Origin of the sequence: Inquilinus sp. Marseille-Q2685 (assembly GCF_916619195.1) — a bacterium.
Lineage (GTDB): Bacteria > Pseudomonadota > Alphaproteobacteria > DSM-16000 > Inquilinaceae > Inquilinus.
The window spans coordinates 110,730-165,668 of record NZ_CAKAKL010000011.1; the positions used below are offsets into that span (position 1 = coordinate 110,730).

Sequence of the window (54,939 nt, forward strand, 5' to 3'; positions counted from 1 at the left end):
GGATGTATCTGGTCGGCGCCGACGGCGCCCGCGAGATCCAGTACCGGCCGGAGTATTTCGACATGCCGGCGGACAGCCCGGCCCGGACGCTGCCGGCCGATTCGGGCTTCGCCGGCTTCCGCCTGCAGGAACGGCACGGCCGCGCGGACTGGCGGACGCAGGACTGGGTCGCCTTCCTCGGCGCCTCCTATTTCCGGGCGATCGGCGCGCTCGGCCAGTACGGGCTGTCGGCGCGCGGCGTTGCGGTCGACATCTTCGCCCCCGGCAAGCCGGAAGAGTTCCCGATCTTCACCCAGGTCTTCATCGCCGAGGCGCCGGACCCGGCCCGGCCGGCCGTCGTCTGCGCCCTGCTGGACGGGCCCAGCATCAGCGGCGCCTACCGCTTCACCCTGCACCGCACCGAAGGCGTGGTGATGGAAGTCGAGGCGTCGCTGTTCCTGCGCCAGGCGGTGGCCCGCCTCGGCCTGGCGCCGCTGACCTCGATGTTCTGGTACGGCGAATACGGCCGCGGCCGGATGCTGGACTGGCGGCCGGAGGTGCATGATTCGGATGGGCTGGCGATCTGGACCGCCGCCGGCGAGCGGATCTGGCGCCCGCTGAACAACCCGCGGGCGATCACGGTGTCGAGCTTCGGCGGCGACAGCCCGCGCGGCTTCGGCCTGCTGCAGCGCGACCGCAGCTTCGACCACTACCAGGACGGCGTGTTCTACGACCGCCGCCCGAGCCTGTGGGTCGAGCCGCTGGCGTCCCTCGGCCGCGGCGCGATCCAGCTGGTGGAGATCCCGACCGACGACGAGATCCACGACAACATCGTCGCGTTCTGGGTGCCGGAGGGCCAGGCGGCGGCCGGCGACCGCCACGACCTGCAATACCGGCTGCACTGGCTGGCGGACGAACCCTATCCGGATACAGGCATCGCCCGCACCATCGCCACCCGGATGGGCCGGGGCGGCGAGCCGGGCAAGCCGCGGCCGCCCGGCGTCTTCAAGATCGTCGTCGAGTTCGACAACCCGGCGGTGATGCGCCGGATCCCCTTCGGCGTGTTCCCGGAGGTGGTGGCCACCGCCTCGCGCGGCACCGTCCAGCGGCCGTTCAGCGAGCCGGTGCCGAACGGCAATGTCTGGCGCGCCACCTTCGACCTTGCGGTCGACGGCAGCGACCCGGTCGAGCTGCGGATGTTCCTGCGCCTGGACGGCAAGTCGCTGACCGAGACCTGGCTGTACCAGTTCCACCCGGAGCCGCCGCCGGCCTGAGGCGGCGCCCGGCGGTCAGCCCCGGGTCGCCTCGCGCGCCGCCTCCGCCACCTGCCGCCGCAGCCAGGCATGGGCCGGGTCGTCCTGCCGCCGCTCGTGCCAGATCATCGACACGGTGAGCGGCTCGATCTCGAGCGGCAGCTCGAGCAGCTCAATGGGCGCCGTGGCGGCGACGCGGTACGCCAGCCGGCGCGGCAGCGACAGGATCATGTCGCTCTCGGCCACCAGCATCGGCGCGGCGATGAAATGCGGCAGCCGCACCGCCACCCGGCGGGTCAGCCCGTGCCGGGCCAGCGCCACGTCGACCGGCGCCTCGCCCCGGCCGGTGACGATCACCAGCAGATGCGACAGGGCGGCGAAGCGCTCCAGCGTCAGCCCGGCCGCGATCACGGGATGGCCGCGGCGGACGGCGCAGACCAGGTCCTCGTCATAGAGCGCCCGGCGGAAGAAGCCGGCCGGCAGGGTGTCGTAGACTCCGAGCGCCAGGTCGGCGGCATCCGCGGCGATCAGCCCGACATGGTCGCCGGCCGGGGGCGGGATCTCCAGGTCCAGCCCCGGCGCCAGGCGCGACAGCCGCGACACCAGGGTCGGCATCACCATCAGCGTCGTGTAGTCGACGCCGGCGATGGTGACCCGGCCGCACGCGGTCGCCGGGTCGAAGACCGGCGGCGCCACGATCGCCCGGGCGCCCTCCAGCAGCCGCGCCACCGGCTCGGCCAGGGCGGCGGCCCGCGGCGTCAGCCCCAGCCCCTGCGGCGTCCGCACCCCGATCCGGTCGGCCAGCCGCCGGCGCCGCCGGCCAAGCGCCCGGCTGGCCGCGGGCTGGCTGAGGCCGAGCCGCTGCCCCGCCCGGGTGACGCTGCGCTCGCGCAGCAGCGCATCGAGCAGCTTCAGCAGGTTGAGGTCGACTCCGGCCAGATCCACTTTGCGCATGCGGAAGATTATATCCATGCATTTGCGATATGGCGACTGTCACCGCATCTCCTTGGCACCGACCCGGCTGCGGGCGGGTCAACGCAGGAGAAAGCCATGTATGTCGTCGCCGGCGTGAGCGGGAACACGGGGGCCGCCACCGCCCGAACCCTGATCGAGGCGGGCGAGCGCGTCCGCGTCATCGTCCGCAATCCGGCCAAGGCCGAGGCTTGGGCGCGGCAGGGCGCCGAGGTGGCGGTCGCCGACCTCGCCGATGCCTCGGCGCTGACCGCCGCCCTCTCCGAAGCGCGCGGCGCCTATCTTCTGAACCCGCCCGGCTATGCGGCGGAAAATCCCTTCGCCGACGCGGCGGCTGTGGCGGACGCGATCGCCGAGGCGGCGACCGCCGCCCGCCTGCCGAAGCTGGTGGTGCTGTCCTCGGTCGCCGCGGACCGGCCGAGCGGCACCGGGATGATCGCCACCAACCGGACGCTGGAGCAGCGCCTGGCCGGGATCGGCCTGCCGGTGACCTTCATCCGCGCCGCCTATTTCATGGAGAACTGGGCGGGGGTGGCCGGCGTCGCCGCCGCCGAGGGCGTTCTGCCCAGCTTCCTGGCGCCGCTCGACCGCGCCATCCCGATGGTCGCCACCGCCGATATCGGCCGCATGGCCGCCGAGGCCCTGCGCCAGGACTGGGCCGGGACGCGGGTGATCGCCCTGCAGGGACCGGCCGCCTATTCTCCCAACGACGTCGCCGCGGCCTTCGCCCGGGCGCTCGGCCGGCCGGTGCAGGCCGTCGCCGTGCCGGAGGCGGGCTGGGCCGAGGCCCTGTCCCACGGCGGCTTCTCGGCCCGCGTCATCGCGGGCTTCGCCGAGATGATGCGGGGCGTCAACAGCGGCCATGTCGATTTCGGCAGCGATCCGGCGGCCGAGCCGCGCCGCGGCCGCGAGCCGGTCGACAGCGTCGTCGCGACGCTGGTGAAGGCCGCCGCCTGAGAGCAGGGGCGAGGGGCCTCGGCCCCTCGCCCCGCCGCTCACTTCAGCTGCGACAGCTCGATCCCTGCCGCATATTTCAGCTTCGCCGCCTCCGGCGCGTCGCCGGAGACGGTGACCAGGAAGCGGCTGGCGACCAGCATCTGGATTTCCTGCTGATCGTTCAGCACCGCCTGCCGGTCGCCGATCGGGACCAGCTTGCCCATCGACGCCGCGATCGCGGGGTTGCCGTAGAGGCCCGCGAACTGCGCCACGATCGGCGAGTCCGCCACCACCTGGATCCGGACCTGCCGGCCCTCGGCATCGCTGTAGCCGCGCTCGGCCTGGACCCCGCCGCCGAGCATGGTGGTGCCCGCCGCGTCGCTCCACGCCTCCTCCGCCGTCCAGCCATCGAGCGGCCCGGGCAGCGCCTTGGCCAGTTGCTCGGCGACCAGCTGGCCGAGCAGGACCGACGCCAGATCGGCGGCCTTCTTCGCCCGCCCGTAATCGCCGCTGCTGTAGGCCGAGTCGGCCTGGTCCAGCGCGTCATGGATGTCGTCGGCCATGGCCGGCCGCCCGTTCCCCGCCGCCAGAGCCGCCAGAATCAGCGGCACGGTCACGAATTTCATGTCCAAAACCCCTCGGATGCCGCGGCCGGACGATCCGGCCACGCCCCTGCATCCAGCGGCGATCCTCGCGCGCCGGCTTCGGCCCGCCAGTGACCGCGCGCACAGACGAAAATGTCGTGAGCCCTGCGCTGAACGAATTCCTGTGTCCAATTGTCCGGTCTTTTCGCCGCCGCATTGTCGGCGCAGGCTGGAATCCTGCCGCCAAATAAGAACGCCCGCCGGAAGCCCCGACCATGTTCCGCTTCTTCGAAGCCCGCGTGCTGCCGACCGCCACGGGCATGCCTGGCCAGCCGCCGGGCAACCTGCTGCGGTTCTACTGGTTCTTCCTGCGGCAGGTGCGCTGGTACTACCTTGCCCTGCTGGGCGCCGGGCTGACCGTGGCGCTGCTCGACGCGCTGATCCCGGTCTTCATCGGCCGGGTCGTCACCCTGCTCAGCACCGTCACGTCCGAGGATCTCTTCACCGACCACTGGCACCTGCTGCTGGGCATGGCCGCCGTGCTGCTGGTGTGCCGTCCCGCCGCCCTGTTCCTGCAGGCGCTGATTACCAACCAGATCATCGCCTCGGGCTTCACCAACCTGATCCGGTGGCAGAGCCACTGGCATGTGGTGCGGCAGAGCTGGACCTTCTTCCAGAACGACTTCGCCGGCCGCATCGCCAACCGGGTGATGCAGACCGGCGTGGCGCTGCGCGACAGCACCGTGATGTCGATCCAGGCGGTCTGGTACCTGACGGTCTACGGCACCAGCGCCCTGGTGCTTCTGGCCAGCGCCGATCTGTGGCTGGCGCTGCCGACCATCGGCTGGTTCGCCGTCTACATCGTCCTGCTGACCTATTTCGTGCCGCGGCTGAAGCAGCGCTCGCTGGAGATGTCGGAGGCGCGGTCGCTGCTGACCGGCCGGATCGTCGACAGCTACACCAACATCTTGACCGTCAAGCTGTTCGCCCGGGCCAAGGAGGAGGACGACTACGTCCGCGAGGCGGTGGACGGCCACACCGTGATCTTCCGCAGCCAGCTGCGGCTGATCACCCTGTTCAACCTGTGCCTGTCGACCACCAATGCCCTGCTGGTGGTGTCGACCGCCACCATCGCCATCCTGCTGTGGCGCCAGGGGATGGTGGCGCTGGGCGCCGTCGCCATGGTGCTGCCGCTGACCTGGCAGATCGTCAACATGGCCGGCTGGGTGGCGCAGCAGGTGACCACGATCTTCGAGAATATCGGCGTGGTGCAGGAGGGCATGATCTCGATCGCCAAGCCGCTGCGCCTGGTCGACAAGCCGGACGCCAGGCGGCTGACGGTGACGAAGGGCGGCATCCGCTTCGACAATGTCAGCTTCAACTACGGCCGGCCGGGCGGGGTGATCGAGAACCTGAACCTCGACATCCGGCCGGGCGAGAAGATCGGCCTGGTCGGCCGCTCCGGCGCCGGCAAGTCGACGCTGGTCAACCTGCTGCTGCGCTTCTTCGACGTCGAGCGCGGCCGCATCCTGATCGACGGCCAGGACATCGCCGGGGTGACGCAGGAGAGTCTGCGCGAGCAGATCTCGGTGGTCACCCAGGACACCTCGCTGCTGCACCGGTCGATCTTCGAGAACCTGAACTACGGCCGGCCGACCGCCACCAAGGCCGAGGTCATCGCAGCGGCCAAGCAGGCGCACGCCCACGACTTCATCCTGGATGTCGAGGACTGGCGCGGCCGGCGCGGCTACGACGCCCATGTCGGCGAGCGCGGCGTGAAGCTGTCCGGCGGCCAGCGCCAGCGCGTGGCGATCGCCCGGGTGGTGCTGAAGAACGCGCCGATCCTGATCCTGGACGAGGCGACCTCGGCGCTGGATTCCGAGGTCGAGGCGGCGATCCAGGAGCAGCTCGAGGACCTGATGGAGGGCAAGACGGTGATCGCCATCGCCCACCGCCTGTCGACCATTGCCCGGATGGACCGGCTGGTGATCCTGGAGCGCGGCCGCATCGTCGAGATCGGCAGCCATGACGAGCTCTTGAAGGCCAACGGCCACTACGCCTCGCTGTGGCGTCGCCAATCCGGCGGCTTCCTGGGCGAGGAGGAGCAGGCGGCGGAGTAGAGGCCTCGCGTAGGTTGGGTTCGCCGAGGGCGAACCCAACCTACAGCCTCTACTTCGCCGGCGCCTTCCCTTGCTCCGGCAGCACCTCGACCGTCGCGGTCATGCCGGAGGCCAGCAGCACGCCGTCCGGCACCTTGTCGAGCGCGATGCGCACCGGGATGCGCTGGGCCAGCCGGACCCAGCTGAAGGTCGGGTTGACGTCGACGATCTGGTAGTAGGAGTTGAGCGTCACCTCGCGGTCGGAGATGGCGCGGTCGATGCTCTCGACATGGCCCTCCAGCGGCGTCGACACGCCCATCAGCCGGATCTCGACCTTGTCGTCCGGCCGGATGCGCGGGATCTTGGTCTCCTCGAAATATCCCCGGACATGGAAGCTGTCGGCGTCGACGATCGCCATCACCTGCTTGCCCGCCGTGGCATAGGCGCCCTGGCGCAGGATCAGGGTCGAGACATAGCCGTTGACCGGCGAGCGCACCGTCGTCCGCTCCAGGTCCAGCTTGGCCGTGTCCAGCGCCGCCTGGTCCTGGTCCACCGCCGCGCGGGCGGCGCGGGCGGCCGATTCCGCCTGCTGCTGGGCCTCGACCGAGATGGCGTTGAGCCCCAGTTTCGCCCGGCGCGCGGCATCCGCCTCCAGCTGCTCGGTCTGCGCCACCTGGCTGTCGAGCGCGGCCTGGGCCCGCTGCACCGCCAGGGTGTAGCGGTCCTGGTCGATCACGAACAGCACGTCGCCCTTCTGCACCCGCTGGTTGTTAGCCACGCGCAGGTCGACGACGACGCCGGAGACGTCGGGCGCGACCTGCACGATCTCCGCCGCCACCCGGGCATCCCGGGTCCAGGGGCTGTCGATGTAGTACTGCCACAGCAGCACGCCGGCGACGGCGGCGCCGGCCGCCACGACCAGGGTGATGAGGATTCTCAGCGCGAGGGTCGCGAGTTTCATGGTCGTCTTCTTCCCCTCACATCGTCAGCACGACGAGGGCGGTCAGGATGATCAGGAGCACGGACAGGTCGAACAGCGCCGGATGCCAGATCCAGCGATAGGCGCCGATCCGGCCGAGGCCGAAGCGCAGGATCCCGGTCAGCGCCAGCGCGACCATGAGATAGCCGAGCATCGGCGACAGATACACGCCGGCGAGGTCGATTTCCTTGATCATGTCGATGTCGGGGCCAACAGGTCTTGGATCAGCGGCGGACCATCGGTCTGCGGCAGGGCGAAGAATTCGGACTGCCAGGTCAGCGTCACCCGGATCGCGGTGACCGCGACCAGGGCGGCGACGGCGTCGCGGTCGATGTCGAGTGCCTGCAGCGCCTCGCCGGCCCGGGCCAGCGCCGCCATCGCCTCGGGCCCGCTGGTGCCGCGCCGACGCCAGGCCTGGCCGAAATGGACGGCCAGTGCGGCCAGCGCCGCCTCCACCGCCCGGGCCGCGGGCGGCGGCAGCCGGGGAGACAGGCGGCGCAGGATCATGATGTTGTGGCCGACCCGCAGGCTGGCCAGGCTGCCGTGCAGGATCGGCCGGTCGCCCGGCGAGGCGTGGTCGAGCCGCGAGAATAGCCCGTTGATGCGGTCGAACATCCGGCTCTCGAACTCGGCCTGCGAGAGATCGGTGTCCGAGGCGATGCGCGACAGGTCGGCCATGATGCCGGTGACGAAGCGCTGCGCCATCCAGCGCACGCCGAACGGCCGCGTCAGCCGGAACAGCAGCACGGCCAGGGCGATGCCGGCCAGGGTGGCGAGGCCGTTGTTGACCGCGCCGGCGAAGTCGAGCGAGGGCTGGTCGGAGAGCGACAGCAGGGTCAGGAAGTTGATGCAGAGCAGAAGCGCCGAGGTGCCGATCCGCGGCACCGCCATCAGGCTGCCGGCCGGCACCAGCACCAGGGCCAGCGCCGCGGCCAGCATGCCGAAGCCGTCGAGCCGGGGCAGCACCAGCGCGAAGTAGATCAGGTAGATGACGAAGGCGACCGACGCCATCCGCAGGAATTCCTTGGCCGGCAGCGCCGGCTCGTCCGCGCCGGAGAAGAAGCCGAACACCACCACCAGGATGGTGGCGGCGGCGGCGCCGTTCGGCCAGGCGGTGAGGATCCAGAAGCTGCAGCTGACCACGAGCGCGATGAAGGCGGTGATCCCGGCCATGATGGCGGCGGCCTGGTCGCGGTGGCGGCTGATCGACGGCGCCGACCGCATGGTGGGCGGCCGGGTGCCGGCGGCGACATGGTCGCGCAGCCGCCGGCACTCGTCGCGCAGGGTCAGCACGTCCTGCAGCCGGTCCAGCAGGATGCGCACGATCATGGCGGTCTGGCTGCGCCGCAGCTCCTCCAGCGGCGGCTGCAGCGAGTCGATCAGGCGCCGGGCGGCGCCGATGCTCTCGTCGTCGTCCGGCTGGTCCGGGCCGAGCGACCGGTCCATGATCCGCGCCACCGTCTCGAAGGCCGGGCGGATCGCCTGCCATCGCGCCGGGTCCCGCAGGCGCAGCAGCCGGCCGCGCTCCTGCATCGAGACCAGCACCGCGAGGAAGGTGAACAGCCGCCCCTGCAGCTGGCGCACCACGTCGTTGGCCAGGCGGATCGCGCGGGTGTCGAACACGGCATGGGCGCGCAGCGTCTCCAGCGCCACCGCGTCGGCGATCAGCCGGGCGCGGTCGGCCTGGGGCGCCTCCTCCGTGCCCTCGGTCCGCAGGATGCCGACCGCCCATGTCGCGGTGGCCGCCAGCAGCGCCTCGATCCGGCCCAGCAGCACCGGCCCCACCGGGCGCGGCAGCACGACGGCGCTGAGCACCCCGGCGCAGGAGATCGCCAGCAGGATCTCGACGCAGCGGTTGGTGGCGACGTCGAACACGGTGAGCGGCGCGGTGATCGCCGGGAAGCCGATGATCGCCGCGGTGTATCCGGCCAGCAGCGGCGCATAGGCGCCAGGCGCGTCGCGCAGCATCACCGAGACGTAGATGCAGCACCCGAACCACAGCGCGCTGGCCAGCACGAACAGCTCGCGCGCCTGGGCGAACAGGGCGACGAAGGTGACGCTGGCCAGCACGCCCGCGGCGGTGCCGAGCACGCGGTACACGCTCTTCGACAGCATCATCCCGGTCAGCGGCTGCGACACGATGTAGACGGTCAGCACCGCCGTGCCCGGCGAGGACAGGTTGAGGCGCAGCGAGATCCAGGCGGCGAGCATCGCGGCGCAGAAGGTGCGCAGCGAGAACACGCCGTCGCGCCAGGTCGGCCAGTCCATCCGTTCCCTCCGAGGGCCTAGCGGCCGCCCTCCGGCGCCGGCCGGCCGGCCGCGATGTTCCGCTCGATCCGGCCCAGCAGGCCGAGACAGAGCATCATATCCTCGTCGGGGATGCCAGCGAGCAGACGCTCACGGATCTCCGCGGCGACGCCCTGGATGCCTTCCACCAGCGTCCGGCCGTCTTCGGTCAGATAAATCGCCTTGGCGCGCCGGTCGGCCTCGTCCTCGCGCCGCTCGACCAGCCCCTGGCTTTCGAGCGAGTCGAGCAGGCGGACCAGCGACGCGCCCTCGATCCCGAGAGACTCCGCCAGGTCACGCTGCCGGATACCCTCGCCCAGCCGGAAGATGTGCAGCAGCGCTGCCAGGTGGCCGCGCTGAGCCCGTAGCGGCCCAGCGCCTCGTCGACCTCGCGCCGCCACAGCCGGGCGACTAGGAACAGGCGGAAACCGAAATCGGCCCGCGCGGTGGAGGGGGTGGTTGGCATGCGGATTTAATTAGGATGCTAATTATTAGCCACGAAGCGCAATTGCCGCATGCCAGCCTTCGCCGAAGATCGCTTCGGGGCTCGTCGTTGCTGTAGAGGTTCAGGAATTCGCTGATCGGTTGGGTTGGGTTTTGGTGAGAGCGAAGGCCTTTGGGGTAAGGCCATCGAGGGCTTGGTGAGGCCTGAAGGCGTTGTAGTAGACGAGGTATTCGAACAGCTCGTTGGAGAAGTGTTCGAGGTGGTCGAAGGTGGCGCCGTCGATCAGGTCGTCGTTGAGGGTGCGCCAGAAGCGTTCGGCCTTGCCGTTGGTCTGGGGCCGGTAGGGCCTGGTGTAGCGGTGGTTGATGCCGAGCTCGAGGAGCATGGCCTCGAAGGGGTGGTCTTCGGGGTGTTGCCGGGAGGCGAACTCGGCGCCGTTGTCGGTGAGGATGTCCTTGAACTGCAGGCCGTAGTTGGCGTTGAGGGTGTTGATCATCTTCAGGGTGCGGAACATCACCGGCAGGGCCTTCTTGCTGGCGAGGATCTCGGCCCAGGCCAGGCGGGAGCAGGCGTCGATCAGGCAGACGAGGTAGGCCGGCTTGGCGGGCGGCTGCAGGAACATGTCGCGGGGCAGCTGGTGCAGGTCGACATGGCCCATCTCGCCGAGCATGGTCTTGATGATCCTGCGCTTGGTCTCGACCATGGCCTTGGTCTTGCGGTTCAGGCCATGCTGCTTGAGCCTGCGGTAGATGGTGGAGGGTGACGGCAAGGACGATACATCCTGGCGCGTCTCCCGCAAGACGGCATGGATCTCGTAGCGGTTGAGGCCGCGCTGGCGGCAGGCCAGGATCTCGGCCTCGATGCCGTCGGGGTCGCGGCGCTCGCGCCACTTCGGTCCGCGCCGCTGCGGCAGCAGATCCTGCTCCGAGCCGCTGAGCAGATAGCGGTTGTAATACTTGCGGAAGGTCTGCGAGCAGGTGCCGTGATGCCGGTAGAACTCGCCGACCCGCCGGAACGTCTGTGACGTCCCGGCCTTCACCGCCTCGTATTCCGGGATCAGGAAGCGCCACTTCTGCAGATAGTTGCGCTCGATCGTCCGGTCGTAGCTGTTGTCCCGCATCGATGCCGCCTCCTTCTCGCCGGCATCGATCAACGAATTAATGAACATGCACAGTTGCGAGGAGGCGAAGCCAATCACGGGTGAGTCACTCTCCCGCGTCGCGCTTCGCCCCGGCTTCCATCGCCCGGCGGATGCGGACCGCCTCGGTCTCCTCGATCGCGACGTCGTCCCAGCGCACCACCTGCCCCTCCGCCACCGGCTGCACCAGCCTGACCTTGTGGGCGAGGCCGATCGGCAGGGCGCCCGCCGCCAGCGAATCCTCCGCCCGCATGATCCGGCCCCAGACCGCGTAGCCGCCTTCGCCATCCAGCATCTCGCCGGCGGCGAGCGGCTTCTTGGCCACCGCGACCGCATCGGCGCGGAAGCCGGTCGGGCTGCCGGTCGCCTCCTGCCGCAGCGCCGCCGAGGCGACGCTGACGCCGAGCTCGAGGCCGATGAAATGCACGGTCCGGTACAGCGCCCCGTAGCGGCCGGACGGATCGACGGTGACGGCGTATTCGCGGAAGCAGCGGCGGGTATAGGCGGCGCGAGCGTCGTCGTCGCCGGCCTCGAACACCACATAGACGCCCCAGCGCAGGTCGTTCACCACCTGCCGCCCGTCGCGCTCCAGGCTGGACACCACCTCGACCATGCCGCTGCGCTCGAGCACGCCGCCGGCCTCGCGCGGCCGCAGCACCCGGGCCAGGTCATGCGCGCCCGCCGGCGGGAACAGCAGGCCGTCGCGCGGCGCGGCCAGCCCGGTGGCGTTCGAGATCGCCGCCATCTCGATCGCCGACTTCGTGCCGTCGATGAAGGAGTTGAACATCTGCGGGTTCATGCCGCCGGCCCGCGCCTCCTCCTCCGAGATGCCAAAATGCTCCCAGACCGTGTCGGGCGTCGACTGGTGATAGCCCGGCAGGTACTTCGTGCCCTTGCCGGCGGCCACCACCCGGAAGCCGCAGGTCTCCGCCCAGTCCACCAGCTCGCAGACCAGCGCCGGCTGGTCGCCATAGGCGAGGCTGTAGACCAGCCCCGCCCGGCGGAACCGGTCGGCGAGATAGGCGCCGGCCAGGACATCGGCCTCGACATTCACCATGACGATGTGGCGCCCGTTCTCGGCCGACAGCAGGGCATGGCGGATGCCGGCCGCCGGGCTGCCGGTGGCGTCGACCACGACGTCCAGCCCGCCGGCGCGGATCAGCGCCTCGGCATCCTCGGTGACATGGGTCCGACCGGTCCGGAGCGCGTCGTCGAAGGAGGAGGCCAGGGCCGCGCCGACATCCCAGCCGGTGTTCGCCATCGCCTGGCGTGCGCGCTCGGCCGACAGGTCGGCCACGCCCAGCAGGTGCAGGCCGGCGGTGGTGCGCAGCTGCGCCAGGAACATCGAGCCGAACTTGCCGGCGCCGATCAGGCCGACGCGGACCGGGCGCCCCTCGGCGGCGCGCTGCCGCAGCTTGGTCGCGAGATTCATGGGGGCCTCCCCGCAGGACGACTGTTCAGTGGCTGCGGCCATCGATCGGTATCGGCGACAGGGTGGTCAGGTCGATGCCGTCCAGGCAGCGGACATTGATGGCGACCATCTCGGTACCGTCCGGCTTGCGGCCGCGGGCGAAGGATTCGATGCCGCAGCCCCGGCAGAACAGATGGTGGATCACCTTCCTGTTGAACTGGTAATCGGCCAGCCCGTCGCCGCCGGACAGGAGGGTGAAGCGGTCGGGCGTGACGAAGGTCAGCATCAGGCCGCGCTTCTGGCAATGCGAGCAGTTGCAGCTCATCACCTGCGCCAGGTCGGTCTCGGTCCGGTAGCGCACGGCGCCGCAATGGCAGCCGCCCTCATAGGTTTTGGTCTCGGGCATGGAGCGTTCCTCCGGCTTCTGGATCGCCGCCCGGAAGCGGCGGCGTTCGGGCGAGAGAGTCGCCCGGGAACCCCGTCCTGTCCACCGGGATCACGGATCCGCCGAGCCGTCATTTGAAGCGGCGGCGAATTCATCCTACCTTTGAGTCCGCCTTCGTGCCGCTCGGTTTCGCGCCATCAGGGGAACGCCATGAGCTTGTCCGGCATCTTTGCCCGAGTGGTCGCGCTGGTCGGCGCCGGGGCGATCCATCTGCGGCACCGGCACGACGGCCCGCAGGGGCCGGCCTTCGGCAGCACGCCCACGATCCCGCCGGCGAAGCCCCAGGGCAACGTTCCGACCCTGAAGATGCCGACCGCAAAAGGATGGACCGCGGGACAGACGCCGGTCGCGGCGCCGGGGCTCCAGGTGAACGCCTTCGCGGCCGGCCTGAAGCATCCGCGCTGGATCCACGTCCTGTCGAATGGCGACGTGCTGGTGGCCGAGGCGCTGAGCACGCCGGGGGGCATCAGGTCCGTCTTCGATTACGCCATGTACAGCACGATGAAGCGTGCCGCCGCGGTGGGAGACAGCCCGAACCGCATCACGCTGCTGCGCGATGCCAATGGCGACGGCGTCGCCGAAACCCGCGAGACGTTCCTGGACGGGCTGAACCAGCCCTTCGGCATGGCGCAGCTCGGCGACACGCTCTATGTCGGCAACACCGACGGCGTGGTGGCGTTTCCGTACGCGCCCGGAGACACCCGCATCGGCGCGGCGGGGCGGAGGCTGGCGGAGTTCAAGGGCGGCGGGCACTGGACGCGGAGCCTGCTGGCGAGCCCCGACGGGCGGAAGCTCTATGTCGGCGTCGGCTCGCTCAGCAACATCGCGGAACACGGGATGGCGGCGGAGGAAGGCCGCGCCGCCATCCACGAGCTGGACCTCGAGAGCGGCAGGGTCCGCATCTTCGCCTCCGGCCTGCGCAATCCCGTCGGCATGGCGTGGGAGCCGACGACGGGGGCGCTCTGGACGGTGGTGAACGAGCGCGACGGGCTGGGCGACGAGACGCCCCCCGACTATCTGACATCGGTGCGCGACGGCGGCTTCTACGGCTGGCCCTATTGCTACTGGGACAGAATCGTGGACGACCGGGTGCCGCAGGACCCGGCGCTGGTCGCATCGGCCATCACCCCGGATTTCGCGCTGGGCGGGCACACGGCGTCGCTGGGCCTGTGCTGGCTTCCGGCCGGCACGCTGCCCGGCTTCCCCGACGGCATGGCGATCGGACAGCACGGTTCCTGGAACCGCAGCAAGCTGAGCGGCTACAAGGTCGTCTTCGTGCCGTTCGTCAACGGACGTCCCGCCGGACCGGTGCGCGACATCCTGACCGGCTTCCTGTCGCCGGACGAGCGCGCCTCCTACGGCCGGCCGGTGGGCGTGACCATCGGCCCGGACGGTTCGCTGCTGGTGGCGGACGACGTGGGCGACGTGATCTGGCGGGTTACGGGGGCGGCCGGAAGGTAAGGGGGGGCCCGGGGCGGCGGCCTACCCGGCCTCGCCGACCCCGTACTCCAGCGCCGCATCGGCCAGCCAGTCCCAGAGATACTGGGCGAAGGACCGGCGGACATAGATCCGCAGCCGCGGCGCCCCGTCGGCGTCGTCGGTGCGGTGCAGGATGACGTCGGCCTGGGCGATCATGCTCTGCGCCACCGACCCGGGCGGGAAGGCGCGCGGATGCAGGTCCAGCGGGCAGCCCTTGGCCAGCACGTCCAGCGCCTTCAGCCCGGCCAGCGCGATCACCGTCCAATTGTCGGTGACGTTGGTGACCGCGAAATGCCGGCCGGCCAGCGCGCCCTGCAGCCGGGCGGCGAGGTCGGCCTCGCGGTCCACCCCGCCGACCACCAGCCACTCGGTGGGCCCGAGCCACAGCGCCGCGACGCCGTCGCCGGCGGCGATGCCGGGCCGCGCTGGCAGGTCCAGCCCGAGGCCGCCGGCCACGGCCGCGCCGAAGCCGGCATCGGACAGGTCGCCGCGCAGGTTCAGCTTGGCCTCATGCGCGATCTCGGCCAGGCGCACGCCCGGATTCGCCGGCGCCACCAGCGGCCGGACCAGCCCCGCCGTCGCCGAGCGCCGGGCCGGAGCCGCGGCCGGGGCGCCGGCCTGAAGGGACACGGTGTCAGGCATGCAGGCGCCCTCCTTCGGGGTCGACGAAGACCGGCTTCACCACCTTGGCCGGGATGGTGCGGTCGGGCATGGCGATGTGGACCGTGCCGTCGAACCGCCCCAGCCCGCCCTTGACCAGGGCCAGCGCGATCGAGCGGTCCAGGTTCGGACTCCAGTAGCTCGAGGTCACATGCCCCAGCATCGGCACCGGCGGGGCGCCCGGCGTCGCCGTGTCGATGATGTGCGCCCCCTCCTCCAGCACCAGCTTCGGGTCGTCGGTCAGCAGGCCGACCAGCTGCTTGCGGTCCGCCCGCGCCGTGTCGGCCCGGTCGAGCGAACGCTTGCCGATGAAGTCCGGCTTCTTCTTGCCGACGATCCAGTCCATGCCCAGGTCGCCCGGGGTGATGGTGCCGTCCGTCTCCTGCCCGACGATGATGAAGCCCTTCTCGGCGCGCAGCACATGCATCGCCTCGGTGCCGTAAGGCGTCAGGTCCAGCCCCTGCCCCGCCGCCTCGATCGCCTCCATCAGCGCCAGGCCATAGGCCGCCGGAACGTTGATCTCGTAGGACAGCTCGCCGGTGAAGGAGATGCGGAACACCCGCGCCGGCAGTCCGGCCACGGTGCCCTCGCGCATGGTCAGATGCGGGAAGGCCTCGTTCGAGAGGTCCAGGTCGGTCAGGCGCGACAGCAGCTCGCGGCTCTTCGGGCCGGAGATGGTGGCGACCGCCCATTGCTCGGTGACCGAGGTCAGGAACACCTTCAGCTCCGGCCACTCGGTCTGCAGCCATTCCTCGAGCCAGGCGAGGATGTTCGCGGCGCCGCCGGTGGTGGTGGTCATGTGGAAATGGTCCTCGGCGAGGCGCGTGGTGACGCCGTCGTCCTTGACCATCCCGTCCTCGCCCAGCATCAGGCCGTAGCGGCAGCCGCCGATGGCGAGCTTCGACCAGGCGTTGGTGTAGACCCGGTTCAGGAACTCCGCCGCGTCCGGCCCCTTGACCTCGATCTTGCCGAGGGTGGTGGCGTCCATCACGCCGACCGAGGTCCGCGCCGCCTTGACCTCGCGGTTCACCGCGGCGTGCATGTCCTCGCCCGGCTTCGGGAAGTACCAGGCGCGCTTCCAGCCGCCGCCGACATTCTCGAACACCGCGCCGTGCTTCTCGGCCCAGCCATGCATCGGCGTGCGGCGGATCGGGGCGTAGAGGGCCTTGACCCCGCGCCCGGCGATGGCGCCGAAGGTGACCGGCGTGTAGGGCGGGCGAAAGGTGGTGACGCCGATCTCAGGGATCGTCTTGCCCATGGTCTCGGCGACGATGCCGAGGGCGTTGACGTTGCCGGTCTTGCCCTGGTCGGTGGCCATGCCGGTCGTGGTGTAGCGCTTGACGTGCTCGACCGAGACGAAGCCTTCGCGCAGCGCCAGCTTCAGGTCCTTGGCGGTGACGTCGTTCTGGAAGTCGACGAAGGCGCGGACGGCGCCGGCCGGCCGGTCGGACGGCACGGACCACAGCGGCCGGCCCTCTCCGGCCTCCGGCTCCTCCTGCGCGGTCTCGACCGGCGGCACCGGCACCGCCACCGGGGTCAGCCCGGCGGCCGAGGCCGCGGCGGCGCCGGCGACGAGGCCCTCCTGCAGCGCGTCGGCGAAGCGCACCGTGCCGGCGCAGCCGCCGGCCGAGCGCTCGGCCTGGAAGGACTGGCCCGGCATGAAGGTCGAACGCGCCTCGTCCCAGCGCAGCCGGCCGCGCGACTGCGACTGCAGGTTCAGCACCGGGTTCCAGCCGCCGGACATCGCGACCGCGTCGCAGGCGATGGTGGTCTCGGCGCCGCGCCGCACCGACCGGCCGTCGGCGGCCAGCGGCATCAGGCGCACCTCGTTCACCCGCAGGCGGCCGGAGGTGCCGACCACGGCGTGGCCGGCATAGACCGGCAATCCCGCGGCCCGCGCCGCCCGCACCAGCGGCCCGTCCGGGTCCGGCCGGACATCGACGATGGCGGGCACGGCGACGCCGGCGGCGGCGAGATCGAGGGCGGTGGCATAGGCGCTGTCGTCGGCGGTCGCGACCACGACGCGGTCGCCGACCTTCACGCCCCAGCGATGCAGATAGGCCCGGGCGGCGCCGGCCAGCAGGATGCCGGGCCGGTCGTTCTCGGCGAAGACCAGGCTGCGCTCGATCGAGCCTGTGGCCAGCACCACCTGCTTGGCCCGCACCTTCCACAGCCGCTGCCGCGGCGTGCCCACCGGCACCGCATGCGGCGGGATGTGATCGCTGGCGCGCTCCAAGAGGCCCAGCCAGTTGTGGCCGTAATAGCCGAAGGCGGTGGTGCGCGGCAGCACCCGGACATCGGGCATCGACGCCAGCTCCGCCACCGTCGCCTCGACCCAGTCGAGCGCGCCAGTTTCGCCGATCGAGGCCGTCGGCTCCGACCGCAGCCAGCCGCCGAAGCGGGCCTGGTCCTCGGCCAGGATCACCCGGGCGCCGGCGCGAGCGGCGGCCAGCGCGGCGCCGAGCCCGGCGAGGCCGCCGCCGACCACCAGCACGTCGCAATGGGCGTTCACGTGATCGTAGCGGTCGGGGTCCGGCTGGCGCGGCGAGACGCCGAGGCCGGCGGCCTTGCGGATGAAGCGCTCATAGACCATCCAGGCCTTGGGCGACCGCGGCCACATGAAGGTCTTGTAGTAGAAGCCGGCCGGGATCAGCGGCGCGAACAGGTCGTTGACCGCGTTCAGGTCGAAGCGCAGCGACGGCCAGCGGTTCTGGCTGCGCGCCACCAGGCCGTCGAAGATCTCGACCTGGGTGGCGCGGGTGTTCGGATCGGTCCGCGCCGCGTCGGGACCCAGCTGGACCAGCGCGTTCGGCTCCTCCGGCCCGGCCGAGATCACGCCGCGCGGACGGTGATACTTGAAGCTGCGGCCGAGGAGATGCACGCCGTTGGCCAGCAGGGCCGAGGCCAGCGTGTCGCCCTCATAGCCGCGGTACGACTTGCCGTCGAAGGCGAAGGCGACGCTCTGGCTGCGGTCGATATCGGCGCCGCGGCCGACCAGGCGGTAGCGTTGGGTCATGGGGTCTACGAGCCGGAAACGCTGGCAGGATCGACCAGCGGCGCGTTGGCGGTGCCCCGCGCCGGCTCGCCGGACGGGGTCGGGATGGACTGGCCTTCGATCGCGGGCGGCGGGTCGCCCGGGCCGTAGACCGCCAGGATCTCGTCGGTCGCGGTGTTGCGGGCGATGTTGAACCAGCGCCGGCAGCCATGGATGTGGACCCAGCGCTCATAGTGCAGCCCCTTGGGGCTGGAACGCATGAAGACGTAGTCCGCCCATTCCGCGTCGCTCAGCTCGGCCGGGTTGGCCGGGCGGCGGATATGGGCCTCGCCGCCGCAGCGGAACTCGCGCTGGTCCCGCGGGCCGCACCAGGGGCAGTCGATCAGGAACATGGGCGGGTCCTCAATGCGCCACGGCGGCGGCGCCGTGCTCGGCCACCAGCGCACCGGAGGCGAAGCGGTCCAGCGCGAAGGGCGCGGCGATTTCGTTCGGCTCGCCGCGGGCGATGGTGTGGGCGAAGACGTGGCCCGAGCCGGGCGTCGCCTTGAAGCCGCCGGTGCCCCAGCCGCAGTTGATGAACAGGTTCTCGACCGGGGTCTTGCCGATGATCGGGCTGGCGTCCGGCGCCACGTCGACGATGCCGCCCCACTGCCGCAGCATGCGCATGCGGCTGAAGATCGGGAACATCTCGACGATCGCCGCCAGCGTCTCCTCGATGATGGCGAAGCCGCCGCGCTGGGAGTAGGAGACGTAGCCGTCGATGCCGGCGCCGATCACCAGCTCGCCCTTGTCGGACTGGCTGACATAAGCGTGGACGGCGTTCGACATGACCACGCAGTCGATCACCGGCTTGATCGGCTCGGACACCAGCGCCTGCAGCGGGTGGCTCTCCAGCGGCAGGCGGAAGCCGGCGAGGTTGGCCAGGACCGAGCTGTGGCCGGCCGCCACCACGCCCACCTTGCCGGCGCCGATGTATCCCCGCGTGGTCTCGACCCCGACGACGCGCCCCTGCTCGGTGCGGAAGCCGGTGACCTCGCAGTTCTGGATGATGTCGACGCCGCGGTTGTCGGCGCCGCGGGCATAGCCCCAGGCCACCGCGTCGTGCCGCGCCGTGCCGGCCCGGCGTTGCACCGTGCCGCCATAGACCGGGAAGCGGATGGTCGGGTCCGGGTTCAGCACCGGGCAGAACTCCAGCACCTGCTCGCGGTCCAGCCAGTCGCTGTCGATGCCGTTCAGCCGGTTGGCGTGCAGCCGGCGCTTCAGCTCGCGCGCCTCGTGCGGGTCGTGGCAGATGTTCATCACGCCGCGCTGGCTGAACATCACGTTGTAGTTGAGGTCGGCCGACAGGCCCTCCCACAGCTTCAGCGCGTGCTCGTAGATGAAGGCAGAGGCGTCGAACAGGTAGTTGGAGCGGACGATGGTGGTGTTGCGGCCGGTGTTGCCGCCGCCGATCCAGCCCTTCTCCAGCACCGCGACATTGGTGATGCCGTGCTCCTTCGCCAGGTAGTAGGCGGTGGCCAGGCCGTGGCCGCCGCCGCCGACGATGACCACGTCGTAGGCCGGCTTGGGGTCGGGCGAGCGCCAGGCCTTCTGCCAGCCTTCGTGGTGCGACAGCGCTTGGCGCGCGAGGGTGAAGATGGAATAGCGCGACATCGATCCGATGGCCGGTCCAGGGTGAGCGTGGGCATGGTGCAGAGCCGGCCGGCCCGCCGCGAGCTTAGGCGCGACACGCAGGCGTCGCCCTGCGCCAAGGGCGGGGCGGCTCTATACGGGCTTAGACCAGACTTACGGCCAGGTGCTTGCCGACGGCGGAGGCTGCCTTGACGAGCGTGTCGAGCTGAATCCGATCATTGCTCGGATCGAGAAGACGGCTGAGTTGGGTTGCACTCGTCTTCATCCGGCGGGCCATCTCGGATTTAGAGATATTCTGCACGGCCATCTCATGCTCGATCTGCAACGCGAGGGTCCGTTTGATGGCGGTCGCCGTCACCTCATCGTAAATGCCGTCCTCGCGCAGGAAGCTCTCGAAGCTTTCGCCGATATGCGGGTTCTTAGTCTTCATAGCGCTGCACCTCCTTCATGCGGATTGCCGCCACTTTGAGTTCTTTATCCGGGGTCTTTTGCGTTTTCTTGATGAACCCGTGCAAGAGCACCATCTGGTTGCCAACCAGAACGAAGAACACGCGGGCAATCCGTCCCGATGAGATATGGGAGCGGATTTCGTAGAGGCCCTTGATCCCCCTGATCGAGGAGCATTTGGGCATGCCGACCGGCCAGCAGAATTCCGCGTGGCGATGTCCGTGCCGATGGCTTTCCGGTCTTCCGCCGACAGCTCCATAAGCCATTCCCGCACAGGCCGCTTCCCTGTGTCTGTGGCATAAAAGCTGGCCTGCAGTCTCTTGGCGGGCGTCTTCATTCTCACCTCACAAGGTATACCTTGTGAGGTGAGATATCAAGCCCGCTTCCGTCGATCTGCGGCTCAGTCCGTCGGGATCTCGCGCCCGCGGCCGACGCGGCGCAGCATCTCGATCAGCTCCGGCTGCTCGTCCCGGACCCGGCGGTACTGCGGCAGGAGCGCGTCGCGCAGCCGGCCCTTGGTGCCTAGCGCCGCCTCGGCATAGTCGATCATCACCGTGTTCGGCCAGGCCTGGGGCCGGATCGCCGCCAGCTTCGCCACCGCCGCCGCCTCGTCGCCCGGATGGCGCTGGGCGATCAGCATCAGCATCGAGGCGGTCGAGCGCGACACGCCCATATGGCAATGCACCAGCAGGTGGCGCAGGCTCTCGCCCTCCATCGCCATCGCCTCGCCGAATTCGAGGATCGAGGCGACATGATCCGGGGTCGGGAAGATATGGCCCGGCATCTCGTCGATGATGTCGTGGAAGCGCAGGTCGAGGCGCCGATGCGGCGCGAAGCCGTCGAAATAGGTCTCGGCCGGGGTGCCCGGATCGGCGATCGACAGCACGTGGGTGACGCCGGCGGCGCGGAAGCCGGCGATCTCCTCCAGGCCGCAGACGGTGAGATGGCGGTCGGGGTGCAGCAGCATCGGGTCGTCCTCGGAATCGGGCGAGGCACTCTCCCGCCCGGCCGCCGTCGGGTCAAACGCCGATGCCGGGCCTCAGCCGTGCGGGAGGGGAATGCGCTGCATCCGCCCGAGCCCTCCTGCCCAGCAGCGAGATCTTGCCGCAAAGAGCGATTTGAGTTATATAAAAATATAACTTCGGAGACTGCGATGCACACCACAAACCTGCGCAAGGTCGGCGGCTCCGTCATGCTGGCCGTCCCCCCGGCGATCCTCGACATTCTGCATCTCGATGCGGGCGCCAAGGTGGGCCTGACCGTCGACAACGGCCGCCTGGTGATCGAGCCGCAAGGCCGCCCACGCTACACGCTGGACGAACTCCTGGCGCAGTGTGACCCCTCGGCCGACCTGACGCCCGAGGATCGGGAGTGGCTCGATGCCAAGCCGGTCGGCAGCGAGCTGCTGTGATGGAGCGAGGCGACATCTATCTGGTCTCGCTCGATCCGACGTCCGGGCACGAGCAGCGGGGAACGCGCCCGGTCCTGATCGTGTCGCCGGGCGCGTTCAACCGGTTGACGAAAACGCCGATCGTCCTGCCCATCACGACCGGGGGCAACTTCGCACGCACCGCCGGATTCGCGGTGTCGCTTATGGGCATAGGCACCAACACAACGGGCGTGGTGCGCTGCGATCAGCCCCGCGCCATCGATCTTGCGTCCCGCAACGGCCGGAAGCTGGAAAGCGTGCCGCAGACAATCATCGACGAGGTGCTGGCGAAGCTGGCCGCGATCCTCGAATAGCTAGAACAGCCCCTCGATCCTTCCGCCTTCGTCCAGCCGGATGTTGTTGGCGGCCGGGGTCTTCGGCAGGCCGGGCATGGTCATGATCTCGCCGCAGATCGCCACCAGGAACTCCGCCCCCGCCGACAGGCGCAGCTCGCGCACCGGCACCACGTGATGCGACGGCGCGCCCTTCAGCGCCGGATCGGTCGAGAAGCTGTACTGGGTCTTGGCGACGCAGACCGGGAAGTGGCCGTAGGTCTTCTGGTACTGGGCGAACTGATCGCGCACCCGCTTGTCGGCGATGATGTCGTCGGCGCCGTAGATCGCGGTCGCGATCGTCCGCATCTTCTCCCACAGCGGCAGGTCGTCGTCGTACAGGGTGCGGAACTGGGAATGGTCCTCGGCCAGGGCCGCGACCTTGTGCGCGAGCTCGACCGTGCCGGCGCTGCCGTCCGACCAGTGGGTGCAGACCTGGGCCTCGACCCCGTGCTCGGAACAATAGTCGCGCACCGCCTGAAGCTCGGCCTCGGTGTCGGCGACGAAGCGGTTGACCGCGACCACCGCCGGCACGCCGAACTGGCCGACATTGCGGATGTGGCGGCCGAGATTGGCCAGGCCCTTCTTCAGCGCCGCCACGTTCTCCTGCCCGAGATCCTCCTTGGCCACGCCGCCATGCATCTTCAGCGCCCGCACGGTGGCGACGATCACCACCGCCGCCGGCTTCAGCCCGGCCTTGCGGCACTTGATGTCGAAGAACTTCTCGGCCCCGAGATCGGCGCCGAATCCGGCCTCGGTGACGACGTAGTCGGCCAGCTTCAGCGCCGTCCTGGTCGCCATCACCGAATTGCAGCCATGGGCGATGTTGGCGAAGGGGCCGCCATGGACGAAGGCCGGGTTGTTCTCCAGCGTCTGCACCAGGTTCGGCATGAAGGCGTCCTTGAGCAGCACGGTCATCGGCCCGTCCGCCTTCAGGTCCTTGGCGGTCACCGGCCGGCGGTCCCGGGTCTGGCCGACGATGATCCGGCCCAGCCGCTGCTCCAGATCCTGCAGGCTCTTCGACAGGCAGAAGATCGCCATCACCTCGGACGCCACGGTGATGTCGAAGCCGTCCTCCCGCGGGAAGCCGTTGGCGGCGCCGCCCAGGCTGGTGACGATCGAGCGCAGCGCCCGGTCGTTCATGTCCATCACCCGGCGCCAGGTCACCCGGCGGGTGTCGATGTCGAGCGCGTTGCCCCAGTAGATGTGGTTGTCCAGCAGTGCCGACAGCAGGTTGTGGGCGCTGCTGATGGCGTGGAAGTCGCCGGTGAAATGCAGGTTGATCTGCTCCATCGGCACCACCTGGGCGTGGCCGCCGCCGGCGGCGCCGCCCTTGATGCCGAAGCAGGGGCCGAGCGAAGGCTCGCGCAGGCAGATCGCCGTCTTCCGGCCGATCCGGTTCAGCCCGTCGCCGAGCCCGACCGTGGTGGTGGTCTTGCCCTCCCCCGCCGGGGTCGGGGTGATGGCGGTGACCAGGATCAGCTTGCCGTCGGGCCGGCCGCCGAGCCCGTCGACGAAGCCGGGCGTCAGCTTGGCGATGTGCGGGCCGTAGGGATAGAGAGCCTCGGAGGGGATGCCGAGCTTCGCGCCGACCTCGGCGATCGGCCGCAGAGTCGCGGCCCGGGCAATCTCGATATCCGACGGTGCCCCCATGTCCCAAGCTCCCCAGGCGGTTTTTGCCGAAATCGTCCCATAGCATCCGCGGCGGCACCCCGTCTGCGGCGACGTCATCCGGCCTCGCTGCGACGCGGCCGGGCGCGCGGCCGCGAGCCATGCGTCCAGCGGATCGCATCATCACCAGCCCGTCGCAAGTAGCCTCTTTGTCGAATTTGCGACCCGTGCTACCGATTCGCCCAATAGGCGCCAACGTTGCGCCGCCGGGAGGCAGTCAAAGCATGGGCCAGGATCCAGCCTTCGACACCGAGACGATCGGCTTCCTGCTGATTCCGCAGTTCTCGATGATCGCCTTCACCTCGGCGGTCGAACCGCTGCGCATCGCCAACCGCATGGCGGGCAAGCCGCTGTACCGCTGGATGGTGCTGTCCAAGGACGGCCAGGCGGTCAAGGCCAGCAACGGCATCAGCGTCGGCGTCGACAGCTCGCTGGCCGAGCTCAGCCGCCAGGCCGGCGTGTCCAGGCCACTCGACATGATCTTCGCCTGCTCCGGCCTCGGCATCGAGCGCTACCGCGACGACGAGGTCTTCGCCTGGCTGCGCCGGGCGGAGCGGCAAGGCGTCGGCGTCGGCGCGCTGTGCACCGGCTCGCACCTGCTGGCCCGGGCCGGCCTCCTGGGCGGCTATCGCTGCGCCATCCATTGGGAGAACCTGCCGGGCTTCGCCGAGACCTTCCCCGAGATCCCGGTGTCGAGCGACCTGTTCGAGGTCGACCGCAACCGCTACACCTGCTCCGGCGGCACCGCGGCGATCGACATGATGCTGCACCTGATCGCGATCCGGCAGGGTCGCGACCTGGCGACCAAGGTGTCCGAGCAGTGCCTGGTCGACCGCATCCGCAGCCCGCACGACCGCCAGCGCCTGCCGCTGCGCGCCCGCCTCGGCGTGCACAACCCGAAGCTGGTCTCGGCGATCGAGCTGATGGAGGCGAACATCGCCGAGCCGCTGCCGCAGGAGGAGCTGGCGGCCCATGTCGGCCTGTCGCGCCGGCAGCTGGAACGGCTGTTCCGCAAGCAGCTGGGCCACAGCCCGGCGCATTACTACCTGGAGCTGCGGCTGGAGCGGGCGCAGCACCTGATCAACCAGAGCGACCTGCCGATCGTCGACCTGGCGCTGGCCTGCGGCTTCGTTTCGGCCTCGCATTTCTCGAAATGCTACCGCCAGCTCTACGGCCGCTCGCCCCGGGAGGAGCGGGCGAACGCCATCCTGCGCGGCGTGCCGATGCCCGAGCGGCCGGTCCGCCAGAAGGTCCCCGCTTGACGACGCAATCCAGCTTTGCTGCGCTGCGGTAACTGGGGACTCGCTTCGGAGGACCGATCTGTGCATAGTCCGCGACTTCGCGTAACGGCATCCCGGATCCGAATGCCCGTAGACCGGACCTGGCGGCTCTCTCACGCCGCCGACCGCCTCGCCGCTGAGACCCCTAGCACCCCATGACCCGATTCTATGTGACCGGCACCGACACCGGTGTCGGCAAGACCCTCGCCTGCGCCTGCCTGGCCGCCGCCTGGGACGCCGACTACTGGAAGCCGGTGCAGACCGGCCTGGCCGAGAAGCCGGCGGACACCGCGACCATTGCCGCCCTGACCGGCCTGCCGGCCGACCGGCTGCAGGCCCCGACTTACGCCTTCCAGGCCCCGCTGGCGCCGGTGGCCGCCGCGGCGCTGGAGGAGAGCGAGATCGACCCGGCGTCGCTGACGCCGCCCTTCTCACCCCGGCCGCTCTTGATCGAGGGCCCGGGCGGCGGGCTGATGGTGCCGCTGGACTGTTCGACCCTGGCCGTCGACCTCCTGGCGGTGTGGCGCTATCCGACCATCGTGGTGGCCCGCAGCGGCCGCGGCACGATCAACCACACCCTCCTGACCATCGAGGCCCTGCGCCACCGCAAGATCCCGATCGCCGGGGTGGTGATGAACGGCCCGCTCAACGCCGGCAACCGCGCCGCCATCGAGAAGCATGGCGGCGTGCCGGTGATCCTGGAGATCCCGGAGCTGCCGAAGGTGACCCGCGCCGTGGTCGAGGAGCTGGCGCACGCCGTGCCGCCGCTCGGCGAGATCGTCTCCGAGGCCGTCGCCGCCTGAGGCGGCGGGCCCGTCACCGGATCTCGCAGGCCTCCATCCTCCTCTCCCGCCGGCGCAGCAGGGCATAGGCGACCAGCGCCGCCGCCAGGGTCGCGGCCACCAGGACGGCGAGCATCGCCTGGAAGGCGGCCCCGTAGGCCTGGGCCAGCGCCGCGCGGCCGAGGCTGGGCAGCAGCGCCTCGGCGCGGCCCATGTCGCCGCCGGCCAGGGCGTTGACCGCGTCGGCCACCCTCGCCTCGCCGCCGGCCGCTCGATGCAGGCCGGACTGGCCGAGCGCCACCACCAGCGCGCCGGCCGCCGCGATCGCCACCGCCTCGCCCGCCACCCGCATGGTCGAGAAGATGCCCGTGGCCATGCCGGCGCGCTCGCGCGGAACGACGCTGACCGACAGGTCGTCCATCAGTCCCCAGGGCAGGCCGGTGCCGATGCCGACCACCAGCATCGGCAGGGCCAGCGCCGCAGCGCCGGCGCCGACCGGCACGGCGGCGAGCCAGGCGAGGCCGAGCGCCGCGATCACCAGCCCGATCGCCGACAGCACCGCCGCCGGGATCCGGCGGGCCAGGAGACCGGCCAGGAACGGCACCACCGCCATCGGCGCCGACAGCGCGATCATCAGCCCGCCGGCCTCGATCTCGCTCATCCCCTCCGCCCCGATGAAGCGCACCGGCAGCAGCACCAGCGGCACCACGAAGCAGACGGCGGTGGCGATCGGCAGGAACTGCGCCCCGACGAAGCGCGGATAGCGGAACAGCGACAGGTCCAGCATCGGCCGCCGCACCCGCGTCTCGACCGCGACGAACAGCGCCAGCATCGCCGCGGCGCCGAGCAGCAGGGCCAGCACGACCGGGCTGCCCCAGCCGTCCTGCGGCCCCTGCATGATGCCGAAGGTCAGCAGGCCCAGGGCGGCGGTGAAGCTGAGCAGGCCGGGCCAGTCGACGCCGGTCGCGCCGGGGTCGCGCGATTCCCGCATCCGCGGCACGCCGAACAGCAGGACCAGGACGCCGATCGCGGTGCCGGTCAGGAAGATGGCGCGCCAGCCCAGCGTCTCCACCAGCGCGCCGGACAGGATCGGGCCGAAGGCCAGGCCGATGCCGAAGCTGGTGCCCAGCAGGCTGAAGGCGCGGGTGCGGGCCGGGCCTTCGAACTCCTGCGCCAGCGAGGCGGCGCCGCCGGCCATGGCGATCGAGGCGGCGACGCCCTGGGCGCCGCGCAGCAGGTCGAGCGCCACCACCGACGGGGCGAAGCCCAGCACCAGTGACAGCACGGCGAAGCCGGCCACGCCGATGGAGAACATCCGCTTGCGGCCGAGCTGGTCGGCCAAGGCCCCTGCGGCCATGACGAAGCTGCCGAAGCACAGCACGAAGGCGTTCACCACCCAGGCCAGGGCCACCGGGCTGCCGCCGAGCTCTCGCCCGATCGCCGGCAGCGCCACCGCCGGGCCGGTGAAGCTGAGCGGCATCATCAGCCCGGCCAGGCAGACGGCGCCCAGCACCCAGAGGCCGTTGCCGGCCTCGTCGGGAATGGCGCGTGCGGTCATCTCGTCGCTCCTGCGCTCGCGGTGGTCAAATGGACATGCCGCCGTCGATGGTCAGCGCGGCGCCGGTGACGAAGCGGCTCTCGGCCGAAGCCACCCAGGCGACCAGCCCGGCGATGTCGTCGCCGCTGCCGAAGCGCGGGATCGCCATCAGCCCGCGCAGGGTGTCGGCGCGCGGCCCGTCGGCCGGGTTCATGTCGGTGTCGGTCGGGCCCGGCTGCACCAGGTTGACGGTGATGCCCTGGGGCCCGAGGTCGCGCGCGGCGCCCTTGACCAGGCCGGTCAGCGCCGTCTTGGACAGGGTGTAGAGCGTCATCGCGGCCCCCGGCACGCGCTCGGCCAGGTTGCTGCCGATGACGATGATCCGCCCGCCCTCCGGCAGGTGCCGGGCCGCGGCCTGGGCCGCGACGAAGACGCCGCGGACATTGACCGCGATGCTGCGGTCGAACTCCTCCACCGAGACCTCGGTGAACGGCTTGCGCACGGCGATGCCGGCATTGGCGACCAGGATGTCGAGCCGGCCGAGCCCTGCCGCCGCCCGGTCCACCGCCGCCGCGGCCGCGACCGGGTCTGCGCTGTCGGCCTGGATCAGCAGGGCGCGCCGGCCCGCCGCCTCGATATCGCGCGCCACCTCCGCCGCCTTCTCGGGCGAGGCGCTGTAGGTCAGGGCCACGTCGGCGCCCTGGCGCGCCAGGCGGCGGGCGATGGCGGCGCCGATGCCGCGGCTGGCGCCGGTGACCAGCGCCGCCGTTCCGGACAGGTTGGCCATGGGAATCTCCATATCTTTAATGATCGATAAATAAATAGCTGGCGCAGTTGCATCCCGCGGTCAAGCGATTTATTTATGGATCGTTAAAGAAAGGAACGGAGATGGCGGAGCGCGGCCGACCCCGCGGTTTCGATCGGGACGTCGCCCTGCGGCGGGCGATGGAGCTGTTCTGGCGACACGGCTATGAGGGCGTGTCGATGGCCGACCTGACGGCGGCGATGGGCATCGCGGCGCCCAGCCTCTACGCCGCCTTCGGCAGCAAGGAGGCGCTGTTCCGCGAGGCGGTCGATCTCTACCGCGCCACCAACGGCTCGGCCACGCGCCGGGCGCTGGGCTGCCAGCGCACGGCGCGCGCGGCGATCGAGGCGATGCTGCGCGACAACGCCGACGCCTTCACCGACCCCGACCTGCCGAACGGCTGCTTCGTCATCCTCGGCGCCATCAACACGGCGCCGGAGCACGAGGGCGTGCGGGCCCATCTGCTGGACCTGCACAAGGAATCCTGCGGCCTGATCCTGCGCCGGCTGGAGCAAGGCAAGGCCGCGGGCGAGTTCCCGCCGGGCCTGGATCTGGGCCCGCTCGCCGGCTTCATGTCGACCGTCCTGGCCGGCCTGTCGATCAAAGCCCGCGACGGCACCGGCCGCCGCGAGATGCACGCCATCATCGACCACGCCATGGCGGCCTGGGACGCGATGGTGGGGGCCGCTTCAGTCACCAGCGAGAGCCGTCCGAGAACGGGCCCGGCGCGGCCGTCGGATGGCTCTAAGCCGGCGGGCGCTGCCAGCGGCGCGTGATCTTGTACACCGCGGCCGGCGGGACGTTGGCGACCGCCCGGCCGATCCGCACCGCCTTCAGCCCGAGCCGGTCGAGGATGGCGCGCGGGATCGGGCAGCGCGGCCCGTAGGTGAACTGGTAGAACGCGCCGTCCGGCCGCAGATGGCCGAAGGCGCCTTCGAGAATGCCGATCACCGTCTTGGGCGGCATCGACAGCACCGGCAGGCCGCTGACCACGGCACCCGCCTTCTCGCCGCCGAAGGGATCGGCCGCGCCCAGCCTGGCCGCGTTCATGCACAGCACCTGCGCCTCGGGAAAGCGCTCGCGCAGCAGCGCCGCGAAATCCGGCCCGGCTTCGACCAGCGCCAGCCGCGATTCCGGCACGCCGCGGCCGATCAGGGCCCGGGTGAACGCGCCTGTGCCGGGCCCGAGCTCGATCACCGGCGCCGACTCCGGCCCGATCTCGGCGGTGATCGCGGCGGCGAGGGCCCGACCGGAGGGCACCACCGCGGCCACCCGCAGCGGCGCCTTCAGCCAGGCGCGGAAGAAGGCGAAGTCGTCGGCCGCGTCCTGGCGGCGCGTGGGGCCGGCCGCGGGCCGCGGCGACATCGCGGCGCCCGGCATCAGGACCGGCGACGCGCCGGCGGAGGAAACGGCGACGGCCTGCCGCCGGCGGGAAAAGCTACGCCACATCATCGTGCCCATGAGCTCCAGAGACAGCAGCGCGACCAGCGCCGTCAACGCGATCGAGGACGCATTCGGGTCGGGTTCGAACAGCGACGCGGCGGCATAGCCGGTGCCGATGAACAGCCCGTTCCACAGCCCGATCCCAAGGGCGGTGGCCGTGAAGAACATCAAAGGGCGGGCCCGCAGCAGCCCGGCGACGCCGGGCACCACCAGCCGCACGGTCGGGACCAGCTGCGCCACCAGCGCGAACAGCACCCCGCGGTCCCGCAGCCAGGCGATGCAGCGGTCGACCCGCGCCGGCGCCATGCCGAAGAAGCCGGCGGTGCGGCGCAGCAGCGCCCCGGCCCGCGCCTCGCCCAGGCCCCAGCCCAGCCCGTAGAACAGGGCGCAGCCGGCGACGCCGCCGATCACGGTCAGGGCGAAGGCCAGCGGCAGCGACCAGTAGCCCTCGCCCACCGCCACCCCGACCGCGACCAGGAGGCCGTAGGAGGGCAGGATCGGCAGCAGGCGTTCGACCAGCATGAGACCGAACAGGCCGGCGACGCTGCAGGCGGCGATCCAGGGCATGAGGTCTCCCAGCGGGTCCATGGCCGAGTCCCGAGCATCATAATAGGAATGGGAAGGACAGGGGAACGCGATAGCGGTGCGTTCCGCTCATATGAGGGCGGTGGTCAACGGCAGTGCGCGCCAGCGGCGTTGCGTCGCGGCGAACAGGGCGTTGGCCAGGGCCGGGGCCACCGGCGGCAGCCCCGGCTCGCCCAGCCCGCCCCAGGGCCCATCGCTGCGCAGGAACCGCACCTCGATCTCCGGCGTCGCGGCGAGGCCGAGCAGCGGATAATCCGGGAAGTTGCGCTCGACCACGGCGCCGCGCTCGATCGTGATCCGCTCCGCCAGCGCCGCGCTCAGCCCCATCACCACCGCGCCCTCCACCTGCTGCCGCGCCGTGTCGGGGTTGCAGACGTCGCCGCAATCGACCGCCGCGATCACCCGGCGCACCGCCGGCCTGCCGCCGACGCCGACCGAGGCCTCGACCACATGGGCGACCACCGTGCCGTAGGCCTCGGCCACGGCGATGCCACGGCCGGTGCCCGGCGGCAGCGGCGCGCCCCAGCCGGCCGCCTCGGCGGCCGCCTCCAGCACCCGGCGGTGCCGCGATCCCGGCGGCAGCAGGTCGCGGCGATAGGCGAAGGGGTCGCGGCCGGCGGCATGGGCCAGCTCGTCGATGAAGCTCTCGGCCCAGAAGGCGTGCTGTGTGTGGTTGACGCCGCGCCAGGAGCCGCGCCGCACCGGGTCCGGCACCGCCACGGACCGGATCGACTGGTGCGGGACGGCGTAGGGGATGCGGAAGGCCTCGACCGGCGCCGGCATGCCGTCGACATAGATCTGCGCCCAGGCCAGCGGCGTGCCGTCGGGCGCCAGCGCGGCGCGGATCCGGGTGGCCAGGCGCGGCCGGAAGGTGCCCTGGGCGAACTCCTCCTCCCGGCTCCAGACCAGCTTGACCGGGTTCGGCGCCGCCGCCTTCGCCAGCGCCACCGCCTGGACGAGATAGGCCGGAGGCCCGTCGTCGCGGCCGCCGCGGCGGCCGAAGGCCCCGCCCATCGGCAGCGGCACCAGCGTCACGTCCTCCTCCGCCAGGCCGGACAGCGCGACCAGCTGGCGCTTGGCGACCAGCGGGTTGTGGTCGCCGGCCCAGACCGTCAGCCGGCCGCCGGAGAGCTGTGCGGTGACGGTGATCGGCTCCATCGCCGCATGGTGCAGGTGCGGCACGCGGTAGGCCGCCTCGACGATGCGGCCGGCCGGAGCCCGCGCCAGCGCCGCGGCGGCATCGCCGAGCGTCACCCGCGCCTCGCCCTCCGCCGCGGCCAGCGCCGCGTCCTGGGCCGCATCGATCGAGGCGCAGGACACGCCGCCATGGCCGCCGTCGGAGAAGCGCGGCGCCAGCGCCGCCAGCCCCCGCCGCGCCGCCCATGTGTCGCGGGCGATCACGGCCACGGCGTCGTCCAGCCGCAGCACCTGCTCCACCCCCGCCACCGCCAGGGCCGGGGCGGGATCCACGGAAAGCAGCCGCCCGCCCGGCACCGGCGCCGCCGTCACCAAGGCCACGCGCATCCCGGGCAAGGCCAGGTCGATGCCGTAGCCGAAGGCGCCGGCGACCTTGGCCGGGATGTCGAGCCGCGGCACCGGCGTGCCGATCAGGCGCCAGCGCTGCCGCGGCTTCAGCGGCGGGCTGGCCGGGACCGACAGCTCCGCCGCCTCGGCCGCCAGCTCGCCATAGCGCGCCGACTGGCCGCTGCCGGACCGGATCACCCGGCCCGCGGCGGTGACCAGCGCGCCGGCCGGCACGCCCCAGCGCCGGGACGCCACCTGGATCAGCATCTGCCGCGCCGCGGCGCCGACCAGGCGCATGCCGACCTGGCCGGTCATGCGCACGGCGGTGGAGCCGCCGGTCTGCTGCAGGTCGATGAACCGCGCCGCGGCGGCGAAGGCGGCGTCGACGGCGCCGTCCAGCACCCCGGGCACCGACCAGTCCTGCAGGGTCCAGCCCTCGGCCAGGAAGCGGTTGGCGAAGGCGCGGTCGGCCGGCGCCTGGGCCGCCCGCACCTGCGCCCAGTCCACGTCCAGCTCCTCCGCCGCCATCATGGCCAGGGCGGTGTGCACCCCCTGCCCCATCTCGGTGTGCGGGACATAGACCGTGACCGTGTCGTCGGCGCCGATCTTGAGCCAGCCGGCCAGCAGCGTGCCGCCATCCTGCTCCGCCAGCTGCCGGGCGCGGGCGTCGAAGCCGCGGTCCCAGACCCGCCAGCCGAGCGCCAGCCCGCCGGCCCCGGCGATGGTGGCGGTGAGGAACCAGCGCCGCTTCATCGCCCGCCCCTCACGCCTGCGCCGCCAGGGCGCGGATGGCGCGCCGCACCCGCGGATAGGTGCCGCAGCGGCACAGATTGGTGATGGTGGCGTCGATCTCGGCGTCCGTCGGCGACGGCCGGGCGCGCAGCAGGGCGGCCGCCGCCATGATCATGCCGGGCTGGCAATAGCCGCATTGCGGCACCTGGATCTCGACCCAGGCCCGCTGCACCGGGTGCAGCCCGTCGGCCGGCGAGGGCTCTACCGTCGCCGCCAACCCTTCGATGGTGGTGACGGCGGCACCGGCGGCCGACCCCACCGGCACGCTGCAGGACCTTACCGCCGCGCCGTCGAGATGCACGGTGCAGGCGCCGCAGGCGGCGACGCCGCAGCCGTATTTCGTGCCGGTCAGCCCGGCCGCCTCGCGGATGACCCAGAGGAGCGGCGTCTCCGGGTCGCCGTCGAAGGAGAAGGACTGTCCGTTCAGGGTCAGGGCGATGCTCATGCGGTCCCTCCTCAGCGCGATGAGGGAAGGCTAAGGCGCCTCGCTTTGTCTCGCCATCCGCACTAATCTGCAGTCGCCATGAAGCGACCCTTCACAATCGAGCGCGATCAGCTGGACGGCGTGATCGCCGTGCTGCGCGTCGCCGAGCGCCGCAGCTTCCGAGCGGCGGCGGAGGAGCTGGGGGTGTCGCCCTCGGCGATCAGCCAGACCATCCGCGGGCTGGAGGCGCGGCTGGGTGTGGCCCTCCTGACCCGCACCACCCGCCGGGTCGGGCTGACCGAGGCCGGGCAGCGCTTCGTCGACCGCGCCCGGCCGGCGGTGGCGGGGATCCTGGCCGCCTTCGACGCGGCGCAGAGCCTGGGCGAGGAGGTGACCGGCCTGCTGCGGCTGAACATGCCGCGGGCGCTGGTGCCGTTCCTGGCCGAGCCGATCCTGGTCGAGTTCCGCGCCGCCCATCCGGCGCTGCAAATCGAGATCTTCGCCGATGACGGGCTGGCCAACATCGTCGCCGAGGGCTTCGACGCCGGCATCCGCCTGGGCGAGCTCGTGGAGGCCGACATGGTGGCGGTGCGGCTGACGCCGCCCTTCAAGTTCGCGGTGGTCGGCGCGCCCGGCTATTTCGCCCGGCACGGCCGGCCGCAGCGGCCGGAGGACCTGCACCGCCACGCCTGCATCGGCACCCGCCACACGCCGCAGGGGCCGATCTATCGCTGGGAGTTCGTTGACGGCAACCGCGCCTTCGACATGGCGGTGGCCGGGCCGGTGATCGTCAACAGCGGCGGGCTGAACCTGATGGCGGCCGAGCTGGGCATCGGCCTCGCCTACACCGCCGCGCCGGCGGTGCAGGAGCAGGTCGCCGCCGGGGTGTTGGAGCCGGTGCTGGAGGCGTTCTGCCCCGGCACCCCGGGCCTGTTCCTGTACTATCCCAGCCGGGCCCAGGCCCTGCCCAAGCTGCGCGCCTTCGTCCAGTTCGTGCACGACAAGCTGCGGCCGGGGACGACCGCGTATATCGGGACGCGGGGGTAGGTGGCCGGAAAAATCCGCCGGGCCTGTCGGTTCTCCGCCCGGTCGATCGTCCTATGGTTGATGCCACCAAACGGAGGAGACCCGGGATGTCCTACGCAGACGGTTTCGTGCTGGCGGTGCCGAAGGCCAGGCTGGAGGAGTACAAGGAAATGGCGCGCAAGGCGGGCGCGGTGTGGAAGGAGCACGGCGCGCTGGCCTATGTCGAATGCATCGGCGACGACGTGCCCTATGGCGAGCTGACCTCCTTCCCTCGCGCCGTGCAGGCGAAGGAGGACGAGATCGTGGTCTTCGCCTGGGTCGTCTACGAGAACCGGGCCGCGCGCGACGAGATCCTCAAGAAGGTGTTTGCCGACCCGCGGCTGCAGGGGGACCACGCCGCCATGCCCTTCGACGGCAAGCGCATGATCTATGGCGGCTTCGAAGTGTTCCTGGAGCTGTAGGACGCGAGGCCTGCCCACAACGTGAACAGGAGGCGCAGGATGTCCTATGCAGACGGTTTCGTGGCGGCGGTGCCGAAGGAGAATCTCGAGGCGTACAAGGAGATGGCGCGGAAGGCCGGCGCTGTGTGGAAGGAGCACGGCGCGCTGGCCTATGTCGAATGCATCGGCGACGACGTGCCCTATGGCGAGCTGACCTCGTTTCCACGCTCGGTCCAGGCCAAGGAGGACGAGGTCGTGATCTTCGCCTGGATCGTCTACGAATCCCGCGCCGCGCGCGACGAGATCAACCGGAAGGTGATGGCCGACCCGCGGATGGACATGGGCACCGCCACCCCGCCCTTCGACGGCAAGCGCATGATCTATGGCGGCTTCGAGGTGTTCGTGGAGCTGTAGCGGTCATGTCGGGTCGCGGTCGAACTGGCCGGCGCCGGCGACCGGCGCCAGCCAGGGCTCACGGCGGATGATCCAGCCCTCGCGAGTCGGGCGCAGGTCGCCCGGCGCCTCGTCCAGCGCGCCGAGCAGGATCTCGACCCTGTCCTTGCCCTCGGCCGGGTGGAACAGGCGCGAGCCGCAGGCCGGGCAGAAGCTGCGGCCGCGAAAGGTGCGAACCTCCCCGGTCGCGGTGAAGGCGTCGCGCGGCCAGTCGGCATAGCCCATGGCCACGGCGCCCGTGGCCTTGCGGCATTCGGTGCAGTGGCAGATGCCGACCACCAGCGGCTCGCCCCGAACGGTGAAGCGCACCGCGCCGCAGCTGCAGCCGCCCTGGCGCAGGCGCACGCCGTCGACATCCGCCCGCGGCTCCGGTCGCAGCACGGGATAGTCGCTCATCCGGCCCTCCTTCCCTGGTCGCTTCGAGGAACAACACCGGATGCGGGGCTTCGTCGCCGCCTAGCGGTCGACCTTCCGCTCCTTCAGCAGGCCGGACAGCAGGGCGCCGAAGGCCTTGATCGAATGCCCGGCGGCGACGTCCGGGTCGGGGGCGTTGGCGATCCACTGGGCGGCGTGCAGCATCGCCCCGTTGAGCAGCCGCGCCGTCGCCTCCGGGTCGACCGGCACGATCACGCCGTCCTCGGCCAGGCGCCGCAGGCTGCCGGCCATCGAGGCGATGCATTGCGACTGGCTGTCCCAGGTCGAGGGATCGCCGAGCACCGCGGGGCCGTCGCGCAGGACGATCCGCCGGATCTCCGGCTCCAGCGCCATCTCGAGATAGGCGATGCATTCGTCGCAGAAGCCCTGCCACAGCGACTCGGCGCGGCCGGAGACCTCGCGCAGCCGCACGTTCATCTCGGCGTCGATCTCGGCGATCACCGCCCGCAGCAGCCCCTTCTTGTCGCCGAAATGATGGTAGAGCGCGCCGCGGGTCAGGCCGGCCTCGGCGGTGAAGTCGTCCATCGACGCCTCGGCATAGCCCACGGCGCCGAAGGCGTGCCGGGCCGCCGCCAGCAGCTTGGCGCGGGTCTCGGCGATCATCTCGCTGCGCGGTCTGTGGGCCATGCCCCTCCTTCACATACGCGGCGTATGCCAATTGACACGCACCGTCTCCATCATTATCTGCTTCACATACGACGCGTATGCAAGTGCTGCTGCCGCAGCGGAGGCCGCCGTGACCAACCCCTATGCCGAGATCTTCCGCGCCCCCGGCGCCAAGGCCTTCTCGGCCGCCGGCTTCATCGCGCGGCTGCCGCTGGCGATGATGACGCTGGGCATCGTCACCATGCTGTCGCAGGCGCGCGGCGAATACGCGCTGGCCGGCGCCGTCTCCGCCACCTTCGCCCTGTCCAACGCGCTGATCGCGCCGCAGATCTCGCGGCTGGTCGACCGGCGCGGACAGGGCCGGGTGGCGGTCCCGGCCACGCTCGTCACCGTGGCGGCGATGGCCGGGCTGATGCTGGCCACCCGCCTGGGCGCGCCGGACTGGACCCTGTTCCTGTTCGCGATCGGCGCCGGCGCCATGCCCAGCCTGAGCGCCTTCGTGCGGGCGCGCTGGACCGAGCTGTACCGCGACACGCCGCAGCTGCGCACCGCCTTCGCCTTCGAATCCGTGGTCGACGAGGTGATCTTCATGACCGGCCCGGTCATCGCCATCGGGCTGAGCGTCGCGGTGATCCCGGAGGCCGGGCCGCTGGCCGCCACCCTGCTGCTGGCCGCCGGCGTGGCCCTGTTCAGCCGGCTGAAGGCGACCGAGCCGCCGGTGCATGCGCCTGAGGCCGGGCGCGGCCGCTCCGTCATCCGGCTGGGGTCGGTGCGGGTGATCGCGCTGACCATGGTCGCGGTCGGCGCCATCTTCGGCACCGCCGAGGTCACCGCGGTCGCCTTCGCCGAGGCGCATGGCGCCACCGCCGCCGCCAGCCTGGTGCTGGCCGCCTATGCCCTGGGGTCGCTGATCGCCGGGCTGGTGTTCGGGGCGATGAAGCCGCGGCTGTCGCTGGCCGCCCAGTTCGTCCTGGCGATCGGCCTGGCGGCGCTGACCACCCTGCCCCTCCTGGTCGTCGACAGCATCCCGGCGCTGGCGCTGGTGCTGTTCCTGGCCGGCGCCGCCGTGTCGCCTACCATCATCACCGCGATGGGGCTGATCGAGCGGCTGGTGCCGCCGTCGCAGCTGACCGAGGGCATCACCTGGGTGATGACCGGGATCGGCATCGGCATGGCCGTCGGCTCCTCCGCCTCCGGCCGGATCATCGACGAATTCGGCGCCTCGGCCGGGTTCTGGGTGTCGGTCGCGGCCGGGACCGCGGCGCTGGCCATCGCCCTTCTCGGCCAGCGCTGGCTGCACGGCCGGGCGCCGGCCGGGGCGGCCTGCGCGGCGGCGTGACCCGCTCTTCAGATGCAGGTTGGGTTCGCGACCGCGAACCCAACATCCCGCCCCCTTTTTTCAGAATGGCCCAAGCCCCTCCGGCACGGACTTCTATCCTCTCCCCCCTGACCTGCCGGTTTCAGCGTTCCAACGGAAAGATCAGATCGCATTCAGCGCCGGCGGTGCTGAATGGACGGGCGCGATTGCGCCGTAGCGCCGGCCTCTGCACACTCCTCGGTCCCGGTCGGCCGCCAGGACCAGCCCATGCGATCCACCATCGCCATCCCGGTCACCGTCCATCCGACGCCGGAGGATCTCGGCCGCGCCGTCGCCCAGCGCATCCTGGGCGGGATCGAGCGCGCGGAGGAGGAGAGCCGCCCCTATCTGCTGGGCTGCCCCGCCGGGCGGTCGGCCAAGCCGGTCTATGACGCGCTCGGGGCGCTGGCCGGGATGACCCGCTTCGACCTGTCGCGGCTGGTGCTGGTGATGATGGACGAGTACCTGGTCGAGGGGCCACACGGGCCGGTGCTGTGCGACCCGCGGGCGCATTACAGCTGCCGCCGCTTCGCCGAGCAGGAGATCCGGGCGGTCGTGAACGCGAAGCTGCCCGCGCCGCGGCAGCTGCCGGCGGCGGCGATCTGGTGCGCCGATCCGGCGCGGCCCGACGCCTATGACCGGCGGATCCGCGACGCCGGCGGCATCGACCTGTTCCTCCTGGCCAGCGGCGCCAGCGACGGCCATGTCGCCTTCAACCCGCCGGGCAGCCCGGCCGAGGGCGGGACCGCCATCGTCGCGCTGGCGGAGGAGACGCGGCGCGACAACATGGCGACCTTCCCGGGCTTCGCCGCCATCGCCGAGGTGCCGCGCCGGGGCGTGTCGGTCGGCCTCGGCACCATCGCCGGCCTGTCGCGGGCGGCGCTGATGATCATCCATGGCGGCCACAAGCGGCAGGCGGTGCGGCGCCTGCTGGAGAGCCGGGACTTCGAGCCGGGCTGGCCGGCCACCATCCTGCACCGCTGCCGGCACCCGGAGATCCATCTCGACGCCGCGGCCGCGCGGGAGGCGCAGTGATGGTGGGCGGAGAAGCGGTCGGTCGCGGCGCCGATCCGGCCGCAACCGACCGCACCCCGTTCAGGCGAACACCGCCTCGTAGAAGCGGAGCCCCTGGGCCTTCGGCAGGTCCGCCGCCGCCGGCACCACGGGGCTGATGAAGACGCCCTCCATCAGCCCCTTGGCCGGGTGCCGGATGTTGTAGACCTGCGCGCCGAGATCCGGCGTGGATGGCGCCGTGAACAGGATCGCGAAGGGATGGCGCCGCAGCAGGCCCGGCGACCCGTAGGGCGAGAGGCGGACGGCGACCAGCGTCGCCTCCACCCGGCCGCCCGGCCCCTCGACCACGAAGGTCCGGCCGGTGTGGTCCTTGAAGTCGTCGAAGCTGAGCTCGGCGAGCATCGCGGCGCTCCCTCAGCTGCGCGACGGATAGATGCCTTCCAGCGCGATGATCCAGTTGATCGCCAGATAGGGCGGCATGATCGAGAAGGGCTGGGTGCCGCCGGTCGGGCCGGTCGTGCCGCTGACCGAGAGCTTGAGGTTGACCACGGGATTGGCGGTGTTGTTGGCGAAGGTGTTGACGTCGACCGGCCCGCCGGTGCCCGGATCCGTGAAGTTCGGCGCGCCCAGGATCGAGGTCTCGGTCGCCACCGGCTGGACGGTGTTGCCGGTGGTGGTCGCGACCGGCTGGACCGCAGCCAGAGTCGAGCCGTCATGGACATGCGCCGGCAGATTGTTGGTGGTCAGGATCGTGCTCTCGGTGCCGCCCATCTGGCCGAGGACATAATTGCTCAGCCCCGGGCCGTTGCCGGCGCCGATCGGGAGCCGGCTGAACAGGTTGGGCAGCGCGAAGGTGGTCGTGCCGTCGCCGCCATAGGTGGTACCGAGCAGGCTGAACAGCGCCGTGTTCTGCGAGATCGCCAGGATCTGGCCCCCGCAGAACGCCCAGCCGCGCGGCGCGAAGTTCGGGGCCCAGCCCATGATCGTGGCGAGGAAGGCTTCCATCTGAAATGCTCCTGAAAAATGAAGATCGACAATGCTTCAAACGCCCGATGCCGGTTCCGCGCCATCGACGTGAGGGCTCGGAACCGGCATCAGCGATGATAAAACGAATGGAAATATAGTTTCAATCTTAATCGATTGAATGACCAATTATGCTATGAATTCGACACAAATGCAACTCTATATTTTACCGAGCCAGCCAGCCGCCATCGACCGGCAGCAGCGCCCCGGTGACGTAGCCGCTGTGCGGCGAGGCCAGGAACAGCGCGGCCGTTGCCAGGTCCTGCGGCACGCCCCAGCGGCCGGCGGGGATGCGGTCCAGGATCTGGCGGGTGCGCACCGGGTCGGCGCGCAGCGCCTCGGTGTTGTCGGTCTCCATGTAGCCGGGGGCGATGGCGTTGACGGTGATGCCCTTCGGCGCCAGCTCGTTCGCCATGGCCCGGGTCAGCCCGGCGATGCCGTGCTTGGCCGCGGTGTAGGACGGCACGCGGATGCCGCCCTGGAAGGACAGCACCGAGGCGACATGGATGATCCGGCCCTGGATGCCCTGCCCCACCATGTGGCGGGCGACGGCCTGGCTGAGGAAGAAGGCGCTCTTCAGGTTCACCGCCATCACCGCATCCCAGTCCGCCTCGCTGAACTCCAGCAGGTCGGCGCGGCGGATGATGCCGGCGTTGTTGACCAGGATGTCGATCCGGCCGAGCCGGGCGACGATGTCGGCCACCACCGCCTCGAGCCCGGAGGAGTCCTCGAGGTCGCGCAGCCCCTCGAGGAAACGGCGGCCGGTGCCGGCGATCGCCGCCGCCGTCTCCGGCATCGGGCGGGAGCCGAGCCCGGCGATGTCGGCCCCCGCCTCGGCCAGCGCCAGGGCGATGCCGCGGCCGAGCCCGGTGCGCGCGCCGGTAACCAGCGCGACCTGACCGGACAGGTCGAACAGATCGGTCACAGCAGGTCCCCCATGGCGACGAAATCCATGTCGGTGAAGGCCTGGTTGTCGCCGGCCATGCTCCAGATGAAGGCGTAGGCGGCGGTGCCGGCGCCGCAATGGATCGACCAGGGCGGCGACAGCACCGCCTGCTCGTTCCGCACCACCAGGTGGCGGGTGGCGCAGGGGCGGCCCATGAAATGCATCACCACCGCGTCGGCCGGCAGCTCGAAGTAGAAATAGGCCTCCATCCGCCGGTCATGGGTGTGCGCCGGCATGGTGTTCCAGACGCTGCCGCTGTGCAGCCGGGTCAGGCCCATCAGCAGCTGGCAGGTCGGCAGCACCTCGGGATGCAGGTACTGGTGCAGGGTGCGGCGGTTGCTGGTCTCGGGCGCGCCCAGCTCCTTCACGATCGCCTGGTCGCGGGCCACCACCCGCGACGGCAGACCGGCATGGGCCGGGGTCGAGTTGATGTAGAACTTCGCCGGGTTGGCCGGATCGACGCTGGCGAAGGCGACCGAGGCGATGCCCTTGCCGAGATACAGCGCGTCCTGCGGCCCGACCTCGAACACGGTCTTGTCCGCCGTGACCCGGCCGGGACCGCCGACATTGATCAGGCCCAGCTCGCGCCGTTCCAGCAGCGTGGCGCTGCCGACCAGCTTCGCCAGGTCCTCCCCGACCACCAGCGGCGCCGTGGTCGGCACCGCGCCCATCACCAGCATCCGGTCGTAATGGGTGTAGGTGGCGGTCAGCCGGCCCGGCGCCATCAGCTGCTCGATCAGGAAATGCCGGCGCAGATCCTCGCCATCCAGCATCTCGGCCTGCTCGTAATGCACCGCCTGGCGGGTGGTCGGGGCGTCGCTCGCGGTCATGCTTGTCCTCGTCTATCGGGTTCGCGTCTAGCGATTTCGGCCCGGGGCGGGCTCGTCGAACAGTTCGGGGTGTTCGGCCTCGATCCGCGGCAGGGCGCGCAGGATCTCGGTCAGGTGGTGGCGCATCGCCCGCTCCGCCGCCTCGGCGTCGCGGGCGTCGATCGCGGCCATGATGGCGCGGTGCTGGTCGACCAGCGGCAGCATCGCCTCGGCGCCCGGCAGCGTCAGGGTGCAGATCCGGTCCATATGCGCCTTCAGGTCCTCCACCGCCATCCAGGCCAGGCCGCAGCCGGCCCCCTCGGCGATGGCGATGTGGAACAGCTCGTCGTAACGCTGGAAGTCGTGATGGTTGCCGCGCGACGCGGCCTTGGCCTGGGCGTCGAGCAGGTCGTCGATGCGCTCGCGGCTCGACCGATCGAAGCCCTCGCAGGCGCGCCGCACCAGCGCCACCTCGACCGATTCGCGGACGAAGCGCGCCTCGGCCATCCGCCGCACCGACAGCTTGACCACCACGGTGCCGCGCTGCGGCTGCACCTCGACCAGCCGGGTCTTCGCCAGCGCGATCAGCGCCTCGCGCACCGGCTGGCGCGACACGCCGAAACGTTGCGCGATCTCCTGCTCCGACAGCCGGGCACCGGGAGGCAGCTCCAGAGCCACGATGGCACGGCGCAGCTCGCGCTCCAGCCGGCGGGCCACGGATTCGAAGCTCTGGCCGGGGTCGATCTTCACGCGGGTCCCACCTTCCGTTGCCGCCTTGCATAACAGCCCATACTACCATACACAAGAATGCAGATCAGCCGACGGAGCCTGCCATGAGTTCGAGCCGCGACCTGGCCATCGCCTTCACCGAAGCGCGCCGCGCCGGCCGCGCCCTGCCGGCCTATCCCGGCACGCTGCCTCCGGATCTCCCGACCGCCTATGCCGTGCAGGAGGAGGCGATCGGCCTGTGGACGGACGCGCTGGTCGGCTGGAAGGTGGCAGGCATCGCCGAGACCTGGCGGCCGCGCTATGACGCGCCGCGCCTGGCCGGGCCGGTCTTCGCCCGCAACTTCCGCGACGCCCGCGAGCTGCGGGTGGAGACACCGGTGATCCCGGGCGGCTTCGGCGCGGTGGAGGCCGAGTTCGTGCTGCGGATCGGCCGCGACATCCCGGCCGAGGCGCGGCCGCGAACCGTCGAGGAGGTCCGGCCCTTCGTGGCCGCGGTCCATGCCGGGATGGAGATCGCCGGCAGCCCGCTGGCAACGCTGAACGACCTCGGCCCCGGCGCCGTGGCCAGCGATTTCGGCAACAATGCCGGCCTGGTGCTGGGCGCCGAGATCGCGGAGTGGGACAGCCGCCAGCCCTCCGACTGGACCGTGCGGATGCGGGTCGACGGCACGGTGGTCGGCGAGGGCAGCGCCGCCCGCGTCGCCGGCGGCGGGCCGATCGCCTCCCTCGCCTTCCTGGCCGAGCATCTCGGCCGCCGCGGCCGGGACCTGCCTGCCGGCAGCTGGGTGCTGACCGGCATGACCACCGGCGTGCACAAGGTCGTGCCCGGCCAGCGGGCCGAGGCCGAATTCGACGGCGTCGGCACGGTCGACGTGCTGGTCACCGCCGCCGCCGGCTGAACCTCCGCCGCCGCGGCGGCGCGGTCGGCTCGCCCGCCGCATGAGCCTCCACCGGCATCGGGCGGTGCGGCCGGTTCCGGGCGATGGCCACGCCGCCGTGCTTGGCCTTCTCCTCCGGCTCGACATGGATGCTGATGACGGTGTCGGGGCCGATGTCCCGCTTCAGCGTCGCCTCGATCCGGTCGCAGATCTCGTGCGCCTCGGAGACGCTCATCGTGCCCGGCACCACCAGGTGGAAATCGATGAAGGTCAGCCGCCCGGCATGCCGGGTGCGAACGTCATGGGCCTCCAGCGCGCCGCCGCCGGTGCGGGCGATCGCCTCGCGGATGCGGGCCAGGGTCTCCGGCGGCACCGCCTCGTCCATCAGCCCGCCGATCGAATCCCGGATCATCACATAGCCGGACCAGAGGATGTTGACCGCCACCAGCGCCGCGAGGATGGGGTCGAGGATCAGCCAGCCGGTCAGGGTCACCAGGCCGACCCCGACCAGAACCCCGCCCGAGGTGTAGACGTCGGTCAGCACGTGGCGGCCGTCCGCCACCAGCGCGGGGGCACGGAGGCTGCGGCCCCAGCGCAGCAGGCACCAGCCCCAGACGGCGTTGATGGCCGACGCGGCGGCATTGATCGCCAGGCCCAGCGCCGGCGCGTCGATCGGCCGGGGGTCGACCAGTCCGGACCAGGCCTCGCGCAGGATCGACAGCGCGGCCAGCACCACCAGCAGCCCCTCGAACACCGCCGAGAAGTACTCGGCCTTGGTGTGGCCGTAGGGGTGGTTGGCGTCCGCCGGCTGGGCCGAGATCCACAGCGCGACGAAGGCGCCGCCGGCGGCGACCACGTTGATGATGCTCTCGAGCGCGTCGGAGTAGAGCGCGATCGATCCGGTGACCCAGTAGGCCAGGAACTTGAGCCCCAGCACCAGCGCCCCGACGAAGACGCTGGCCAGCGCGGCCTGGGAGGCGCGGTCCATCAGCGGCCGCGCCGCGCTTCGGGACGCCGGCGGTATTGCGCCGGCGGCTTCATCTGGAACCCGGACATATCTCTCTAAGCCTCGGCTAAGAAGTGTGGCGGATAGTATTTAACTATTTGATATTAAACGAATTTTCAGCTCGACACCAGAATTCCGGACGATGCTGGGGCAGCCATTGGGGCCAGAGGACGGGCTGTAGACTGACCATCCTCGTCATGGCGAGCGAAGCGTGGCCATCCAGTCCTTCAGCCACAGCATGTGATGGCGACAGTCTGGATGGCCACGCCCCTGCGGGGCTCGCCATGACGGTGAAGGGGTGGCAAAGGCCCCCTCACCCGCCGCCGCGATAGAGGATCCGGTACTGCCGGGGCGGCATGGCGAAGTGGCGGCTGAAGGCCTCGTAGAAGCGGGAGACCGAGCCGAAGCCGGCCTCGAAGGCCACCGTGACGATATCGGTGTCGGTCGACAGCAGCAGCGCCTGCGCCACGTACAGGCGCTGGCGGGTGAGATAGCCGCCAATGCTCATGCCCAGCGCCTCGCGGAAGATCGCCATGGCGTAGTTCGGATGCAGGCAGACCGAGGCGGCGACGTCGGAGACCGAGATCGGCTCCGTCGCATGCGCGGCGATGAAGCCGGCCATGGCCCAGACCTTGGCGTGCCGGCCCTCGGCCGCAGCGGCGCCGTCGCCGGTGTCGCTCAGCACTTCCCAGCCGCACAGGTCGCTGCGCCGCAGCCGCTGCTCGATCTCCTGCCGCACCAGGGCGGTGATCCGGTCGTCGCCGAGGGTCAGCTCGGCATGCCAGTGCTCGAACTGGGCCGCATCGAAGGGCAGCGGCGCCCGGTCGCCGATCATGCCGCCGCCCAGCACCGCGCTTTTCAGCCGCGGCCCCAGCGCGGCGCTGAGGAACATCTCGATCGGCAGGTACAGGCAGACGAAGCTGGCCGGGCTCGACGCCTCGATGGTCTGGTGCGGGATCGCGCCCCAGAAGAACACGAAATCGCCGGCCCCGATCGTCACCCGCCTGCCGTTGAACAGATAGGTCGCCGCCCCTTCCAGCATCAGGTTCAGCTCGATCTGGCTGTGCTGATGCGCCCGCCGCATCACCAGCACCTCGCGCCGCGTGTCCGCGCTGACGATCCGCTCGGACAGGCCCGGCAGCCTCGGTATGCGCGCAGTCTGGGCTCGGCTCATCGTCGACCTTAGGATCCCGGAAAAATTCGTCCCTGATCGGGACGACATGCGGAAACCATCGGATTCATACTCCCCCCGCAAGGCGACGATAAGCTCCGCGAAGACGGTCCCGCCTGTGGCAGGCTGGACCCGTCCGTCGGACCAGACACGAGGGAGGACCCTATGAGCAGACTCGGCAGGATCGCCGGCATGATGTCCGGCCTGGCCGGCGCGGCCGTCTTAACCCTGACGGCGCCGGCGATGGCGCAGTCGGACGTGAAGGGCGAGATCACGGTCTGGAGCTGGAACGTGGCGGCGACGGCGCTGAAGGCCGTGGTGCCCGACTTCAACAAGACCTATCCCAACGTCAAGGTGACGGTCGAGGACCTGGGCAACCAGCCGGTCTACGACCGCGGCCTGGCCGGCTGCTCCGCCGGCGGCATCAACATGCCGGACGTCTATTCGGTCGAGAACCATGAATCCGAGGTGTTCTGGGCCCGTTTCCCGGACTGCTTCCTGGACCTGAAGTCTCTGGATCCGAAGGAGGCCGACCTCCTCGCCAAGTTCCCGAAATTCAAGCTGGCGGAGCTGACCGTCGGCGACAAGATCTACGCCATGCCATGGGATTCCGGGCCGGCCGTGGTGTTCTACCGCCGCGACATGTACGAGGCGGCGGGCGTCGACCCGGCCAAGATCCAGACCTGGGACGACTTCATCGCCGCCGGCAAGGCGGTGCTGGCCAAGGCCGGCCCGGACGTCAAGTTCGTCTCCACCAACAGCGGCGCGACCAACACGGCCTGGTTCCGCATCCTGGCGAACCAGGCCGGCTGCGCCTTCTTCGACGACAGCGGCGAGAACATCACGGTCAACCAGCCCGGCTGCGTCCAGGCGCTGGAGACGGTGAAGAAGATCACCGATGCCGGGCTGTTCATGGAGGGCGACTGGGACGGCAGCCTGCAGGCGATCAAGGCCAACCGCCTCGCCAGCTCGGTCTTCGGCGCCTGGTACGAGGGCTCGATCCGCGGCAACGCCCCGGAGCTGAGCGGCAAATGGGGCGTCTTCCAGCTGCCGGCCTTCGAATCCGGCGGCAACCGCGCCGCCAATATCGGCGGCTCCTCGCTCGCCATCCCGGCCTCCTCGAAGAACCCGCAGGCGGCGCTGGCTTTCATCAACTTCGCGAACGGCCGGCCGGACAGCCAGATCACCCAGCTCAAGGCCTCGGGCCTGGTGCCGACACTGCCGGAGGCGGTCAACGACCCCTATGTCCAGCAGGCGCAGCCCTATTGGGGCGGGCAGAAGATCTGGGAGGTTGTGCTGAACACCCTGCAGCAGATCAAGCCGGCCCGCGGCACCCAGTACTTCGCCGAGGCCGACAACATCGCCGACGGCATCCTGCTGGCCTATCTGAAGGGAAGCGGCAAGTCGGCCAAGGAGACCCTGGACGAGGCGGCCGAGCAGATCTCCGCCGCCACCGGCCTTCCCGTCGCCGAGTGACGGGGGCTGCGTGATGGGAACCGCCACCCGAGCCGGCCTCCAGGCCCCGCGGACACGCGGGGCCCCGGCCGCCGCCCCGTCGGAGGCCAGCCTCGGGTGGCGGCGCCGGCGGCACGCGCTGGCGCCGTACTGGTTCCTCCTGCCCTATCTCCTCGTCTTCGCCGTGTTCTGGTGCTGGCCGATCATCGATTCGGCGCTGCTGTCGCTGCAGAACACGCGGGTCAATCCCTGGGCCTGGAACATCGCGATCAACTGGCGGCGCCTCCTGGTCGACCGCGCCTTCCAGGAAGCGCTGAAGAACACGCTGACCATCCTGGTGATCCAGGTGCCGGTGATGCTGGCCCTGGCCACGCTGCTGGCCCTGGCCCTGAACTCGCCGCTGCTCAAGCTGCGGCCGATCTACCGCTTCGCCTTCTTCGCCCCGGTGGTGGTCAGCGACGTCGCCTATTCGGTGGTGTTCCGGCTGCTGTTCAACGGCCAGTTCGGCGCGGTCAACCACGGCCTCGCGGCGCTGGGCCTGGGTCCGATCGACTGGCTGCACGACCCGAATGCGGCGATGGCCACGATCATGGTGGCGGTGACCTGGCGCTGGACCGGCTACAACGCCATCATCCTCCTGGCCGGGCTGCAGTCGATCCCGCGCGACCTGTACGAGGCGGCGTCGATCGACGGCGCCACCCCGGTCGACCGCTTCTTCCGCATCACCCTGCCGCTGTTGAAGCCGATCGTGATCTTCTGCCTGGTGCTGTCGATCATCGGCACTATGCAGCTGTTCACCGAGCCCTGGCTGATCACCGAGCGCGGCGGGCCGGGCGGCGCCACCGAGACGCTCGGCACCTATCTCTACAAGCAGGGCTTCGTCAGCCTGAATTTCGGCTACGCCGCGGCGATCGCCTACACCATCGCCGCCATGGCGGCGGTGATGGCGGCGCTCAACCTGATGCTCACCCGCGGCCGGAACGCCTGAGGAGAAATGGCGATGCTCCGCACCATCGGATCGCGCCGCCGCTGGGGAACCTGGGCCCTGACCGGCGGCATGGCCCCCCTGGCCCTGCTGTGGCTGGCGCCGCTCTACCTCATGGCGGTGTTCGCCACCCTGCCGGACTATGCCATCTTCTCGCCGGAGCTGCCGCTGACGCCGGGCGGCAACCTGCTGGAGAACTGGGCCTTCCTCGACGACACGGCGAAATTCGGCCGGGCGATGCTGAACTCGATCGGCATCGCCACCGTCTCGGCGGTGCTGTCGCTGCTGCTGACCAGCATGGCCGGCTACGCCTTCGCCCGGTTCCGGTTCGTCGGCAAGCAGGCGACCTTCAGCCTGCTGGTGGCGACGCTGACCGTGCCCTATGCCGTGGTGATCATCCCGCAATACGTGCTGGTGGCCCGCGACCTGGGCCTGTCCAACACCTGGATCGCGGTGATCGTGCCGCCCTTGTTCAACTCGATCGGCGTGCTGTTCATGCGCCAGACCTTCCTGTCGTTGCCGCAGGAGCTGCTGGACGCCGCCCGCATCGACGGCGCGCGCGAGGGCCGGATCTTCTTCACCATCGCCCTGCCGCTGGTGCGGCCCAGCATGGCGGCGCTGGCGATCATCCTGTTCCTCGCCTCCTGGAACAACTACCTGTGGCCGCTGCTGGTCGCGACCCAGCCGGGCGCCCGCACCGCGCCGGTGGCGCTGGGCAGCCTGATCGGCCTCAACGTCGTGCCCTGGGGCGCCCTGATGGTCGGGGCCATGCTGCTGACCGTGCCCATGCTCGTCGTCTTCATCTTCCTGCAGCGCTACTTCGTGGCCGGCATCACCGCCGGCGCGGTGAAGTAGCGTCCCACCCTTCGCTCCTGACGAGGCTTCCGAATGCTCGGCGTCTGCTATTACCCGGAACATTGGCCCGAAGAGTGGTGGGAGGACGATGCCCGCCGGATGCGCGAGGTCGGCATCACCTTCGTCCGCATCGCCGAATTCGCCTGGTCGCGGATCGAGCCGGAGCCGGGTCGCTTCGACTGGGGCTGGCTCGACCGCGCCATCGACACGCTGGGCGCGGCCGGGCTGAAGGTGGTGATGTGCACGCCGACGGCGACGCCGCCGAAATGGCTGGTCGACCGCCACCCGGACATCCTGCCGGTGAACGAGCATGGCGGCACCCGCGGCTTCGGATCGCGCCGGCACACCAGCTTCTCCAGCCGCACCTGGCTGCGCGAGAGCGCGCGGATCACCGAGGAGGTGGCGCGGCGCTACGGCGCCCATGACGCGGTCGCCGGCTGGCAGACCGACAACGAGTTCGGTTGCCACGACACCGTGCTGTCCTACGGCCGCGAGGACGTCGCCGCCTTCCGGACCTGGCTGCGCCACCGCTACCAGACGCCGGAGGCGCTGAACCAGGCCTGGGGCAATGTCTTCTGGTCGATGGAGGTCGGCGGCTTCGACGAGATCGTCGCCCCGGTCGGCGCGGTGACCGAGACCAACCCGGCGGCCCGGCTGGACTATTGGCGCTTCGCCTCGGACCAGGTCGCCGCCTACAACCGGATGCAGGTCGAGATCATCCGCCGGCATTCGCCGGGCCGCTTCGTCACCCACAACTTCATGGGCTTCTTCCAGGAGTTCGACCACTGGCCGCTGGGCGAGGACCTCGACATCGCGTCCTGGGACAGCTACCCGCTGGGCACGCTGGAGAAGATCGCCTGCGACGATGACGAGCGGGCGCGCTGGGCCCGTACCTCGCACCCGGACCTGGCGCCGTTCAACCACGACCTGTACCGCGCCGTCGGCCGCGGCCGCTGGTGGGTGATGGAGCAGCAGCCGGGTCCCGTGAACTGGGCCGCCTGGAACCCGGTGCCGAAGCCCGGCATGGTCCGGCTGTGGAGCTGGGAGGCGCTGGCCCATGGCGCCGAGGTGGTCAGCTATTTCCGCTGGCGGCAATGCCCCTTCGCGCAGGAGCAGATGCATGCCGGGCTGAACCGGCCGGACCGCAAGCTGTCCCCCGGCGGGCAGGAGGCGACGCAGGTCGGGCAGGAGCTGGCACGGATCGGCGCCCTGCCCGCCTCCGCCCCCGCCCCGGTGGCGCTGGTGTTCGACTACGAGACCTCCTGGATCACCCGGATCCAGCCGCAGGGCCGCGACTTCCGCTACACCGACCTGGCGTTCCGCTGGTACGAGGCGATCCGCCGCCTCGGCCTGGATGTCGATTTCGTCCGCCCCGGCGCGTCCCTGGCCGGCTACAAGGCGGTGGTGGTGCCCAGCCTGGCGACGGTGTCGGAGGCGGCGCTGCAGGCCTTCGCCGCCACCGACGCCATCACCCTGTTCGGCCCGCGCACCGGCTCCAAGACCCGCGACTTCAGCATCCCGGACGAGCTGCCGCCGGGCCCGCTGCAGGAGCTGCTGCCGGTGAAGGTGACCCAGGTCGCCTCGCTGCGCCCGAACCTGGTGGAGCCGGTGGAAGGCCCCGGCCTGAAAGGATCCATCCGCCGCTGGCGCGAATGGCTGGAGACCGACCTGCCGGTGCAGGCCAGCTTCGCCGACGGCGCCCCGGCCCTGGTCGGCGACGGCAACCGCTTCTACCTGGCCGGCTGGCCGGACCCGGCGCTGCTGCGCGGCGTCATCGCCGACCTGCTCGGCAGCGTCGGGCTGCCGCTGACCGAGCTGCCGGAGGCGGTGCGGCTGCGCCGCCGCGGCAACCTGACCTTCGCCTTCAACTACGGCGAGATCGACTGGGCGGCGCCGGTGAAGGATGCCGGCCGCTACCTGCTGGGCGGGCCCGTGGTGCCGCCGCAGGGCGTGGCCTGCTGGCGGGCGGAATAAGGGAAGCACAATGATTTACGGCACGATCCCCGGCGTCGCGACGCCGGTGGCCCGGATGGTGATGGGCGTCGACAACCAGGACGACCTGGCCAAGGCGGCGCCGCTGTTCGACGACTATATCGAGCGCGGCGGCAACTGCTTCGACACCGCCCGGATCTACATGCGCGGCGGCTGCGAGGCGCTGTTCGGCGAATATCTGGCGAGAAGCGGCGTCCGCGACCGCATCGTCCTGATCGGCAAGGGCGCGCACACCCCGAACTGCACGCCGGAGGCGGCGCGGAGCCAGCTGGAGCAGAGCCTGGAGGCGCTGCGCACCGACCGCGTCGATATCTACTTCCTGCACCGCGACAACCCCGAGGTGCCGGTCGGCGAGTTCGTCGACGTGCTCGACGCGCTGCACCGCGAGGGAAGGATCGGCGTGTTCGGCGGCTCGAACTGGAGCCTGGAGCGGTTCCGGGCCGCCAACGACTACGCCAGGCGCAACGGCAAGACCGGCTTTACGGTGCTGAGCAACAACCTGGCCCTGGCCCGGATGGTCGAGCCGGTCTGGGCCGGCTGCGTCTCGGCCCGCGACCCGGAGTGGCTGGGTTATCTGGAGGAGAGCGGCACGGCGCTGTTCGCCTGGTCCTCCACCGCTCGCGGCTTCTTCACCGGGCGCGGCGATCCGGATCGGGCGGCGGAGGAGCCGGAGATCGCACGGTCCTGGCACGCCGACGACAATTTCGAACGGCGACGCCGCGCCATCGCCCTGGCCGAGGCCAAGGGCACCAGCCCGGTGCAGATCGCCATGGCCTGGGTGCTATCGCAGCCCTTCGCCACCTTCGCCCTCTCCGGCCCGCGCACGCTGGACGAGAGCCGCCGCAACATCGAGGGCCTGTCGGTCACCCTGACCGAGGCGGAGCGCGACTGGCTGGACCTGAAGCGGGACACGCCGTAGGGGCGCCCATCCCACAAGTGTCATTGCCGGGCTTGACCCGGCAATCCAGAGAGCGTCGAGACCTTCTGGATGCCCGGGTCAAGCCCGGGCATGACAGTTTGGAGGCATGGCTGCGTAGGATGGGTTCGCGATACGCGAACCCAACATCCCGACGCTGGCACTGCCGATGGCCATGTTGGGTTCGCATCCGCGAACCCAACCTACGCCGCTTCTTCCATCGAACGACGCTACCACCCAGGAAACCATTTGCAAATTGGTTCCCTTTGCGCTTGGCTGTCCGGCAAGATGAAGCGGCGCCGCGCGCCATGATCGATCCTCAGGATCGACGGGCCAGGCGTCCTCACGGACATCAGGGACTGGCAGATGGCTCGGAGCCGGAACGGCGGACGCAGCCTTTGGGAGACCAATGGCTGAGGTGGTTTCATCCCCATCGCGCGGCGTGTCGAATTCCAGCGTGGCGCTGGAACGGCTGCGCGCGCTCTTGGACGCCGAGGGCGACCGCGCCGAATGGCAGCTGCCGGCCGAGCGCGACCTGGCCGGGCGGATCGGCGTCGGCCGCCGCGCCGTGCGCCGGGCGCTGGAGGTGCTGGAGGCCGAGGGCCGGATCTGGCGCCACCAGGGCAAGGGCACCTTCGCCGGCCAGCGGCCGCCGGTGCAGCCGCATCTGATCGCGTCGCTCGCCGACCGCACCAGCCCGCTGGAGGTGATGGAGGCGCGGCTGAACATCGAGCCGGCGCTGGCCCGCCTCGCCGCCTTGAAGGCCTCGCCCGACAGCATCGCCGCGCTGCGCCGGATCGAGCGCAAGACCGCGGCCAGCATGGACAGCGACGGCCACGAGCTGTGGGACAGCGCCTTCCACCGCCACATCGCCGAGACCGCCGGCAACGGCCTGCTGCTGGCGCTGTTCGACTGCATCGACCGGATCCGCCAGTCGCCGTCCTGGCGCCGGCTGCGCGAGGCGGCGCGCAACCGTATCCGCCTGCGCGCCTACACCAGCCAGCATGCCGACATCGTCGCCGCCATCGCCCGGCACGACGGCGCCGGGGCCGAGGCGGCGATGCGGCGCCACCTGCTGGCGCTGCACGCCAATCTCGAGGCGGCGATGCATGGCGAGCCGGCGCCGCAGGACACGGCGCAGGACCGGATGACCCGTCCCGGCGACAGCGCGGAGGCGGCCGATGGCCTCGGTCTCTGACGCCCGAATCGCCCGCGCCCCGGCCGCCGCCGCGGAACCGGCGCGCGAGACGGTGCTGGAGGTGCGGGACTTCGCCCTGTCGCTGTCGCCCGGCCGCAACCTGGTCGAGGGCGTCTCCTTCTCCGTCGCCCGCGGCGAGACGCTGTGCATCGTCGGCGAATCCGGCTGCGGCAAGAGCATCACCGCGCTCGGCCTGATGGGCCTGCTGCCGCCGGTGGCGCGCATCACCTCCGGCAGCGCCCGGTTCGAGGGGCATGACCTGTTCCGCCTGGCCGACCGGCAGCGTGCCGACCTGCGCGGCAGCCGCATGGCGATGATCTTCCAGGAGCCGATGACCAGCCTGAACCCGGCCTTCACCATCGGCGACCAGATCGCCGAGGGCATCCGTCGGCACAAGGCGGTCAGCAAGGCCGAGGCGCGCGACCGGGCGCTGGAGATGCTGCGCCGGGTGCGCATCCCGGCGCCGGAGAAGCGGCTGGACGCCTATCCGCACCAGCTGTCGGGCGGCATGCGCCAGCGCGCCATGATCGCCATGGCCCTGGCCAACGACCCGCAGCTGCTGATCGCCGACGAGCCGACCACCGCGCTGGACGTCACCATCCAGGCGCAGATCCTGGCGCTGGTGCGGCGGCTGCAGGACGAGACCGGCACCGCCATGATCCTGATCACCCACGACCTCGGCGTGGTGGCGGAGGTCGCCGACCATGTCGCGGTGATGTATGCCGGGCGCATCGTCGAATCCGGCCCGGTCGAGGCCATCTTCGAGGATCCGCAGCACCCCTACACCATCGGGCTGATGGGATCGGTGCCGTCGCTCGGCCGGCGCGAGGGGCGCCTGGCCACCATCCCCGGCACGGTGCCGCCGGCCGACCGCATGCCGCCGGGCTGCCGCTTCGCCCCGCGCTGCCCCTTCGCCGCGCCGCGCTGCACCGCCGAAACGCCGCCGGCGATGCCGGTCGGGCCGGGCCACCGCGCCGCCTGCTGGTTCGCGCCGCTGGAGCAGCAGGGGGGAGCTGCGGGATGAGGAACCACCTCGCAATTCCCCACTTCGTCATTGCGAGCGCAGCGAAGCAATCCAGGGCCGCTCGCATTGGCCCCTGGATTGCTTCGTCGGCTTCGCCTCCTCGCAATGACTGTGAGGGGATGACGTCTCAACGAGGTCCCGCATGAACGGGCATCCCGAAGCGGCCCCCCTTCTGGAAGGCAAGGGCCTGGTCAAGCGCTTCGGCGGCGGCCGCAGCCTGCTGGGCGGGTCGCCGGTGGTGCACGCGGTCGACGGCGTGTCGCTGGCGATCCGGCCGGGCGAGACCTTCGCCGTGGTCGGCGAATCCGGCTGCGGCAAGTCCACCCTCGGCCGGCTGCTGCTGCGGCTGATCGAGCCGACCGCCGGCCAGGTGATCTATCGCGGCCGCGACCTGACCGCCCTGCCGCCCAAGGAAATGCGGGCGCTGCGGCGCGAGCTGCAGATCGTGTTCCAGGACCCCTATGCTTCGCTGAACCCGCGGATGACGGTCGGCGACATCGTCGGCGAGCCGATCTGGCTGCACGGCCTGGCCCGCGGCTCCGAACAGCGCGACAAGGTGGCGGAGCTGCTGCGCATCGTCGGGCTGCTGCCGGACCATGCCGGCCGCTATCCGCACGAGTTCTCCGGCGGCCAGCGCCAGCGCATCGGCATCGCCCGGGCGCTGGCCGGCCAGCCGGTGCTGATCGTCGGCGACGAGCCGGTCTCGGCCCTCGACGTCTCGATCCAGGCGCAGGTGATCAACCTGCTGGAGGAGCTGAAGGAGCGCTTCGGCCTGACGCTGGTGATCGTCGCCCATGACCTGGCGGTGATCCGGCACATGAGCGACCGGGTGGCGGTGATGTATCTCGGCGAGATCGTCGAGCAGGCGCCGGTCGACGCGCTGTTCGACGCGCCCTTGCATCCCTACACCCAGGCGCTGATGCGGGCGATCCCGGTGCCCAGCCCGGCCGGGCGCAAGCCGAAGACGCTGCTGCAGGGCGACGTGCCCAGCCCGACCGCGCCGCCCCCCGGCTGCCGCTTCCACACCCGCTGCCCGCATGCGAAGCCGATCTGCAGCCAGGTCCGGCCGCCGGCGGAGGAGGCCGAGCCGGGGCGCAGCGTCGCCTGCCATTTCTGGCGCGAGATCCAGGACGCCGGGGCCGGCGCCCTGGCCGCGCCGCCCACCCCGCCCCGCCTGGCCGCGCGGCTGTCGCTGTACCGTGCCCGCCAGGCCCAGGCGGCCCGCCCATAAGAACAGACAGGAGGCTCATTCCATGCGCGCACGCCCAGTCCTCGCCCTCCTCGCCGGCCTGCTGCTCAGCGGCACCGCCTATGGCCAGACCACGCTCAGGATCGGCCTGAACGAGGATCCCGACGTGCTGGACCCGCACCGGGCCCGCACCTTCGTCGGCCGCATCGTCTTCGCCTCGCTCTGCGACAAGCTGATCGACATCGACGAGAAGCTCGGCTTCGTGCCGAAGCTGGCGACCGGCTGGACCTGGAGCGACGACAACCTGACCCTGACCTTCACCCTGCGCGAGGGCGCCACCTTCCAGGATGGCGAGCCGATCGACGCCGGCGCGGTGAAGGCCAATCTCGACCGCGCGCGCACCCTGCCGGACAGCCTGCGCAAGAGCGAGCTGGCCTCGGTGGCCGAGGTCGTCGCGGTCGACCCGAAGACGGTGGCGGTCAAGCTGTCCCGGCCCGACGCGACCGTCCTCGCCCAGCTGTCCGACCGCGCCGGCATGATGCTGGCGCCGAAGGCCTTCGCCGGCGGCGATTTCGGCCAGAAGCCCGTCTGCTCCGGCCCCTACAGCTTCGTCGAGCGGGTGCAGAACGACCGCATCGTGCTGCAGAAATATGCGGGCTACTGGGACGCCGCGAACTACAAGATCGACCGCGTGGTGTTCCAGCCGATCCCGGACACCACCGTGCGCCTGGCCAATCTGAAGGCCGGCGACCTCGACATGCTGGAGCGGCTGGCCCCGTCCGACGTCGAGGCGGTGAAGGCCGATCCGGAGCTGGTGTTCGCGCCGGTCACCGGCATCGGCTACCAGGGCATCACCATCAACACCAACAACGGCGATCGGTCGAAGAACCCGCTGGGCCAGGACAAGCGGGTGCGCCAGGCGCTGGAGCTGGCGATCGACCGCGAGGCGATCAACCAGGTGGTCGGGGCCGGCATCTACCCCCCGGCGCAGCAGCCCTTTCCCAAGGCCAGCCCTTATTTCAGCGACAAGTTCCCGGTGCGGGCCCGCGACGTCGAGAAGGCCAAGCAGCTGCTGAAGGAGGCGGGGC

55 protein-coding genes (2 of these 55 running past the window's edge) are annotated in these 54,939 nt (G+C 70.9%); 24 read left to right on the forward strand and 31 right to left on the reverse strand.

Going from position 1 to position 54,939, the window contains the following annotated elements; translation table 11 throughout:
* A protein-coding gene (locus LG391_RS31400) for a glucan biosynthesis protein (protein ID WP_225772528.1) crosses the window boundary here: on the forward strand, positions 1-1,253 show its 3' portion. It extends 340 nt beyond the left edge of the window; the window shows 1,253 of its 1,593 coding nt (coding positions 341-1,593); its start codon lies beyond the left edge, outside the window; it ends in the stop codon at positions 1,251-1,253.
* Positions 1,254-1,268: 15 nt separating this feature from the next.
* Here the strand turns inward: LG391_RS31400 and LG391_RS31405 are convergent, their stop codons facing one another.
* Positions 1,269-2,186, reverse strand: coding sequence for a LysR substrate-binding domain-containing protein (locus LG391_RS31405; protein ID WP_225772530.1), 918 nt, complete (start codon positions 2,184-2,186; stop codon positions 1,269-1,271).
* A gap of 96 nt (positions 2,187-2,282) precedes the next feature.
* Here LG391_RS31405 and LG391_RS31410 point away from each other — a divergent pair, with 96 nt between their 5' ends.
* The gene (locus LG391_RS31410; RefSeq protein WP_225772531.1) at positions 2,283-3,161 is read left to right on the forward strand and encodes an NmrA family NAD(P)-binding protein; all 879 of its coding nucleotides are present in this window, start codon (positions 2,283-2,285) and stop codon (positions 3,159-3,161) included.
* A 38-nt stretch (positions 3,162-3,199) separates the two neighbouring features.
* On the opposite strand, the gene LG391_RS31415 is transcribed toward LG391_RS31410, so the two are convergent.
* Positions 3,200-3,766: a hypothetical protein gene (locus LG391_RS31415; RefSeq protein WP_225772533.1), complete on the reverse strand. Its 567-nt coding sequence runs from the start codon at positions 3,764-3,766 to the stop codon at positions 3,200-3,202.
* 233 nt (positions 3,767-3,999) lie between these two features.
* Here LG391_RS31415 and LG391_RS31420 point away from each other — a divergent pair, with 233 nt between their 5' ends.
* The gene (locus LG391_RS31420; RefSeq protein WP_225772535.1) at positions 4,000-5,844 is read left to right on the forward strand and encodes an ABC transporter ATP-binding protein; all 1,845 of its coding nucleotides are present in this window, start codon (positions 4,000-4,002) and stop codon (positions 5,842-5,844) included.
* Positions 5,845-5,893: 49 nt separating this feature from the next.
* On the opposite strand, the gene LG391_RS31425 is transcribed toward LG391_RS31420, so the two are convergent.
* The 7 genes from LG391_RS31425 to LG391_RS31455 all read right to left on the reverse strand — a co-directional run bounded on the left by LG391_RS31425 (position 5,894) and on the right by LG391_RS31455 (position 12,488).
* Entirely contained in the window at positions 5,894-6,784 is an 891-nt protein-coding gene (locus tag LG391_RS31425; protein WP_225772537.1) for an HlyD family secretion protein, read from the reverse strand.
* A gap of 16 nt (positions 6,785-6,800) precedes the next feature.
* The gene (locus tag LG391_RS31430; RefSeq protein ID WP_225772539.1) at positions 6,801-6,998 is read right to left on the reverse strand and encodes a DUF1656 domain-containing protein; all 198 of its coding nucleotides are present in this window, start codon (positions 6,996-6,998) and stop codon (positions 6,801-6,803) included.
* Positions 6,995-9,070 carry an FUSC family protein gene (locus LG391_RS31435; protein WP_225772541.1) on the reverse strand — a complete coding sequence of 692 codons (2,076 nt, stop codon included), beginning with the start codon at positions 9,068-9,070 and terminating at the stop codon, positions 6,995-6,997. The genes LG391_RS31430 and LG391_RS31435 overlap by 4 nt, the downstream gene beginning before the upstream one ends.
* A 17-nt stretch (positions 9,071-9,087) precedes the next feature.
* Positions 9,088-9,489 carry a MarR family transcriptional regulator gene (locus tag LG391_RS31440; protein ID WP_225772543.1) on the reverse strand — a complete coding sequence of 134 codons (402 nt, stop codon included), beginning with the start codon at positions 9,487-9,489 and terminating at the stop codon, positions 9,088-9,090.
* Between the two features lie 165 nt (positions 9,490-9,654).
* Complete coding sequence (locus tag LG391_RS31445; RefSeq protein WP_225765342.1) at positions 9,655-10,653, reverse strand: integrase core domain-containing protein; 999 nt, start codon at positions 10,651-10,653, stop codon at positions 9,655-9,657.
* Between the two features lie 85 nt (positions 10,654-10,738).
* Complete coding sequence (locus LG391_RS31450) at positions 10,739-12,103, reverse strand: NAD(P)H-dependent oxidoreductase (RefSeq protein WP_225772545.1); 1,365 nt, start codon at positions 12,101-12,103, stop codon at positions 10,739-10,741.
* Positions 12,104-12,128: 25 nt separating this feature from the next.
* Entirely contained in the window at positions 12,129-12,488 is a 360-nt protein-coding gene (locus LG391_RS31455) for a GFA family protein (protein ID WP_225772547.1), read from the reverse strand.
* Positions 12,489-12,677: 189 nt separating this feature from the next.
* Between LG391_RS31455 and LG391_RS31460 the strand changes: the two genes are divergently transcribed.
* Positions 12,678-13,988, forward strand: coding sequence for a sorbosone dehydrogenase family protein (locus LG391_RS31460; protein ID WP_225772549.1), 1,311 nt, complete (start codon positions 12,678-12,680; stop codon positions 13,986-13,988).
* A gap of 21 nt (positions 13,989-14,009) precedes the next feature.
* On the opposite strand, the gene LG391_RS31465 is transcribed toward LG391_RS31460, so the two are convergent.
* The 7 genes from LG391_RS31465 to LG391_RS31495 all read right to left on the reverse strand — a co-directional run bounded on the left by LG391_RS31465 (position 14,010) and on the right by LG391_RS31495 (position 20,707).
* Entirely contained in the window at positions 14,010-14,648 is a 639-nt protein-coding gene (locus LG391_RS31465) for a sarcosine oxidase subunit gamma (protein WP_225772551.1), read from the reverse strand.
* Positions 14,641-17,682 carry a sarcosine oxidase subunit alpha family protein gene (locus LG391_RS31470; RefSeq protein ID WP_225772553.1) on the reverse strand — a complete coding sequence of 1,014 codons (3,042 nt, stop codon included), beginning with the start codon at positions 17,680-17,682 and terminating at the stop codon, positions 14,641-14,643. Before LG391_RS31470 ends, LG391_RS31465 begins: the two co-directional genes overlap by 8 nt.
* Before the next feature lie 5 nt (positions 17,683-17,687).
* Positions 17,688-18,053, reverse strand: a complete 366-nt coding sequence (locus tag LG391_RS31475; protein WP_225772555.1) for a sarcosine oxidase subunit delta — start codon at positions 18,051-18,053, stop codon at positions 17,688-17,690.
* Between the two features lie 10 nt (positions 18,054-18,063).
* Positions 18,064-19,314 (reverse strand): sarcosine oxidase subunit beta family protein, encoded by a 1,251-nt coding sequence (locus tag LG391_RS31480; RefSeq protein WP_225772557.1) that lies wholly within the window; start codon positions 19,312-19,314, stop codon positions 18,064-18,066.
* A 121-nt stretch (positions 19,315-19,435) separates the two neighbouring features.
* Positions 19,436-19,723, reverse strand: a complete 288-nt coding sequence (locus LG391_RS31485) for an XRE family transcriptional regulator (RefSeq protein WP_225772559.1) — start codon at positions 19,721-19,723, stop codon at positions 19,436-19,438.
* Complete coding sequence (locus tag LG391_RS31490) at positions 19,713-20,006, reverse strand: type II toxin-antitoxin system RelE/ParE family toxin (RefSeq protein WP_225772561.1); 294 nt, start codon at positions 20,004-20,006, stop codon at positions 19,713-19,715. Before LG391_RS31490 ends, LG391_RS31485 begins: the two co-directional genes overlap by 11 nt.
* A gap of 134 nt (positions 20,007-20,140) precedes the next feature.
* Entirely contained in the window at positions 20,141-20,707 is a 567-nt protein-coding gene (locus tag LG391_RS31495; RefSeq protein ID WP_225772562.1) for a tyrosine phosphatase family protein, read from the reverse strand.
* Between the two features lie 186 nt (positions 20,708-20,893).
* On the opposite strand from LG391_RS31495, the gene LG391_RS31500 reads away from it, so the two are divergent.
* Positions 20,894-21,151, forward strand: a complete 258-nt coding sequence (locus tag LG391_RS31500) for an AbrB/MazE/SpoVT family DNA-binding domain-containing protein (RefSeq protein WP_225772564.1) — start codon at positions 20,894-20,896, stop codon at positions 21,149-21,151.
* Positions 21,151-21,483 (forward strand): type II toxin-antitoxin system PemK/MazF family toxin, encoded by a 333-nt coding sequence (locus LG391_RS31505; protein WP_225772566.1) that lies wholly within the window; start codon positions 21,151-21,153, stop codon positions 21,481-21,483. Before LG391_RS31500 ends, LG391_RS31505 begins: the two co-directional genes overlap by 1 nt.
* Here the strand turns inward: LG391_RS31505 and LG391_RS31510 are convergent, their stop codons facing one another.
* A complete protein-coding gene (locus tag LG391_RS31510) occupies positions 21,484-23,154 on the reverse strand; it encodes a formate--tetrahydrofolate ligase (protein ID WP_225772568.1) in 1,671 nt (556 codons plus the stop codon).
* Between the two features lie 242 nt (positions 23,155-23,396).
* On the opposite strand from LG391_RS31510, the gene LG391_RS31515 reads away from it, so the two are divergent.
* Both LG391_RS31515 and bioD read left to right on the forward strand, forming a co-directional pair.
* Positions 23,397-24,434 carry a GlxA family transcriptional regulator gene (locus LG391_RS31515; protein WP_225772570.1) on the forward strand — a complete coding sequence of 346 codons (1,038 nt, stop codon included), beginning with the start codon at positions 23,397-23,399 and terminating at the stop codon, positions 24,432-24,434.
* 173 nt (positions 24,435-24,607) lie between these two features.
* A complete protein-coding gene (bioD, locus tag LG391_RS31520; RefSeq protein ID WP_225772572.1) occupies positions 24,608-25,255 on the forward strand; it encodes a dethiobiotin synthase in 648 nt (215 codons plus the stop codon).
* Positions 25,256-25,268: 13 nt separating this feature from the next.
* Here bioD and LG391_RS31525 read toward each other — a convergent pair whose 3' ends face one another.
* Both LG391_RS31525 and LG391_RS31530 read right to left on the reverse strand, forming a co-directional pair.
* Complete coding sequence (locus tag LG391_RS31525; RefSeq protein ID WP_225772574.1) at positions 25,269-26,792, reverse strand: MFS transporter; 1,524 nt, start codon at positions 26,790-26,792, stop codon at positions 25,269-25,271.
* 25 nt (positions 26,793-26,817) lie between these two features.
* Positions 26,818-27,558 (reverse strand): SDR family oxidoreductase, encoded by a 741-nt coding sequence (locus LG391_RS31530; protein ID WP_225772576.1) that lies wholly within the window; start codon positions 27,556-27,558, stop codon positions 26,818-26,820.
* Positions 27,559-27,659: 101 nt separating this feature from the next.
* On the opposite strand from LG391_RS31530, the gene LG391_RS31535 reads away from it, so the two are divergent.
* Complete coding sequence (locus LG391_RS31535; protein ID WP_225772578.1) at positions 27,660-28,352, forward strand: TetR/AcrR family transcriptional regulator; 693 nt, start codon at positions 27,660-27,662, stop codon at positions 28,350-28,352.
* On the opposite strand, the gene LG391_RS31540 is transcribed toward LG391_RS31535, so the two are convergent.
* From LG391_RS31540 to LG391_RS31550, 3 genes are all read right to left on the reverse strand, one after another.
* Positions 28,321-29,586 carry a VTT domain-containing protein gene (locus LG391_RS31540; protein ID WP_225772580.1) on the reverse strand — a complete coding sequence of 422 codons (1,266 nt, stop codon included), beginning with the start codon at positions 29,584-29,586 and terminating at the stop codon, positions 28,321-28,323. The genes LG391_RS31535 and LG391_RS31540 overlap by 32 nt on opposite strands.
* An 87-nt stretch (positions 29,587-29,673) precedes the next feature.
* Positions 29,674-31,881, reverse strand: coding sequence for a molybdopterin cofactor-binding domain-containing protein (locus LG391_RS31545; protein WP_225772582.1), 2,208 nt, complete (start codon positions 31,879-31,881; stop codon positions 29,674-29,676).
* A gap of 10 nt (positions 31,882-31,891) precedes the next feature.
* Complete coding sequence (locus LG391_RS31550; protein ID WP_225772584.1) at positions 31,892-32,365, reverse strand: (2Fe-2S)-binding protein; 474 nt, start codon at positions 32,363-32,365, stop codon at positions 31,892-31,894.
* Positions 32,366-32,443: 78 nt separating this feature from the next.
* Here LG391_RS31550 and LG391_RS31555 point away from each other — a divergent pair, with 78 nt between their 5' ends.
* The 3 genes from LG391_RS31555 to LG391_RS31565 all read left to right on the forward strand — a co-directional run bounded on the left by LG391_RS31555 (position 32,444) and on the right by LG391_RS31565 (position 34,224).
* On the forward strand, positions 32,444-33,391 hold the full coding sequence (locus LG391_RS31555; protein ID WP_225772585.1) for a LysR family transcriptional regulator: 948 nt from the start codon (positions 32,444-32,446) through the stop codon (positions 33,389-33,391).
* 86 nt (positions 33,392-33,477) lie between these two features.
* Entirely contained in the window at positions 33,478-33,831 is a 354-nt protein-coding gene (locus LG391_RS31560; RefSeq protein ID WP_225772587.1) for a DUF1428 domain-containing protein, read from the forward strand.
* Between the two features lie 39 nt (positions 33,832-33,870).
* Positions 33,871-34,224: a DUF1428 domain-containing protein gene (locus LG391_RS31565; RefSeq protein ID WP_225772589.1), complete on the forward strand. Its 354-nt coding sequence runs from the start codon at positions 33,871-33,873 to the stop codon at positions 34,222-34,224.
* Between the two features lie 3 nt (positions 34,225-34,227).
* Here LG391_RS31565 and LG391_RS31570 read toward each other — a convergent pair whose 3' ends face one another.
* Both LG391_RS31570 and LG391_RS31575 read right to left on the reverse strand, forming a co-directional pair.
* Positions 34,228-34,659 (reverse strand): GFA family protein, encoded by a 432-nt coding sequence (locus tag LG391_RS31570; protein WP_225772591.1) that lies wholly within the window; start codon positions 34,657-34,659, stop codon positions 34,228-34,230.
* A gap of 60 nt (positions 34,660-34,719) precedes the next feature.
* Positions 34,720-35,325 (reverse strand): TetR/AcrR family transcriptional regulator, encoded by a 606-nt coding sequence (locus LG391_RS31575; RefSeq protein WP_225772593.1) that lies wholly within the window; start codon positions 35,323-35,325, stop codon positions 34,720-34,722.
* Between the two features lie 109 nt (positions 35,326-35,434).
* On the opposite strand from LG391_RS31575, the gene LG391_RS31580 reads away from it, so the two are divergent.
* Both LG391_RS31580 and LG391_RS31585 read left to right on the forward strand, forming a co-directional pair.
* Complete coding sequence (locus LG391_RS31580) at positions 35,435-36,643, forward strand: MFS transporter (protein ID WP_225772595.1); 1,209 nt, start codon at positions 35,435-35,437, stop codon at positions 36,641-36,643.
* 246 nt (positions 36,644-36,889) lie between these two features.
* Complete coding sequence (locus LG391_RS31585) at positions 36,890-37,696, forward strand: 6-phosphogluconolactonase (RefSeq protein WP_225772597.1); 807 nt, start codon at positions 36,890-36,892, stop codon at positions 37,694-37,696.
* A gap of 60 nt (positions 37,697-37,756) precedes the next feature.
* Here the strand turns inward: LG391_RS31585 and LG391_RS31590 are convergent, their stop codons facing one another.
* The 5 genes from LG391_RS31590 to LG391_RS31610 form a co-directional block, all read right to left on the reverse strand.
* Positions 37,757-38,077 carry a hypothetical protein gene (locus LG391_RS31590; protein ID WP_225772599.1) on the reverse strand — a complete coding sequence of 107 codons (321 nt, stop codon included), beginning with the start codon at positions 38,075-38,077 and terminating at the stop codon, positions 37,757-37,759.
* A gap of 12 nt (positions 38,078-38,089) precedes the next feature.
* The gene (locus LG391_RS31595) at positions 38,090-38,680 is read right to left on the reverse strand and encodes a phage tail protein (RefSeq protein ID WP_225772601.1); all 591 of its coding nucleotides are present in this window, start codon (positions 38,678-38,680) and stop codon (positions 38,090-38,092) included.
* Between the two features lie 184 nt (positions 38,681-38,864).
* Positions 38,865-39,623: a 2-dehydro-3-deoxy-D-gluconate 5-dehydrogenase KduD gene (kduD, locus tag LG391_RS31600; RefSeq protein ID WP_225772603.1), complete on the reverse strand. Its 759-nt coding sequence runs from the start codon at positions 39,621-39,623 to the stop codon at positions 38,865-38,867.
* Positions 39,620-40,474, reverse strand: coding sequence for a 5-dehydro-4-deoxy-D-glucuronate isomerase (gene kduI, locus LG391_RS31605; protein WP_225772605.1), 855 nt, complete (start codon positions 40,472-40,474; stop codon positions 39,620-39,622). The genes kduD and kduI overlap by 4 nt, the downstream gene beginning before the upstream one ends.
* A gap of 27 nt (positions 40,475-40,501) precedes the next feature.
* Entirely contained in the window at positions 40,502-41,203 is a 702-nt protein-coding gene (locus tag LG391_RS31610; RefSeq protein ID WP_225772607.1) for a GntR family transcriptional regulator, read from the reverse strand.
* A gap of 83 nt (positions 41,204-41,286) precedes the next feature.
* On the opposite strand from LG391_RS31610, the gene LG391_RS31615 reads away from it, so the two are divergent.
* Entirely contained in the window at positions 41,287-42,081 is a 795-nt protein-coding gene (locus tag LG391_RS31615; protein WP_225772608.1) for a 2-keto-4-pentenoate hydratase, read from the forward strand.
* On the opposite strand, the gene LG391_RS31620 is transcribed toward LG391_RS31615, so the two are convergent.
* Together LG391_RS31620 and LG391_RS31625 are read right to left on the reverse strand one after the other, a co-directional pair.
* Positions 42,062-43,048 (reverse strand): cation diffusion facilitator family transporter, encoded by a 987-nt coding sequence (locus tag LG391_RS31620; RefSeq protein WP_225772610.1) that lies wholly within the window; start codon positions 43,046-43,048, stop codon positions 42,062-42,064. The two genes, LG391_RS31615 and LG391_RS31620, sit on opposite strands and share 20 nt — an antisense overlap.
* A 331-nt stretch (positions 43,049-43,379) precedes the next feature.
* Entirely contained in the window at positions 43,380-44,240 is an 861-nt protein-coding gene (locus LG391_RS31625) for a helix-turn-helix domain-containing protein (protein WP_225772612.1), read from the reverse strand.
* A 162-nt stretch (positions 44,241-44,402) separates the two neighbouring features.
* On the opposite strand from LG391_RS31625, the gene LG391_RS31630 reads away from it, so the two are divergent.
* From LG391_RS31630 to LG391_RS31670, 9 genes are all read left to right on the forward strand, one after another.
* Complete coding sequence (locus tag LG391_RS31630; protein ID WP_225772614.1) at positions 44,403-45,713, forward strand: ABC transporter substrate-binding protein; 1,311 nt, start codon at positions 44,403-44,405, stop codon at positions 45,711-45,713.
* A gap of 13 nt (positions 45,714-45,726) precedes the next feature.
* Entirely contained in the window at positions 45,727-46,680 is a 954-nt protein-coding gene (locus LG391_RS31635; protein WP_225772616.1) for a carbohydrate ABC transporter permease, read from the forward strand.
* A gap of 12 nt (positions 46,681-46,692) precedes the next feature.
* Complete coding sequence (locus tag LG391_RS31640) at positions 46,693-47,532, forward strand: carbohydrate ABC transporter permease (RefSeq protein WP_225772619.1); 840 nt, start codon at positions 46,693-46,695, stop codon at positions 47,530-47,532.
* Between the two features lie 33 nt (positions 47,533-47,565).
* The gene (locus LG391_RS31645) at positions 47,566-49,506 is read left to right on the forward strand and encodes a beta-galactosidase (RefSeq protein WP_225772621.1); all 1,941 of its coding nucleotides are present in this window, start codon (positions 47,566-47,568) and stop codon (positions 49,504-49,506) included.
* A 10-nt stretch (positions 49,507-49,516) separates the two neighbouring features.
* On the forward strand, positions 49,517-50,443 hold the full coding sequence (locus LG391_RS31650; protein ID WP_225772623.1) for an aldo/keto reductase: 927 nt from the start codon (positions 49,517-49,519) through the stop codon (positions 50,441-50,443).
* 406 nt (positions 50,444-50,849) lie between these two features.
* Complete coding sequence (locus LG391_RS31655) at positions 50,850-51,638, forward strand: FadR/GntR family transcriptional regulator (protein WP_225772624.1); 789 nt, start codon at positions 50,850-50,852, stop codon at positions 51,636-51,638.
* On the forward strand, positions 51,622-52,662 hold the full coding sequence (locus tag LG391_RS31660; protein ID WP_225772626.1) for an ABC transporter ATP-binding protein: 1,041 nt from the start codon (positions 51,622-51,624) through the stop codon (positions 52,660-52,662). The genes LG391_RS31655 and LG391_RS31660 overlap by 17 nt, the downstream gene beginning before the upstream one ends.
* A 142-nt stretch (positions 52,663-52,804) precedes the next feature.
* Positions 52,805-53,893, forward strand: a complete 1,089-nt coding sequence (locus LG391_RS31665) for an ABC transporter ATP-binding protein (RefSeq protein WP_225772628.1) — start codon at positions 52,805-52,807, stop codon at positions 53,891-53,893.
* Positions 53,894-53,915: 22 nt separating this feature from the next.
* Positions 53,916-54,939: the 5' portion of an ABC transporter substrate-binding protein gene (locus LG391_RS31670; protein ID WP_225772630.1), read on the forward strand. The gene runs 479 nt beyond the window's last position; only the first 1,024 of its 1,503 coding nucleotides appear in the window; it begins with the start codon at positions 53,916-53,918; its stop codon lies off the right edge, out of view.

Excerpts from the sequence above, each read along its gene's own strand:
- LG391_RS31405 (WP_225772530.1), bottom strand. The coding sequence starts at position 2,186 with ATGCGCAAAGTGGATCTGGCCGGAGTCGACCTCAACCTGCTGAAGCTG.
- LG391_RS31650 (WP_225772623.1), top strand. The coding sequence starts at position 49,517 with ATGATTTACGGCACGATCCCCGGCGTCGCGACGCCGGTGGCCCGGATG.
- LG391_RS31635 (WP_225772616.1), top strand. The coding sequence starts at position 45,727 with ATGGGAACCGCCACCCGAGCCGGCCTCCAGGCCCCGCGGACACGCGGG.
- bioD (WP_225772572.1), top strand. The coding sequence starts at position 24,608 with ATGACCCGATTCTATGTGACCGGCACCGACACCGGTGTCGGCAAGACC.
- LG391_RS31470 (WP_225772553.1), bottom strand. The coding sequence starts at position 17,682 with ATGACCCAACGCTACCGCCTGGTCGGCCGCGGCGCCGATATCGACCGC.
- LG391_RS31410 (WP_225772531.1), top strand. The coding sequence starts at position 2,283 with ATGTATGTCGTCGCCGGCGTGAGCGGGAACACGGGGGCCGCCACCGCC.
- LG391_RS31540 (WP_225772580.1), bottom strand. The coding sequence starts at position 29,586 with ATGCCCTGGATCGCCGCCTGCAGCGTCGCCGGCCTGTTCGGTCTCATG.
- LG391_RS31595 (WP_225772601.1), bottom strand. The coding sequence starts at position 38,680 with ATGGAAGCCTTCCTCGCCACGATCATGGGCTGGGCCCCGAACTTCGCG.
- LG391_RS31585 (WP_225772597.1), top strand. The coding sequence starts at position 36,890 with ATGCGATCCACCATCGCCATCCCGGTCACCGTCCATCCGACGCCGGAG.
- LG391_RS31480 (WP_225772557.1), bottom strand. The coding sequence starts at position 19,314 with ATGTCGCGCTATTCCATCTTCACCCTCGCGCGCCAAGCGCTGTCGCAC.
- LG391_RS31500 (WP_225772564.1), top strand. The coding sequence starts at position 20,894 with ATGCACACCACAAACCTGCGCAAGGTCGGCGGCTCCGTCATGCTGGCC.
- LG391_RS31420 (WP_225772535.1), top strand. The coding sequence starts at position 4,000 with ATGTTCCGCTTCTTCGAAGCCCGCGTGCTGCCGACCGCCACGGGCATG.
- LG391_RS31565 (WP_225772589.1), top strand. The coding sequence starts at position 33,871 with ATGTCCTATGCAGACGGTTTCGTGGCGGCGGTGCCGAAGGAGAATCTC.
- LG391_RS31450 (WP_225772545.1), bottom strand. The coding sequence starts at position 12,103 with ATGAATCTCGCGACCAAGCTGCGGCAGCGCGCCGCCGAGGGGCGCCCG.
- LG391_RS31620 (WP_225772610.1), bottom strand. The coding sequence starts at position 43,048 with ATGGACCGCGCCTCCCAGGCCGCGCTGGCCAGCGTCTTCGTCGGGGCG.
- LG391_RS31640 (WP_225772619.1), top strand. The coding sequence starts at position 46,693 with ATGCTCCGCACCATCGGATCGCGCCGCCGCTGGGGAACCTGGGCCCTG.
- LG391_RS31535 (WP_225772578.1), top strand. The coding sequence starts at position 27,660 with ATGGCGGAGCGCGGCCGACCCCGCGGTTTCGATCGGGACGTCGCCCTG.
- LG391_RS31665 (WP_225772628.1), top strand. The coding sequence starts at position 52,805 with ATGAACGGGCATCCCGAAGCGGCCCCCCTTCTGGAAGGCAAGGGCCTG.
- LG391_RS31465 (WP_225772551.1), bottom strand. The coding sequence starts at position 14,648 with ATGCCTGACACCGTGTCCCTTCAGGCCGGCGCCCCGGCCGCGGCTCCG.
- LG391_RS31625 (WP_225772612.1), bottom strand. The coding sequence starts at position 44,240 with ATGAGCCGAGCCCAGACTGCGCGCATACCGAGGCTGCCGGGCCTGTCC.
- LG391_RS31530 (WP_225772576.1), bottom strand. The coding sequence starts at position 27,558 with ATGGCCAACCTGTCCGGAACGGCGGCGCTGGTCACCGGCGCCAGCCGC.
- LG391_RS31645 (WP_225772621.1), top strand. The coding sequence starts at position 47,566 with ATGCTCGGCGTCTGCTATTACCCGGAACATTGGCCCGAAGAGTGGTGG.
- LG391_RS31510 (WP_225772568.1), bottom strand. The coding sequence starts at position 23,154 with ATGGGGGCACCGTCGGATATCGAGATTGCCCGGGCCGCGACTCTGCGG.
- LG391_RS31550 (WP_225772584.1), bottom strand. The coding sequence starts at position 32,365 with ATGAGCATCGCCCTGACCCTGAACGGACAGTCCTTCTCCTTCGACGGC.
- LG391_RS31495 (WP_225772562.1), bottom strand. The coding sequence starts at position 20,707 with ATGCTGCTGCACCCCGACCGCCATCTCACCGTCTGCGGCCTGGAGGAG.
- LG391_RS31425 (WP_225772537.1), bottom strand. The coding sequence starts at position 6,784 with ATGAAACTCGCGACCCTCGCGCTGAGAATCCTCATCACCCTGGTCGTG.
- LG391_RS31505 (WP_225772566.1), top strand. The coding sequence starts at position 21,151 with ATGGAGCGAGGCGACATCTATCTGGTCTCGCTCGATCCGACGTCCGGG.
- LG391_RS31615 (WP_225772608.1), top strand. The coding sequence starts at position 41,287 with ATGAGTTCGAGCCGCGACCTGGCCATCGCCTTCACCGAAGCGCGCCGC.
- LG391_RS31570 (WP_225772591.1), bottom strand. The coding sequence starts at position 34,659 with ATGAGCGACTATCCCGTGCTGCGACCGGAGCCGCGGGCGGATGTCGAC.
- LG391_RS31430 (WP_225772539.1), bottom strand. The coding sequence starts at position 6,998 with ATGATCAAGGAAATCGACCTCGCCGGCGTGTATCTGTCGCCGATGCTC.
- LG391_RS31455 (WP_225772547.1), bottom strand. The coding sequence starts at position 12,488 with ATGCCCGAGACCAAAACCTATGAGGGCGGCTGCCATTGCGGCGCCGTG.
- LG391_RS31485 (WP_225772559.1), bottom strand. The coding sequence starts at position 19,723 with ATGAAGACTAAGAACCCGCATATCGGCGAAAGCTTCGAGAGCTTCCTG.
- LG391_RS31545 (WP_225772582.1), bottom strand. The coding sequence starts at position 31,881 with ATGAAGCGGCGCTGGTTCCTCACCGCCACCATCGCCGGGGCCGGCGGG.
- LG391_RS31575 (WP_225772593.1), bottom strand. The coding sequence starts at position 35,325 with ATGGCCCACAGACCGCGCAGCGAGATGATCGCCGAGACCCGCGCCAAG.
- LG391_RS31590 (WP_225772599.1), bottom strand. The coding sequence starts at position 38,077 with ATGCTCGCCGAGCTCAGCTTCGACGACTTCAAGGACCACACCGGCCGG.
- kduI (WP_225772605.1), bottom strand. The coding sequence starts at position 40,474 with ATGACCGCGAGCGACGCCCCGACCACCCGCCAGGCGGTGCATTACGAG.
- LG391_RS31435 (WP_225772541.1), bottom strand. The coding sequence starts at position 9,070 with ATGGACTGGCCGACCTGGCGCGACGGCGTGTTCTCGCTGCGCACCTTC.
- LG391_RS31525 (WP_225772574.1), bottom strand. The coding sequence starts at position 26,792 with ATGACCGCACGCGCCATTCCCGACGAGGCCGGCAACGGCCTCTGGGTG.
- LG391_RS31445 (WP_225765342.1), bottom strand. The coding sequence starts at position 10,653 with ATGCGGGACAACAGCTACGACCGGACGATCGAGCGCAACTATCTGCAG.
- LG391_RS31475 (WP_225772555.1), bottom strand. The coding sequence starts at position 18,053 with ATGTTCCTGATCGACTGCCCCTGGTGCGGCCCGCGGGACCAGCGCGAG.
- LG391_RS31660 (WP_225772626.1), top strand. The coding sequence starts at position 51,622 with ATGGCCTCGGTCTCTGACGCCCGAATCGCCCGCGCCCCGGCCGCCGCC.
- LG391_RS31490 (WP_225772561.1), bottom strand. The coding sequence starts at position 20,006 with ATGGCTTATGGAGCTGTCGGCGGAAGACCGGAAAGCCATCGGCACGGA.
- LG391_RS31655 (WP_225772624.1), top strand. The coding sequence starts at position 50,850 with ATGGCTGAGGTGGTTTCATCCCCATCGCGCGGCGTGTCGAATTCCAGC.
- LG391_RS31555 (WP_225772585.1), top strand. The coding sequence starts at position 32,444 with ATGAAGCGACCCTTCACAATCGAGCGCGATCAGCTGGACGGCGTGATC.
- LG391_RS31460 (WP_225772549.1), top strand. The coding sequence starts at position 12,678 with ATGAGCTTGTCCGGCATCTTTGCCCGAGTGGTCGCGCTGGTCGGCGCC.
- LG391_RS31415 (WP_225772533.1), bottom strand. The coding sequence starts at position 3,766 with ATGAAATTCGTGACCGTGCCGCTGATTCTGGCGGCTCTGGCGGCGGGG.
- LG391_RS31515 (WP_225772570.1), top strand. The coding sequence starts at position 23,397 with ATGGGCCAGGATCCAGCCTTCGACACCGAGACGATCGGCTTCCTGCTG.
- LG391_RS31560 (WP_225772587.1), top strand. The coding sequence starts at position 33,478 with ATGTCCTACGCAGACGGTTTCGTGCTGGCGGTGCCGAAGGCCAGGCTG.
- LG391_RS31630 (WP_225772614.1), top strand. The coding sequence starts at position 44,403 with ATGAGCAGACTCGGCAGGATCGCCGGCATGATGTCCGGCCTGGCCGGC.